At 57.1% G+C, this 55,886-nt stretch carries 55 protein-coding genes and 1 pseudogene (2 of these 56 only partly in view); 28 read left to right on the top strand and 28 right to left on the bottom strand.

The window, feature by feature from the left end; translation table 11 throughout:
- A protein-coding gene (locus tag G7009_RS20865; RefSeq protein WP_181131988.1) for a CaiB/BaiF CoA transferase family protein crosses the window boundary here: on the top strand, positions 1-915 show its 3' portion. 324 nt of this gene lie to the left of the window's left edge; 915 of the gene's 1,239 nt are visible here — the last part of the coding sequence; its start codon lies off the left edge, out of view; its stop codon occupies positions 913-915.
- A gap of 104 nt (positions 916-1,019) precedes the next feature.
- Complete coding sequence (locus tag G7009_RS20860; RefSeq protein WP_258198014.1) at positions 1,020-1,133, top strand: TetR/AcrR family transcriptional regulator; 114 nt, start codon at positions 1,020-1,022, stop codon at positions 1,131-1,133.
- A 169-nt stretch (positions 1,134-1,302) separates the two neighbouring features.
- Here G7009_RS20860 and G7009_RS20855 read toward each other — a convergent pair whose 3' ends face one another.
- Both G7009_RS20855 and G7009_RS20850 read right to left on the bottom strand, forming a co-directional pair.
- A complete protein-coding gene (locus G7009_RS20855; RefSeq protein ID WP_181131987.1) occupies positions 1,303-2,262 on the bottom strand; it encodes a quinone oxidoreductase family protein in 960 nt (319 codons plus the stop codon).
- A 47-nt stretch (positions 2,263-2,309) separates the two neighbouring features.
- Positions 2,310-2,993 (bottom strand): TetR/AcrR family transcriptional regulator, encoded by a 684-nt coding sequence (locus tag G7009_RS20850; protein ID WP_181131986.1) that lies wholly within the window; start codon positions 2,991-2,993, stop codon positions 2,310-2,312.
- A gap of 486 nt (positions 2,994-3,479) precedes the next feature.
- Between G7009_RS20850 and G7009_RS20845 the strand changes: the two genes are divergently transcribed.
- The 8 genes from G7009_RS20845 to G7009_RS20810 all read left to right on the top strand — a co-directional run bounded on the left by G7009_RS20845 (position 3,480) and on the right by G7009_RS20810 (position 12,705).
- Entirely contained in the window at positions 3,480-4,706 is a 1,227-nt protein-coding gene (locus G7009_RS20845) for an acyl-CoA dehydrogenase family protein (RefSeq protein ID WP_181131985.1), read from the top strand.
- A gap of 29 nt (positions 4,707-4,735) precedes the next feature.
- Positions 4,736-5,245, top strand: coding sequence for a flavin reductase family protein (locus tag G7009_RS20840; protein ID WP_181131984.1), 510 nt, complete (start codon positions 4,736-4,738; stop codon positions 5,243-5,245).
- Between the two features lie 108 nt (positions 5,246-5,353).
- Positions 5,354-8,017, top strand: coding sequence for an alpha-ketoglutarate dehydrogenase (gene mdeB, locus G7009_RS20835; protein ID WP_181131983.1), 2,664 nt, complete (start codon positions 5,354-5,356; stop codon positions 8,015-8,017).
- Positions 8,018-8,040: 23 nt separating this feature from the next.
- Positions 8,041-9,342 carry a 2-oxo acid dehydrogenase subunit E2 gene (locus G7009_RS20830; RefSeq protein ID WP_181131982.1) on the top strand — a complete coding sequence of 434 codons (1,302 nt, stop codon included), beginning with the start codon at positions 8,041-8,043 and terminating at the stop codon, positions 9,340-9,342.
- A 31-nt stretch (positions 9,343-9,373) separates the two neighbouring features.
- Positions 9,374-9,967: a VOC family protein gene (locus G7009_RS20825; protein WP_258198009.1), complete on the top strand. Its 594-nt coding sequence runs from the start codon at positions 9,374-9,376 to the stop codon at positions 9,965-9,967.
- Positions 9,968-9,978: 11 nt separating this feature from the next.
- Positions 9,979-10,839 carry a fumarylacetoacetate hydrolase family protein gene (locus G7009_RS20820; RefSeq protein WP_181131981.1) on the top strand — a complete coding sequence of 287 codons (861 nt, stop codon included), beginning with the start codon at positions 9,979-9,981 and terminating at the stop codon, positions 10,837-10,839.
- 69 nt (positions 10,840-10,908) lie between these two features.
- Positions 10,909-11,286, top strand: a complete 378-nt coding sequence (locus G7009_RS20815; RefSeq protein WP_181131980.1) for a nuclear transport factor 2 family protein — start codon at positions 10,909-10,911, stop codon at positions 11,284-11,286.
- Positions 11,287-11,352: 66 nt separating this feature from the next.
- Positions 11,353-12,705 carry an outer membrane beta-barrel protein gene (locus tag G7009_RS20810; protein ID WP_181131979.1) on the top strand — a complete coding sequence of 451 codons (1,353 nt, stop codon included), beginning with the start codon at positions 11,353-11,355 and terminating at the stop codon, positions 12,703-12,705.
- A gap of 90 nt (positions 12,706-12,795) precedes the next feature.
- Here G7009_RS20810 and G7009_RS20805 read toward each other — a convergent pair.
- A pseudogene (locus G7009_RS20805) lies at positions 12,796-13,250 on the bottom strand (outer membrane beta-barrel protein); the annotation flags it as partial.
- Positions 13,251-14,396: 1,146 nt separating this feature from the next.
- Positions 14,397-16,151: a hypothetical protein gene (locus G7009_RS20800; RefSeq protein ID WP_181131978.1), complete on the bottom strand. Its 1,755-nt coding sequence runs from the start codon at positions 16,149-16,151 to the stop codon at positions 14,397-14,399.
- A gap of 165 nt (positions 16,152-16,316) precedes the next feature.
- On the opposite strand from G7009_RS20800, the gene G7009_RS20795 reads away from it, so the two are divergent.
- Complete coding sequence (locus tag G7009_RS20795) at positions 16,317-16,979, top strand: toll/interleukin-1 receptor domain-containing protein (RefSeq protein ID WP_258198008.1); 663 nt, start codon at positions 16,317-16,319, stop codon at positions 16,977-16,979.
- 474 nt (positions 16,980-17,453) lie between these two features.
- Here G7009_RS20795 and G7009_RS20790 read toward each other — a convergent pair whose 3' ends face one another.
- The 4 genes from G7009_RS20790 to G7009_RS20775 are packed head-to-tail and all read right to left on the bottom strand — an operon-like array spanning position 17,454 to position 20,741.
- Positions 17,454-18,281, bottom strand: a complete 828-nt coding sequence (locus G7009_RS20790; RefSeq protein WP_181131977.1) for a toll/interleukin-1 receptor domain-containing protein — start codon at positions 18,279-18,281, stop codon at positions 17,454-17,456.
- A gap of 51 nt (positions 18,282-18,332) precedes the next feature.
- A complete protein-coding gene (locus G7009_RS20785; RefSeq protein WP_181131976.1) occupies positions 18,333-18,776 on the bottom strand; it encodes a TIR domain-containing protein in 444 nt (147 codons plus the stop codon).
- A gap of 12 nt (positions 18,777-18,788) precedes the next feature.
- On the bottom strand, positions 18,789-20,222 hold the full coding sequence (locus G7009_RS20780) for an SIR2 family protein (protein ID WP_181131975.1): 1,434 nt from the start codon (positions 20,220-20,222) through the stop codon (positions 18,789-18,791).
- 21 nt (positions 20,223-20,243) lie between these two features.
- A complete protein-coding gene (locus tag G7009_RS20775; RefSeq protein ID WP_181131974.1) occupies positions 20,244-20,741 on the bottom strand; it encodes a toll/interleukin-1 receptor domain-containing protein in 498 nt (165 codons plus the stop codon).
- 260 nt (positions 20,742-21,001) lie between these two features.
- On the opposite strand from G7009_RS20775, the gene G7009_RS20770 reads away from it, so the two are divergent.
- A complete protein-coding gene (locus G7009_RS20770; RefSeq protein WP_219856707.1) occupies positions 21,002-21,715 on the top strand; it encodes a hypothetical protein in 714 nt (237 codons plus the stop codon).
- Between the two features lie 531 nt (positions 21,716-22,246).
- Here G7009_RS20770 and G7009_RS20765 read toward each other — a convergent pair.
- Both G7009_RS20765 and G7009_RS20760 read right to left on the bottom strand, forming a co-directional pair.
- Positions 22,247-23,953, bottom strand: a complete 1,707-nt coding sequence (locus G7009_RS20765; RefSeq protein ID WP_181131972.1) for a reverse transcriptase domain-containing protein — start codon at positions 23,951-23,953, stop codon at positions 22,247-22,249.
- Positions 23,954-24,225: 272 nt separating this feature from the next.
- A complete protein-coding gene (locus G7009_RS20760; protein ID WP_181131971.1) occupies positions 24,226-24,657 on the bottom strand; it encodes a hypothetical protein in 432 nt (143 codons plus the stop codon).
- A gap of 83 nt (positions 24,658-24,740) precedes the next feature.
- Between G7009_RS20760 and G7009_RS20755 the strand changes: the two genes are divergently transcribed.
- Positions 24,741-25,010: a helix-turn-helix domain-containing protein gene (locus G7009_RS20755; protein WP_181131970.1), complete on the top strand. Its 270-nt coding sequence runs from the start codon at positions 24,741-24,743 to the stop codon at positions 25,008-25,010.
- Positions 25,011-25,084: 74 nt separating this feature from the next.
- Here G7009_RS20755 and G7009_RS20750 read toward each other — a convergent pair whose 3' ends face one another.
- From G7009_RS20750 to G7009_RS20730, 6 genes are all read right to left on the bottom strand, one after another.
- On the bottom strand, positions 25,085-25,447 hold the full coding sequence (locus tag G7009_RS20750; RefSeq protein ID WP_258198007.1) for a hypothetical protein: 363 nt from the start codon (positions 25,445-25,447) through the stop codon (positions 25,085-25,087).
- 29 nt (positions 25,448-25,476) lie between these two features.
- Positions 25,477-27,603 (bottom strand): hypothetical protein, encoded by a 2,127-nt coding sequence (locus G7009_RS20745; RefSeq protein ID WP_181131968.1) that lies wholly within the window; start codon positions 27,601-27,603, stop codon positions 25,477-25,479.
- The gene (locus tag G7009_RS27855) at positions 27,590-27,898 is read right to left on the bottom strand and encodes a hypothetical protein (protein WP_258198006.1); all 309 of its coding nucleotides are present in this window, start codon (positions 27,896-27,898) and stop codon (positions 27,590-27,592) included. The genes G7009_RS20745 and G7009_RS27855 overlap by 14 nt, the downstream gene beginning before the upstream one ends.
- Positions 27,899-27,951: 53 nt before the next feature.
- On the bottom strand, positions 27,952-29,109 hold the full coding sequence (locus G7009_RS20740) for a tyrosine-type recombinase/integrase (protein WP_258198005.1): 1,158 nt from the start codon (positions 29,107-29,109) through the stop codon (positions 27,952-27,954).
- Positions 29,110-29,120: 11 nt separating this feature from the next.
- Positions 29,121-30,374: a tyrosine-type recombinase/integrase gene (locus G7009_RS20735; RefSeq protein ID WP_181131967.1), complete on the bottom strand. Its 1,254-nt coding sequence runs from the start codon at positions 30,372-30,374 to the stop codon at positions 29,121-29,123.
- 226 nt (positions 30,375-30,600) lie between these two features.
- Entirely contained in the window at positions 30,601-31,938 is a 1,338-nt protein-coding gene (locus G7009_RS20730) for a serine hydrolase domain-containing protein (protein ID WP_181131966.1), read from the bottom strand.
- Between the two features lie 142 nt (positions 31,939-32,080).
- On the opposite strand from G7009_RS20730, the gene G7009_RS20725 reads away from it, so the two are divergent.
- Positions 32,081-33,004: a LysR substrate-binding domain-containing protein gene (locus tag G7009_RS20725; protein ID WP_181132002.1), complete on the top strand. Its 924-nt coding sequence runs from the start codon at positions 32,081-32,083 to the stop codon at positions 33,002-33,004.
- Positions 33,005-33,232: 228 nt separating this feature from the next.
- Here the strand turns inward: G7009_RS20725 and G7009_RS20720 are convergent.
- Positions 33,233-34,086, bottom strand: a protein-coding gene (locus G7009_RS20720) for an IS5 family transposase (RefSeq protein WP_181131965.1) whose coding sequence is annotated in 2 segments (ribosomal slippage) — positions 33,233-33,742 and positions 33,745-34,086 — 852 coding nt in all. Because the reading frame shifts where the segments join, the coding sequence is not laid out codon by codon here.
- Between the two features lie 340 nt (positions 34,087-34,426).
- Between G7009_RS20720 and G7009_RS20715 the strand changes: the two genes are divergently transcribed.
- A complete protein-coding gene (locus G7009_RS20715; RefSeq protein WP_181131964.1) occupies positions 34,427-35,383 on the top strand; it encodes a DNA replication terminus site-binding protein in 957 nt (318 codons plus the stop codon).
- A gap of 202 nt (positions 35,384-35,585) precedes the next feature.
- Here G7009_RS20715 and G7009_RS20710 read toward each other — a convergent pair whose 3' ends face one another.
- Both G7009_RS20710 and metE read right to left on the bottom strand, forming a co-directional pair.
- Positions 35,586-36,011, bottom strand: coding sequence for a DUF3597 domain-containing protein (locus tag G7009_RS20710; RefSeq protein ID WP_181131963.1), 426 nt, complete (start codon positions 36,009-36,011; stop codon positions 35,586-35,588).
- A 177-nt stretch (positions 36,012-36,188) separates the two neighbouring features.
- Positions 36,189-38,492 (bottom strand): 5-methyltetrahydropteroyltriglutamate--homocysteine S-methyltransferase, encoded by a 2,304-nt coding sequence (gene metE, locus G7009_RS20705; protein ID WP_181131962.1) that lies wholly within the window; start codon positions 38,490-38,492, stop codon positions 36,189-36,191.
- A gap of 283 nt (positions 38,493-38,775) precedes the next feature.
- Here metE and G7009_RS20700 point away from each other — a divergent pair, with 283 nt between their 5' ends.
- Entirely contained in the window at positions 38,776-38,940 is a 165-nt protein-coding gene (locus G7009_RS20700; protein ID WP_181131961.1) for a hypothetical protein, read from the top strand.
- A gap of 65 nt (positions 38,941-39,005) precedes the next feature.
- Here the strand turns inward: G7009_RS20700 and G7009_RS20695 are convergent, their stop codons facing one another.
- The 3 genes from G7009_RS20695 to G7009_RS20685 all read right to left on the bottom strand — a co-directional run bounded on the left by G7009_RS20695 (position 39,006) and on the right by G7009_RS20685 (position 41,192).
- Complete coding sequence (locus G7009_RS20695; RefSeq protein ID WP_258198004.1) at positions 39,006-39,338, bottom strand: DUF6555 family protein; 333 nt, start codon at positions 39,336-39,338, stop codon at positions 39,006-39,008.
- Positions 39,339-39,452: 114 nt separating this feature from the next.
- Positions 39,453-39,989, bottom strand: a complete 537-nt coding sequence (locus G7009_RS20690) for a hypothetical protein (protein WP_181131960.1) — start codon at positions 39,987-39,989, stop codon at positions 39,453-39,455.
- Between the two features lie 12 nt (positions 39,990-40,001).
- Positions 40,002-41,192, bottom strand: a complete 1,191-nt coding sequence (locus G7009_RS20685; RefSeq protein WP_181131959.1) for a zinc-dependent alcohol dehydrogenase — start codon at positions 41,190-41,192, stop codon at positions 40,002-40,004.
- A 192-nt stretch (positions 41,193-41,384) separates the two neighbouring features.
- Between G7009_RS20685 and G7009_RS20680 the strand changes: the two genes are divergently transcribed.
- Positions 41,385-41,786: an NUDIX hydrolase gene (locus G7009_RS20680; RefSeq protein ID WP_181131958.1), complete on the top strand. Its 402-nt coding sequence runs from the start codon at positions 41,385-41,387 to the stop codon at positions 41,784-41,786.
- Positions 41,787-41,829: 43 nt separating this feature from the next.
- Here the strand turns inward: G7009_RS20680 and G7009_RS20675 are convergent, their stop codons facing one another.
- Positions 41,830-42,381 (bottom strand): ATP-dependent Clp protease proteolytic subunit, encoded by a 552-nt coding sequence (locus G7009_RS20675; RefSeq protein ID WP_181131957.1) that lies wholly within the window; start codon positions 42,379-42,381, stop codon positions 41,830-41,832.
- 422 nt (positions 42,382-42,803) lie between these two features.
- Between G7009_RS20675 and G7009_RS20670 the strand changes: the two genes are divergently transcribed.
- Genes G7009_RS20670 through G7009_RS20650 form a run of 5 tightly spaced genes read left to right on the top strand, consistent with a single transcriptional unit; the run spans position 42,804 to position 47,118 of the window.
- Positions 42,804-43,721, top strand: a complete 918-nt coding sequence (locus G7009_RS20670) for a DUF72 domain-containing protein (RefSeq protein ID WP_308813342.1) — start codon at positions 42,804-42,806, stop codon at positions 43,719-43,721.
- Positions 43,718-44,503, top strand: a complete 786-nt coding sequence (locus G7009_RS20665) for an endonuclease/exonuclease/phosphatase family protein (RefSeq protein WP_181131955.1) — start codon at positions 43,718-43,720, stop codon at positions 44,501-44,503. The genes G7009_RS20670 and G7009_RS20665 overlap by 4 nt, the downstream gene beginning before the upstream one ends.
- Entirely contained in the window at positions 44,500-45,702 is a 1,203-nt protein-coding gene (gene clsB, locus G7009_RS20660) for a cardiolipin synthase ClsB (RefSeq protein ID WP_181131954.1), read from the top strand. The genes G7009_RS20665 and clsB overlap by 4 nt, the downstream gene beginning before the upstream one ends.
- Positions 45,702-46,661, top strand: coding sequence for a lysylphosphatidylglycerol synthase domain-containing protein (locus G7009_RS20655; RefSeq protein WP_181131953.1), 960 nt, complete (start codon positions 45,702-45,704; stop codon positions 46,659-46,661). The genes clsB and G7009_RS20655 overlap by 1 nt, the downstream gene beginning before the upstream one ends.
- Positions 46,662-46,689: 28 nt before the next feature.
- On the top strand, positions 46,690-47,118 hold the full coding sequence (locus tag G7009_RS20650) for a hypothetical protein (RefSeq protein WP_181131952.1): 429 nt from the start codon (positions 46,690-46,692) through the stop codon (positions 47,116-47,118).
- Positions 47,119-47,251: 133 nt separating this feature from the next.
- Here G7009_RS20650 and G7009_RS20645 read toward each other — a convergent pair whose 3' ends face one another.
- Positions 47,252-47,446, bottom strand: coding sequence for a metallothionein (locus tag G7009_RS20645; protein WP_181131951.1), 195 nt, complete (start codon positions 47,444-47,446; stop codon positions 47,252-47,254).
- On the bottom strand, positions 47,443-47,922 hold the full coding sequence (locus G7009_RS20640; RefSeq protein WP_181131950.1) for a phosphotransferase system, HPr-related protein: 480 nt from the start codon (positions 47,920-47,922) through the stop codon (positions 47,443-47,445). The genes G7009_RS20645 and G7009_RS20640 overlap by 4 nt, the downstream gene beginning before the upstream one ends.
- A 194-nt stretch (positions 47,923-48,116) precedes the next feature.
- Between G7009_RS20640 and ligD the strand changes: the two genes are divergently transcribed.
- From ligD to G7009_RS20610, 6 genes are read left to right on the top strand one after another with little or no spacing between them, the layout of a single operon-like run.
- A complete protein-coding gene (gene ligD, locus G7009_RS20635) occupies positions 48,117-50,609 on the top strand; it encodes a DNA ligase D (RefSeq protein WP_181131949.1) in 2,493 nt (830 codons plus the stop codon).
- Positions 50,609-50,854, top strand: coding sequence for a hypothetical protein (locus tag G7009_RS20630; RefSeq protein WP_181131948.1), 246 nt, complete (start codon positions 50,609-50,611; stop codon positions 50,852-50,854). The genes ligD and G7009_RS20630 overlap by 1 nt, the downstream gene beginning before the upstream one ends.
- Positions 50,854-51,894: an acyl-CoA dehydrogenase family protein gene (locus G7009_RS20625; protein WP_181131947.1), complete on the top strand. Its 1,041-nt coding sequence runs from the start codon at positions 50,854-50,856 to the stop codon at positions 51,892-51,894. Before G7009_RS20630 ends, G7009_RS20625 begins: the two co-directional genes overlap by 1 nt.
- Entirely contained in the window at positions 51,891-52,646 is a 756-nt protein-coding gene (locus G7009_RS20620; RefSeq protein WP_181131946.1) for a PIG-L deacetylase family protein, read from the top strand. Before G7009_RS20625 ends, G7009_RS20620 begins: the two co-directional genes overlap by 4 nt.
- Positions 52,643-53,242, top strand: coding sequence for a class I SAM-dependent methyltransferase (locus G7009_RS20615; protein ID WP_181131945.1), 600 nt, complete (start codon positions 52,643-52,645; stop codon positions 53,240-53,242). The genes G7009_RS20620 and G7009_RS20615 overlap by 4 nt, the downstream gene beginning before the upstream one ends.
- Complete coding sequence (locus tag G7009_RS20610; RefSeq protein ID WP_181131944.1) at positions 53,239-53,910, top strand: glycosyltransferase; 672 nt, start codon at positions 53,239-53,241, stop codon at positions 53,908-53,910. The genes G7009_RS20615 and G7009_RS20610 overlap by 4 nt, the downstream gene beginning before the upstream one ends.
- Positions 53,911-54,614: 704 nt before the next feature.
- Here G7009_RS20610 and ku read toward each other — a convergent pair.
- The 3 genes from ku to G7009_RS20600 form a co-directional block, all read right to left on the bottom strand.
- A complete protein-coding gene (gene ku, locus G7009_RS20605) occupies positions 54,615-55,469 on the bottom strand; it encodes a non-homologous end joining protein Ku (RefSeq protein ID WP_181131943.1) in 855 nt (284 codons plus the stop codon).
- An 18-nt stretch (positions 55,470-55,487) separates the two neighbouring features.
- Entirely contained in the window at positions 55,488-55,628 is a 141-nt protein-coding gene (locus G7009_RS28070; protein WP_308813341.1) for a PSPA7_2676 family Cys-rich small protein, read from the bottom strand.
- Positions 55,629-55,707: 79 nt separating this feature from the next.
- A protein-coding gene (locus G7009_RS20600) for an SDR family oxidoreductase (protein ID WP_181131942.1) crosses the window boundary here: on the bottom strand, positions 55,708-55,886 show its end. It continues 730 nt past the right edge of the window; the window shows 179 of its 909 coding nt (coding positions 731-909); its start codon lies off the right edge, out of view; its stop codon occupies positions 55,708-55,710.

The following is a 55,886-nucleotide window of genomic DNA, read 5'->3' as shown; positions in this document are numbered from 1 at the left end:
GCTAAATACGGACTGGACTATGCCAGCCTGTCGCAGCTCAATCCGCGCCTGGTCTACTGTTCGGTAACGGGTTTCGGACAAACCGGACCGCGTGCGGCCGAGCCGGGCTACGACTTCATCATCCAGGGCATGGGCGGGCTCATGAGCATTACCGGTGAGCGCGATGATCTGCCCGGCGGCGGACCGCAGAAAGTCGGTGTGGCGTTTTCCGACCTGATGACTGGGTTGTATTCGACGGTCGCCATTCAAGCCGCGCTGCTCAGCCGGGAAAAAACCGGCCTGGGACAGCACATCGACATGGCACTGCTGGATGTGCAGGTCGCGACCCTGTGCAACCAGAGCCAGAACTACCTGGCCACTGGCAAGCCGCCGGGGCGCTATGGCAATGCCCACGCGAATATCGTTCCATACCAGGTGTTCCGCGCCAATGATCGCGATTTCATCATCGCCTGCGGAAACGACAGCCAGTTCATCGCCCTTTGCCAAGCCATTGGGCTACCTGACCTTCCCCAAGACCCGCGTTTCGCACGCAACACGAATCGGGTGGCCCACCGCGAGGCGCTTGTCGGCATCCTGTCGCAACATTTTCTCGGTGATTGCGCCGATGCCTGGGTGCGGCAGATTCATCCGCAAGGCGTTCCGGTCGGGGCGATCAACAGCATCGCCCAGGCGCTGGACGAGCCTCAGGTGAAGGCGCGCGACATGCTGGTGAATATTCCTCATCCGCGTAAAGCTAGCTTCGTCACGGTCGGCAGTCCCATCAAACTGTCCGGCACCCCGGTGGAGTACCTGCGCCCGGCGCCCATGTTGGGCGAGCATACCGACGAGGTCCTCAAGCGTCACTTGGGGCTCGATGATGAGCGGCTAACCGAATTAAAATCCCGCGGGGTGATCGAGCAGCTAGGCGCTGACTGATTTTTGATACCCGGAGCAGTTGGATGTTCTGGTTATAGCTCCTGAGTTTGCCAAGAAGTGCTGCCAAGCTGCGGGCTGGCCTTGCGTCATCCTTGCTCGTTGGTATGGTGGTCAGCCGACGCGTCATCGGTGTGCCGATCCTGGTTGCTGCAGACCATGAAGAACTGGTGAAGATCATCGGTCCAGCCATTCAGAAAATTCTGGTGCCCGAGAGCTGATTGATTCACCACGGCCGGAAGCTTCACAACGATCTGCCCATGCATTGGAGGAGGGGAACGCATGGCCAAATTTTCTGCCGCCAGTTTCAAAACAGCCCACCTCGAAATATTACTTGGCCAGACTGCCGCTGTTGCTGCATGAGTTTCAGTTGCGAGATAAGTGTCGTCCTCACAATGTAAACACCAGTCGCGATGCACCTTCGCGCTGCCACGCACTTTCAATTTGCATCAACGGCACCACATCAGTGGCAATCGAAAGCCCCGCGCTGCTGATCGCGCGCAAAACCCCACCTACAGCTTCAACAAGACCGCCATGGGACACGCTGCCCAAGCCGGTGCCCATCAGCTCCAGACCAGAACTGCGCAACAGAGACCCGGGCAGATTGATATTGTTGCCTGTCAGCGAACCGATCTGTACGAATCGAATCCGTGGTTCACCCGCAGCGTGATCGTGGCCGACAGCTGCGTGCAGCAGACTCTCTGCCGATGGGCCCCACAGATAGTCGAGCACCACATTGACCTTATGTTTATGAAAGGCTTGCTCGAAGGTGGCTTTGAGCTCTTCGGCGTTTGTGTTGAGAGGGATGACTACATCCGCCCCCAGTGCCTTCAATCCCTGAACACTTTGCGCATTTCGACCGGTGGCAATCACCTTCGACGCGCCGAGGTGTTTTGCAATCTGAATCGCCAGGCGACCGGAAGCACCAGTTGCGCCATTGATAAGCACATTTTCGCCGGGTATGAATTTCGCGCGATCCAGAAGCGCCGCCCAAGAAGACATGCCCGGGTTTCCGATGGCTGCTGCCGTGACATCGTCAACGTCATCGGGGATGTCCACGCAGTTGGATAGTTTGACGACACTGGTTTGTGCCATGGAACCGAACAATGTGCGTGGGAAGGCAAAATAAACGCGACGACCATCAGGCAACGTTCCCACACCGTCGACACCCGGTACCAAAGGGAGCGTCTTGCCACTACTGTAATGGCGACCTGATGCTTGGGCTTTGACCAATTGACTGAGTGCTGCGGCGCGCACTTGAACGAGCGTCTCGCCGGCTTCGGCCGTCGGCGTGGCGAAGTCGTCGTAACGAGGCGGTGCGTTGAAGTCATGAACTACGGCTGCTTTCATCTACTCATTCCTAAAGGGTTCGGAACAAAAATCACAGGCAACGGCCTTCAGCCATTGTTTTCAGCGGGCGAATAGTTGAGGAAGCTCTGCGCAACTTCGGCACTCATATTGAGCGCCCATTCAGGCTGGGAAGCAGCCAATTCTCCGCTCATCCAGGACTTCAAATACGTGATCGAAAACGCCACGCCGTCTTCGCACATTTCATGGCTGCAACCCAGGCTTGCCAATGTCAGGCGCACGCATGAGTCCATGTATTGATGGGGTTTCTCAACGCCTTGTTGAATAGCCTGGATGCCGTGGGCTGACGCCCCCATCAGGAAGTCTGTGGCGGCATCCGTACGACCAAACTTGAAGTCGCCTGCCGCTTTACCATTTTCGAGATCCTTGGCCATATATTCTGCAACGAGCGTGTCGTGCTGCCACGTATCCGCGCGAGTAACGAAGCCCGCCCATTTCGGATCGAGCAAGGCGCGTACGAGAAAAAGCCGGGACGCCACCGCCGCTCGCTGCCAAGGCTTGGTCAGAACGTCATAGACCGGAAGGATATCGCTGGTCATCTGATTGTTGAGTTCCTGGCCAATGGCGAGGAGCACCTGGTCCAGCGAATCGAAATAGTTGTAGAAGGTGCCACGTGACACATTGGCTTCACGGATTACATCGTCAATGACCGGAGGAGAACCGCCGGGGGCGGCGAATACGCGCATCGCCGCATCAAGCAATTTGCTGCGCATGACTTGACGCTTTTTCTTGGCCACTCCTGGGCGGTGATCGGACACCGGAGCTGCGGTTTCTTGTATTGGCACTGCTGGGCCTCAGGCGAATGACAGGTCGTCAGAATGACAACTTATCTGCTTTTTCTAAGAATGACAAATTTGTCTAAAAAGACTTGCACCTCAAAAAAACCTGCCCTACATTGGACTCAATTGTCGTAATGACAATATCGTCATAAAAATAATAGGAGACGAAAATGTCCAAGCCTTCCTTCCCCCCGGCTCGACCTCATTCGACATCCCCTTGCGCTCGCTCTAACTGGCACGCCACCGTTTTCAAGAGTCGCTGATTCCCTGTATTCCTTCGCAACCCATCCAGTTCTGACGATGTAAACCCGAACGGGTGTCCAGAACGACTGCCGGCCAAGCGTGTGTTGCTCGCCGGGGTATTCGTTCATCCGAAATTTATAAATGACATTTCAGTTCATTTTGATATTTGAGGTTGGTATGAACATAGAAGCGACTCTCCAAAACATCGGTTCCGTTACTTCGATCGCCGCGACGCCCAGCCTGCAAGAGCTGATCAAGCGTGCAGAGGCCCTGCAGCCATTGCTGCGGAAAAACACCGTCGCTTGCGAAAAGGACCGCCGCACCTGCGATGAGAACATTGAAGCGATCCGTGACGCCGGGCTGTTCCGCCTGATGGTGCCGAAGCGCTATGGCGGTTATGAAGGCTCTCTGCGCTCGCACCTTGAGATCTCGGCGGCACTGGGTGAAGCCTGTGGCGGAACCGCTTGGGTCGTGGCGTTGACCAACGTCTGTGCCTGGTTCACCAGCCTGTTTTCGGAACAGGCTCAGAATGAAGTGTTCGGTGCTGACCCAGACGCCCGTGTCGCTGGCGTTTTCAACGCCTCGCCAACAACTCGTCGTGTCGAGCGCGGTTTGATTGTCTCGGGTAAGTGGTACTCATCTTCAGGCAGCCTTCACGCCGATTGGGCTGTCGTCGGCGCTGAAGAGCGTGATGCCAACGGCACTGTTGTCGCACAGCACCTGGCGCTCATGCCTAAATCCGATTACACCATTGAAGACACTTGGTTCACCGCTGGCATGCGTGCTTCAGGCAGCAACTGCATCGTCGCCGATGAGGTCTTCGTGCCCAATCATCGGTTGCTGCACATGGGCGATGCACTCGAGGGCAAGTACGCGACCGAGTTCAAAGACGAAGTGGCGTATCGCGGGCTGTTCGTGCCGTTCGCGTCGTTGATCCTCAACGGGCCGCAACTGGGTCTGGGGCGCGCAGCGCTGAAATACGTCATCGACAACGCACCGCGTCGGGCAGTGGCCTACACCTCGTTCGAAAAACAAACCGACTCGGTGGTGTTCCAGACGCAGATCGCCGAAGCCGCGTTGAAGATTGATACCGCGCACTTGCGCGCCTTCCGCTCCACCGACGAGATGGACGAGGCCGCGCGGCAGGGTATCAAACTGGATCTGCTCACACGAGCGCGAATCCGTGCCGACGTCGGCTACGTCAATACCTTGATCACCGATGCGATCAACATTCTGTTGTCCGCGCACGGTGCCGGCAGCTTTTCCGAGGCCAGCCCGATGCAGCGCTGGTGGCGCGATTCCAACACCGCCGCGCGTCATGCGGTGGCACTGCCTGCCGTCGGTAACGAGCTATACGGCAAGGCTCTACTAGGTGTGGAAAACACTGTTTCGCCCCTGGTGTAACGACTCCCGCGAACCTGAGGAAAATGTCTATGGACACCAAACTTCTGCGCTCGGTCATGGGCCAGTTCGCCACCGGTGTGACGGTTGTGACTTTCGTCGCCGACGGCCAGCCGGCAGGCATGACCGCCAATGCCTTCATGTCGGTTTCGCTGGAACCGCCGCTAATCCTGATTTCTATCCGCAACGCCTCCAGCTTCAACCAGTTTGTAAAAGAAGGCGTGCGCTATGGCGTCAACTTTCTTGCGGAAAGCCAGCGCTGGTTGAGCGGCCATTTCGGCGGAAAGCCGGAGGAGGGCGCCTCACTGCCGTACCTCTATCACGAGGACACACCGCTTTTGGACGGAAGCCTCGTGCACCTGGTGGCACGCACCGTCGATGTTCACCCGGCGGGCGATCACCTGCTCTACATCGGTGAAATCGAGCACATTCGCGTGGGCGCACAACGCAAGCCGTTGCTGTTCTTCGGCGGACGCTACCACCAGATGCACGCTCGCGCGCCCAGCGTGGAGTGGAGTGGTGGATGCGTCGACGGCTGGTGATCTCGCCGCCTGAATCGAACTGATGCCTGAACTGCCCGTATGGCGTTTCCCAGACGAAATGCCTGAAGGCCCGTTCATGCCGAATAAATGTAACCCGAGTGAATTGCCATGACCGCCAACACCCACGATTTGCCTGTGAAAACGGACAATGACATCGACAAACAGGAAACCCTCGAGTGGCTCGACGCGCTCGAAAGCATTGCCCGCAGCGCAGGCGGTGAGCGGGTTGATTTTCTTCTGCAGCGGCTGGAGGAACACGCCAGCCACTTGGGCGTGAGGCGTGCCGCTCATCCCTACTCGCAGTACCAGAACAGCATCGGTCTGGATAAGCAGCCGGCGTTCCCGGGTGATCTGGCGATGGAGGAACGCATTACCTCGATCATTCGCTGGAACGCGCTGGCGATGGTCGCCCGTGCCAACAAGGCTTACGGTGAGTTGGGCGGCCATATCGCCAGTTACGCCTCGGCCGCCGAGATTTTCGAAATCGGCTTCAATCATTTTTTCCAGGCTGACAACGGCGACGCCAAAGGTGACCTGGTCTACTTTCAGCCGCACTCGGCGCCCGGTGTCTACGCCCGGGCGTTTCTTGAAGGCCATCTTGAAGAGTCGCAGCTGGCAAGTTACCGCCAGGAAGTGGACGGCGGTGGGCTCTGCTCCTACCCGCACCCTTGGCTGATGCCGGACTTCTGGCAATTCCCGACGGGCTCGATGGGCATCGGCCCGATCAGCTCGATCTACCAGGCACGTTTCCTGCGATACCTGGAACACCGTGGGATCACCGACACCTCGAAGCGCCATGTATGGGGTGTCTTCGGCGACGGCGAGATGGATGAACCCGAATCCATCGCCGCGCTGTCACTTGCCGCCAGGGAAAACCTCGACAACCTGACCTTCATCGTAAACTGCAACCTGCAGCGCCTCGATGGCCCGGTTCGCGGTAACGGGCAGATTATTCAAGAGCTGGAATCGCTGTTCAAAGGTGCCGGCTGGAACGTAATCAAAGTGGTCTGGGGTTCCGACTGGGATGCGCTGTTCGCTCGCGATCGCAACCACGTGCTGCTGCGCCGTTTCGCTCACACCGTGGACGGGCAATACCAGACTCTGGGTGCCAACGACGGCGCTTACAACATGGAGCACTTCTTCGACCTCGATCCAGAATTGCAGGCGCTGGTGTCACATATGCCCCCTCAGGAAATCGATGGGCTGCGCCGTGGTGGTCACGATTTCCGTAAGCTTTACGCAGCCTTTGCAGCCGCCAAACAACACAACGGTCAGCCAACGGTGATTCTCGCCAAAACCAAAAAAGGTTACGGCATGGGACTGGCTGGCGAGTCGCGCAACACCTCTCACGTTCAGAAAAAACTCGATGTCGAAGCGCTTAAGGCGTTCCGTGATCGCTTTGCGATTCCACTGGACGATGAAGCGCTTGAAGAGATGCGCTTCTATAAACCGGCTGAAAACAGTGCAGAAATGCGTTATCTGCATGCCCGCCGAACTGCGCTTGGCGGTTACCTGCCTCGTCGTCAATCTCGGGCAGAGCCATTGCTGGTACCCGCGCTAGCCAGTTATGCGCAGTTTGCCCTGACGCCGGATGATCGCGAAACCTCGACCACAACAGCGGTTGTCCGGCTGTTCACCAACCTGCTTAAAGACAAACAACTGGGCCCCAGAATCGTGCCGATTGTTGCAGATGAGGCGCGTACTTTTGGCATGGCCAACCTGTTCAGACAGATCGGGATTTACTCGCCGGCAGGCCAGCTTTACGAACCGGAAGATGCCGGGGCGATGCTCTATTACAAGGAGTCCCGAGACGGACAATTGTTGGAAGAGGGGATCACCGAAGCCGGAGCAATCTCTTCGTGGGTAGCCGCTGCAACGTCGTACAGCGTCAACGGCGTCACCATGCTGCCGTTCTACATCTATTACTCGATGTTCGGCTTCCAACGCATCGGCGACCTGATCTGGGCCGCTGCCGATCAGCGTGCACGGGGCTTTCTGGTAGGCGCAACGGCGGGTCGCACAACGTTGTCCGGTGAGGGCTTGCAACACCAGGACGGCACCAGCCAACTCATTGCCTCCACGGTTCCGAATTGCCGCGCTTACGACCCGGCGTTCGCCAGCGAGGTGGCCGTCATCATTGATCATGGCAGCCGACGGATGCTCGAAGAGCAACAGGACGAGTTCTATTACCTGACGGTCACCAATGAAAACTACGTGCAGGCGCCACTGACCGAAATCGACTACGAGGCCGTGATCAAAGGCATGCGTCGCTTCGGCCATCACGGTGATGAGAACGCAGCGCCAGCGGTACGACTGCTGGGTTCAGGTTCGATTGCGCGTGAGGTCATTGCTGCCGCTGAACTGCTTGCCGAGGACTGGGGCGTCACCAGTGAAATCTGGAGTGTTACCAGTTTCTCCGAGCTGGCGCGTGAAGCGCGGGAGGTCGAGCGCAACGCACTTTTCGGCGGGCAAACCGCCGAACAGAGTTACGTTCAACAGTGCCTGGCGGGGGAGACGCCGGTCGTGGCCGCCACTGACTACGTTCGCAGTTACGCGCAATTGATCGCACCGTACATCCAGGCCCCGTACACCGCGCTGGGTACAGATGGTTTCGGCCGTAGCGACACGCGTCCTGCCCTGCGTCGCTTCTTTGAAATGGATCGCCAACATATCGCCGTCGCCGCGCTGGCTGCTATCGACCCGCAAAAAGCAGCGGATGCCCGTGCACGTTACGGCATTGATGTCGCCCATGACGCCCCCTGGAACTGCTGATTCCGCGAACAAGGAGACTGACTATGCAACAACTCATGGTTCCCGACATCGGCGACTTTCATGATTTGCCCGTGATCGAAGTACTGATCAAACCGGGTGACAAGGTCACGGTTGAGCAGGCACTGATTACCCTTGAATCCGACAAGGCAGTGATGGATGTTCCCAGCACACGCGATTGCACGATTCGTGAGGTGCTGATCAAACCGGGCGATTGCGTTTCCAAAGGCAGCGTGATCGCGCATGTTGAATTTGCCGACGCCACTGTCGCTTTGTCAGATGTGAAAACGACGTCTGTGGAAGTCACCGCGCCGGCTCTGGCAAGTGCTTGCGCTGCTGTACCGGCGATATCTGCACCGCCATCACCGCATGCACCGAGTTCGATTCAAACCGTCACACCTGAAAGCGAAAAAACGCGTGCAGGCTCAATGGCGTTGGCAGGTCCAGCGGTACGCAAGCTTGCTCGTGAGTTGGGTGTTGATCTGGATGAAGTGAAGGCCAGTGACCCCAGCGGACGTATTCAGCGAGATGACGTAAAGGCATTTGTCAAAGCGCAGCGTGCTAATCCGCTGCCGGTGAGTGGTTCTGGTACCGGGCTCAACCTGCTGGCGTGGCCGGACGTCGACTTCGCCAAGTTCGGGCCGATCGAGCGTCGTCAGGCTTCCCGGATCAAACGCCTCTCGGCGGCCAACCTGCATCGCAACTGGGTGAGTATTCCGCACGTCACCAATCACAGTCAGAGCGATATCAGTGACCTCGAAGCATTGCGCGTGCAACTCAATCAAGAGGCGCGGGCGGGAGACGCAAAGATCACCTTGCTTGCGTTTCTGATCAAGGCGTGCGTCGCGACATTGCAACGGTTTCCGCAGTTTAACGTCAGCCTGGAGGGAGACGAAATCGTGCAGAAACAGTACTTCCATATCGGCTTTGCCGCTGATACGCCCAATGGTCTTGTGGTGCCAGTGATTCGCGATGCCGATCGCAAAGGCATCGCTGTGATCGCCGCTGAAATGGCCGAGCTCTCACGCCTGGCCCGTGAAGGCAAGCTCTCGGGAGATCAGATGCGTGGAGGGTGCTTCACGGTGTCATCGCTGGGTGGCATCGGCGGCGGGCATTTCACACCAATTATCAACGCGCCGGAAGTGGCGATTCTGGGTGTCGGCAAAGCTTCAATGCAACCGACATGGGACGGTTCAACGTTCCAGCCGCGACTGCAATTGCCGTTGTCGCTTTCATGGGATCACCGCGCAGTGGATGGAGCCGAGGCCGGTAGATTCCTCGCCCACCTGGTGAGTTTGCTAGCGGACTTCCGCCGTGTCTCGATCTGAATCGTTTATTACAAAAACAAGGAGAACGAAAATGACTGCATTGCAACGCGAAGACAGCATGACCTCCACCAGGGAACGGATCGTCCCGTTCAAAATGGCCCACGTGGTCTTTCAATGCACTGACCGCCAGAAGATGGTCGATTGGTACCGTCAACTGTTCCAGGCGGAACTGGTGTTCGAGGATCAGGTGCTGACCTTCCTCGCGTACGACGACGAACACCATCGTCTGGCCTTCTTCAATAGCCCGCACTTGCCTGGCAAGAGCATTGAGATCGCCGGGTTGCACCACATTGCCTACAGCTATCGGGTGATCGGCGAACTGCTCAGCACTTATGAGCGGCTCAAACCCTTGGGCATTCTCCCGGTCTGGACCATCAACCATGGGCCAACGACCTCGCTGTATTACTGCGATCCGGAAGGCAACAACATCGAGTTGCAAGTGGACAACTTCCCCGATCAAAGCGACGCCGCCGCGTACTTTGAAACCGAAGCGTTTGCCAACAACCCGATCGGTGTCGAGTTCGACCCTGATGCACTTTCAGCGATGTGGCGCGACGGTGCCAGCGATGCAGAACTGTGCGCGATCGGTACGTGCGCGACGGGTGAATCCAACGGCCCGAAATAGAGGTAAGCCCTATGAAATTGTGTACCTTCCAAATTGGCAGCAACGCCTCGGCCATCGGGCTCGTAGTAGGGGAGAGCGTCATCCCTGTTGCTGAGCACCTCAAATCGGCGCCTACCACGATGATCGAGTTGATCTCGTTGTGGAGCAAATGGCGCGAGTCTTTGCAACAACTGGCAACCAGCGGATCGGCCGGCATTGCACTGCACCAGGTTACGTTGCTGGCGCCGGTGCCTCGGCCCGGCAAGATTCTAGGCATCGGCCTGAACTACGCCGACCATGTCGAAGAGTCCGGCATGGAGATGCCCGCCGATCAATTGTGGTTTGCCAAGATGCCAACCAGCGCCAACGGACCCTATGCGCCAGTGGATCTGCCGAAAGTGTCCGAAGCGCTCGATTACGAAGCCGAGATGGTGTTCATCGTTGGCCAACGCTGCCGACATCTGACGGAGCAAACGGCGAAACAGGCAATCTTTGGTTATTGCGTGGGTAACGATGTCAGCGTTCGTGACTGGCAGCTTCGCACCTCGCAATTCACCCTCGGCAAGTCATTCGATACCCATGCGCCGTTCGGTCCTTGGATTGTCACGGTCGACGAAATCGAAGATCCGCATCAGTTGGGCATCCGCTGTTTTGTCAATGGTAAAAAGCGTCAGGATTCGAACACCAACCAATTGATTTTCAATTGCTACCAACAGATCGAGCACCTCTCCAAAGTCATGACGCTTGAGCCAGGCGATGTGATCTTCACCGGTACTCCCGGGGGCATCGGAGCAGCCACAAAACCGCCTAGCTGGCTGCGTAACGGGGATCTGGTTCGCGTCGAAATCGACGGACTCAATGCCATCGAAAACCCGGTCCGAATTGAAGCCTGAGACCCTCCGCACAAGAGCTGTCGCCAAACGACGAACTGCTCTTGCTACCCCGTTCGAGGAGAGACACCCATGAACGAACAAGCGATTACAGAGACCATAACCCGGTTGGAAAATGCGCGTTGTCATGCGTTGGTAGAGGGCGACCTCACTGCATTAGGCAACCTGGTCGATGACCAATTGGTGCACATCCACGCCACCGGCCAGGTTGACGATAAGCCGGCATATCTACGCCTGGTCGAGGGCGGTATCCGTTTCCTGCGCGTTGAGCGGCAGGACATGCGGGTGCAGGTTCATGCCGATGTGGCGGTGGCCACAGGACGTCTGGTGCAAAGCATCGAGTTTCGCGCCACGGGTGAGCGACGCGAAATGGATGTGATCACCACTCAAGTCTGGTTGCGCCGTGACGACGCGTGGCGCCAGATCAGCTTCCAGGCCACCAATCTCTAACGCCGGGCAGCCCAATCAGCCCATCCTCAGAGATGGGCTTCTGACAATAAGAACAAGAGACAGAAGATGAATAACGTCAAGGTGAAAGCGTTTGGCGCGGTTTTGGCCGCCCTCGCGATTGTTAATTGTCATGCCGATGAAAAAGAACAACCGGGAGAGGGCACACTCTTTCGTAGTCTGTTCGGCGAAAGCCTGAAGCAGAACTACGGCATCACCGTTTCCAATCTTCTAGACATTGGTTACTCACGCAATAACCGTTCTACACACGATGAGCGCAAAGACGGTCTGAGCAATTTGCCCATTACGGGTATGTCCGACGAAGGTCTGGAGCTGGGCAGCCTCCACCTGTTTGTCGACAAGCAACTCAAGGGGACATTCATACCTCGAATCACTCCTTTGCCCGGCCCGAAACCAGAGCAAGCAACCTTCGGATTTACGCTGGAATTGAACTACGGTCGTAACGCCCAGTTCGCCCGAACCTACGGTTGGGACATGGGCTTGGACATCAATGAAAAAGACAACGCCAAAGCCCAGCGAGACAAAGACTACTTCCTCGCCATTCCCAATGGCGCTGCCACCGTCTACTTGCCTTACGGCCCAGGCGTCAGTGTCATGGCGGGGGTCTTCGGCTTGGCAATGGGTTATGAAATCCCGCCAAACGTGCGCTTCGCGCGCAATCCGTTCGCCAGTAAAACCTACGCATTTATCAGCGAACCCAGTACGGGTGCAGGTGTGCTTGCGAGCACACGCGTTTACCAAGGGGACTTGGGCATATTGGGTGTCGAGTTGGGCGTCGTGCAGGGCTGGAGCAACCTGCGGGACAACAACTCGGATAAATCGCTGACCGGTGCGTTGCGCTGGCGCACGGCGGACATGAACACCTGGCTCGACTACGAGTTCATCGTTGGCAATGAGCAGAATGATGACTTCTCCGATGTACAAGGGCCGCCTTCGCGCATTGTCTCGCCGTCCAATCAGCTCAAGCAGCAGCATTCGCTGAACGGATGGCACAAATTCGATCAACACTGGTCGATGGGCGCTGAGCTGGTCTACGGCCGTCAGGACGGTGATGGCCAGGCGTCGACCGTTGATATCGTTCAAGGTCCAGGTTTCAGCGGGGCGCATTGGTGGGGCGCCAACGCTGTCGTCACCTACCAGGTTCGGCAAGATCTGACGTGGTCCCTGCGTGGCGAGCACTTCAGCGATCCGGACGGTTTTATCCTGTTTCCCACGAGTACCTCCCCCGGTGACTTCAACGCTGTCACCACCGGTGTTCGTTATGAGGTCAACAAGCATCTGTCGCTGCGCCCCGAGTTGCGTTACGACTGGTTTGATGCCCGCGAACATGATCGACCTTTCGGCAACGGTCGCGATCGGTCACAACTGAGCACGATGGTCGAAGCGCTCTACTACTTCTGATCCGGCGCTGGCGCCATCGCCACTGGTCATGGCGGTGATGGCGGTGATGGCGGTGATGGCGGTGATGGCGGTGATGGCGTCCAGGAGCTATCAGAAATACACCAAGGCTTCCACAGTCCCCGTCAATTGATTGCGCGCATCACCTTGGCCAAACGGGTGGGCGTCGTTGAGACCGTTGAACCTGTCATAACGCAGCTCCGGGCGTAGCGTCAGGTATTTGTTGAAGTCATAGCGCACGCCGGCAGTCAACGCATTGAACGCGCCGCGGGACGTAGAGGAGGGGAACAGGATGAATCCGTCTTGGTCATCGAAATGCTCTGCGCGCACGGAGAACGACAGATCCTTGCGTTGCTGATAAGTCAGAACAACATTGGCGCCCCACCAGCGTGCGCCGTCAACCCGGGGCCACTCACGATGTCGACCGTCGAGGTTTTGCCATCACCTGCCTGATGGCCGTAGACCATTTCGGCGCCCATTGACCAGTTCTCGTCAAATCGATGCCAGCCATTGAGTGAGTGCTGCTGTTTGAACTGGCCCTCTGCAGAGCAGGTGGCTCCAGCGTCCGCCCGCGTCTGGTCGGGCTAGGTGGTGGACGATGGAACTGTACCGCGACCTCAGTAGGCGAGAGCGCTTTGGCCACTGCGTACGGTGTTGGCCGCGGTGCCGGCGGGAATGAACGCCTCGGCGACGGCGCGGGTGCCGTCGGCTAGCTCTGCCAACGCTAACAGGTGCTATCGAAACCGGTTACAGCGCTGCTGATTTTTTACTAAACGGGGTTTTGTGCAAAACCGACCGGGGGTTAGTGGAAGTGGACAGCTCATGAACATCTATGACATGACCTTTAACTTATGGGCGATGTACGTTGTTCACCATAAGTAAAGGTCATTGATCCTATGGCGTTTTGCTGCTGTCTCTCGACGTCTAGGTTCATCGAATCCTGTTCATGAAAATGTTCTGATACGTCTGCAACGGATGCCGACTTCCGCCCATCGGCAAGCCGGAGAGTTACAAAGGGTTGTCATGAAGCCGAGGAGGGTGGTGAGATTTATCGTCCAGAATCTCGCTGTGTGGCATTGGTTTCGGTGATGTCGATTAAGGCTCGACAGCGGTGAGCCATTAACCCATAGGCGTGCTATCAATCAGCCACTATCGTAGAGTCACGCCCAATCTTCGTGAACGAGCCCCATGAAAGACAGGACACCGTTTCCCGCTTACGATAAGGGGTAGTGCCCCCGGAACACGAAGCAATTCAAGGTTATTGGATGAATATCAAGAGCCCTGTGCTACTGCTGTCGCGCGGCAGGCCACCCTTTGGCGTACTATCCCCAGCACTAAGGGTTTGCCGGACACTGTAAGACAAGCGTCAAATTCAGCAGGAGCCATGGATAAGATGAGCTTTTCGACATGAGCGTGGGCATTAAACGTAGCGCTATACCCGCCAGCGGGTACATGTACCAGACACTGGTTGGGATCAAGCTACTGTGCGACTGGCTTGATACACCTTCACTTTATGACTGGGTCAAATTCGAGGCAGATGACGAGAAAGATGCTCAAGGTCTAGATGATAAAGAAGCTGATCGAAAGCGGCCATGCCACGAGCGCTATGCGGGATGCTGGGTTCTCCGGGATCTGGGTTTGTGAACCCAGACCTTTCTACCCAGTGATCAAGGACTCGCGACAAGCATCTGAGCTTATTGTGGAGAAATTTCGCCGTTGATCGGGCCTCCGTGAGTATCCTCATTTGGAGCATCGACCGCTTTAGGAATGAGGATATTCCGCCAAGTTAAAGCCTCGTCCCCAGTAAACGAGTTCTCGGCCGCCAGCAGTCCTGCATGACCAGGATAATTGCTAACTGCGAAACTGAGTAAAGCCCGGCTTTGCTCGATATCGCCCACGCTGCGGTAGCGCTCGGCGAGAGTGAGGCTGATAGCCGCTTCAAAAAATCTGGGTACCTGTAAGCCGCTGGGCTTTGATCGCTTTCTGAAGAAGTCGTCGTGGCCTTGGCGGTGCACCTGCAGATCCCACAGAGCAGCTGAATCAATGACGTAGCACAGCAGCACAAGGGCTTCGGCTGACATTGTATGCGTGTATTGTTCAAGCGCTTCATGTACCGCCTCGCAGTTGGGCGATCGAAACCTTTCAGGGACGTTGATATTGAACAGAATATGAAGAGCGACCATTGCTGGACGATCGCGCTTGGGCGCCTGCGCAACGGTGCGTTCGATATCTGCCAGCACCGGGCGTAGATCCGTGATTTGAGCATCTGCGCTACGGGCTTCCACAGCTGCCAACTGCTGAAGGAAGCCTTCCAGACGTCTACGCGACTCCTTGGGAGAGCTTAAAGGATGTCCTACCCAATACTGGGGTGCCAATTGCATCACCACGACGCCCGATCGTTCCAAGCTGTAGTCATAGATCTCCTGTTCCAACTTATGGCCTCGATGGACGAAGGATCTGATGACGTGACGAGTCAGGCGAGCGAGCCCTTGGAAAGTAAGTGTTGGCTGCCGGTTGACATAGCTGACCTCGGAATGACCGTGAGGAAGGGTCAGTTCGTTTGGGAGTGCCTGGATCTGGTGGACATACTTTGACCGCATTGAGTAAGCCTGCCGCAAGGCTTCCACAAGCTCGCATTGAGCAATGGGATGACCTACCAGAGCATCGCCCGTTCGGTAGTAGCTTGCGTCAACATGGCTCACCACGAACTCTCGGTATCGGCGCCCTAGGGAAAGGTGCTCCGCCGATAGAACTGCAGCTCTGACGGCTTGCGCGGCGTCGGGTTCTACTGATTCAAGTGCCGCATCAATGGCATCCCGTTTTCGCTCGTCGACGTCATCCCATGCTGAACTGTATCCATCGAATTCTTGCGCAAGCGATTCTATAGCGGAGACCATCAAAGTGTAGGCAAGCCCCAGATCGTCTCGAATGCGATGGATGCCGGACACATAGGTCTTGATAGCCCTCATAGCACCCAGATAAAGGCGGCGCTCAAGGCCAACCAGTTGTTCACAAAAATCGATCAGCTCCTGAGCGTCTGATTCCTTGATGTAGAGCTCAGAGTCGAAGCAACGTCTGAGGAACTGCGAAGGAGGGTGGTAGGAGCTCAACCCGGGCGATCCATTGGTTAGTTGAGCCGTCAACTCAGGATCCGGCGTAACGATCGCGTCGAGCGCAAAGGAGGCCACGGCTGAAAAATCCTGGATGTAAGGCTGGACGGTGTGGGACACCAAAATACCCGGCGCATCCTCACCCTGTTCCATATGCTCTTCCAGCTCATAGACAAGAGCCTGGCTACCTTTCCTGCCATCGGTGCTGCGCAGCGTCCCGACTTTCGTGACTATGTCATCGCGCCAAGGCAGCTTTAAATTTGTGTAGAGCACACCGCGAAGCTGGTTGGTTCTTCCAATCCCTGTTGCATACAGCTTAGCGGTGTTGATCTGCAGCATAGACAGCTCCTGATTACCAAAACGGGGTCGCCGGCCCCAACATGCCATGATGATACATAACGGCGATCCACGTGGGCGGACGTGCCACCCGGTTCGTTTCGATCCGGATTACAATGCCACGGGTTTTCACCCAATTGATGCCCTTCAACAAACACGAAATGTACAATGCCCGACGTAGAGCGGCAATTGGTCATGTTTTTTGGGTTCCCGGACAGCCCATTGGAGATCGGAATGGCGTTTTTTACTCAGGCAGAAGCACGTAAGGCAGCGCAACAAGCCACTCGGGGTAACCGCAGCCCGCGTGAAGCCCTCAACGAAGTCCAAAAAAATTACAAAGACGCTGATCGGTTTGACACCTTCCTTTCTCACGCCATGGTTGACGCCGAACTCGTCCTTGGAATCAAAGTCCTTCTTGAGGCGGAGGGTCAAAAGGTTTACGTAGACTGGATCGACGATCAGGCCCTCGAGCGTGATCGCGTTACTGCGAAGACTGCCGACCTTTTGCGCAAGCGCATGCGCCAATCCAATTCACTGCTCTACCTCGCCACTGAGAACGCACCGAAGTCCAAATGGATGCCTTGGGAGTTGGGCTATTTCGATGGCTTCAAGAACGGCGCAGTAGCGGTTCTTCCGGTGTTGGAGAAGCCGGACTCGCCGTTTGAAGGCCAGGAGTATCTGGGGCTCTATCCGGTGATCACTAAAGAAAAGCTTGCAAACAGCTCTCCTAGGCCCGCCCCAGGTCGTGGGATCCGCAGCCCGTACGGATCGGGGTCTTTGTTAGATCCGAGGTTTCCGGGGCATCTGGGCGGCCCCAAGATTTTCCTGTAATCCTGGAGCGTGCCTGCCCCAGCGGCCGGGTAACCATTTTGCGCGCAAGAATGGCTATTGGCCGCGGAGCGCAGCCTTCGGCCCATGAGTCACAGTCACCTCTAAAGTGCCGACGCCGAGCTCGCCGATGAAGACCACGAGGCGGGTTAAATAAGCACCCGCTCGAGCCGACAAGCGCAAGTCCTTACCGCGCGGACACACTGGAAACCCGATTGGGCACTTGTGCCCACCGTAGATTTCATGCCATCCACGCAACGAATCGTCTGGTGAGGGACAAACTCAACAGTGTGCCGTCTTGCAGCCCTGCAGCAGCGGGGGCTGCTCCATAAGCGGCATGGACACGTCAGGATAGCCGAGCTTAGAAATTGCGCTGGCGGGCGCGACATGCTGCCTGGGCCACGGGCGCAATGTGCAGGTTTTGCACGTCGCGCCGATGGCAGGCTCCTGACGCCAGCAGCAGAGGCAGTTGCTGTCCTACATCGTGAGTGATGCGCGCTGCTGTTGATATTTGCTAGGGAGATTGAATCGACTGTAGAGGGCATCCAGCACGACTTCTCCACGGGTGGTGGACGGCTGTTGAACAAGCCACTCTCGCAGTTGAGCGCCTTGTACGGGCGGCAGGTGATCGTTGAAAGCCCTGAAGGCCATTAGATGCTGCATGCTCTCAAGGCTCAGGTTATTGAACCCCTTGACGCTGTCGAGGGTAGCGCCTGTTAGTCGCTCTCGAATTCGTTTAGGCGTGGCGTGCTGTACCTGGAAGCTAAACTGCAATTCTGAGTAGATCCAGGGTGAAAATGTTCTAGCCCTGTCGCCAAAGCTCACGGGCACAGATTTTTCAGAACGCACGAATACGAAGGTTTCAGCTCGGGCAATGGTGCGGTGAAGGGCGCCAGCGAGCATCATGTGGACATCTGCATGGACACGATGAATGTGCCCATCCTTCGTTTCTTTATCCAATGGCCGAGTTCCCGCGATGATTTTGGCCACCAGGTCGCCGAAATAGCCCCACACCGTGGAGTCGACGAAGACTTTCAGGCCGTGCTTGCGCAGCGCGAGCGCTAGATCGATAGCATTTCGCTGATCCGCATGAGAATGGGAAAGAAATACGTCGCACTTGGTTTCTGGGAAAATCGCCGCCGATAGGGCTTCGGCATCCAGGATACTGTGCTGGTTATACGACCCGATAATGAACTGGGCGAGGTTAGCGACCCGCCTCTGGGCATCTTGAATGTAACTGTCGATACGGAAATCATGGGGTTGATGGATGGGTTGGTAATGTTCGATTTCGAAGCCTACGTACATCAGTTAAATCCTTGTTCTGAGAAAGGGCGCCGCGCGGCGCCCCAGCCGGGTTTACGGCTTGCCAGCGGCCTTTGCGGCTGCTTCGATCCACTTTCCGAGGTTTTCACGGCCGTTATTGGTGTTCCACAGATAGTGAGGCGCGCCTGAAACACGCAAACTGCAGCAGTTTGTCGTATCGCCTTGCAGGTTGGCGATTTTGCTGATGTCGACGGTCAGGATGCCATTGCCCCGGGCAACGCTTTGCTCGATTTCATACTTCACCCACTTGCTCTTGTCGGTAGTTGCCCCCACAAGAACGACAGTCACGCTGGTGCCATGCAGCTGGTCGTTGATCCATTTCTTGATGGCCGCATCGCCTTGACGTTCGACTTCTTCAAAGTCAGCCTTGTCTATGAAACCGACCTTCTGGTCTGAAGCGATAACATTGCTGTTACGCACGTTCATTGCGCGATGAACATCCTCATACTGGAAGCTGAAAAACACCTTTCTTGCCATGATATTCGTCCTTTAAATGAGTGGCAGCAGGCGCAGGATCACGTCGTGTGCACGACCAAGGTCGGTACCTTCGGTGCCCAATTCCTGCAGCAGGGGGGTGATTTTTTTACCATGTTCGTATTTCGTTTCGTCGTAGGAATCGATGACCTCTTTCCAGAGCTCTGCCGAGATCGAGCCGGTGATACCTATGGGAATAACGAAGACGCCAGCAGCGACGGCCAGATCGAACTCTTCACGCATGCCATTTGAAAGCACTACTTCACCGCCTGGGCTGACCTTGTTTCCGAAGAGGAAGATGGCAATGCCCGCATGGGCCAACATGTCGCGCCGGTATTCCGTCCACAGCTCCTTTAAGGGTCGATCGCCCGATTGGCTTTGCGGGAACGGCCTGAGGATCAGTTGGTCGCTGTCCAGTCGATGGCCGTTCATGATGGTCTGCTCAATGACGCCTGAGATCACTGCGCTGCCGATACCCAAACCAAAGCCTGAAATAACGCGGAACCCAGCCTTACTGATCTCTTTGCTGAGGTCGTGAACGAAGTGTTCGGATTCGCCCTGTGACCAAGGGCTGTAGTCATGAGCCGCCCCGGAGATGAAAATGGTTTTGCGTTTGTGGCGATGTTCAATTTCTTCTAGGATCGCAGTGATCTCCTTGAAATCATCGACGTAGACTGCTTTGATCCCGAAGCGAAGAAGCTCCTGTTTGAACAACTCTTCCTTTCGAAGTCGGTACTCGAAATCGGCCTGATCTTCATCCTTCCCCTGGCTGACCTTGCGCAAGATACAGTGGTGCTGGCGCTGGTGCTTGGCGTATTGGATGCGTACCCGGCTCAGGATGTAGTCGAGGTTCGGATCGGTAAAGCTAAAGCCCAGAAACAGAAAGGTCTTGGAAATCAGATCGCCACTGAGCGCGGTGATGTACGGCTGCATCTTCACGTGATAACGCTCGTAGTCATCGCGGATCAGCACTGCCTCTGAAGCGTGTTCGACGTCACCGTGCATTTTGTACACGACAGCATCGCGTTTGGGCTTGGTCGTAGCCAGTTGCTTGACCGTGTGTTTGACGTCAGCGACCTTTTCGTTTTCCTCAAGGGCCGTCTCAATCAGCCTGTCGTAGTTAGTTGTCCAGTAGGTCTGGATCGGCAACCTGGCCAGGATCCTGTGGTTATCTGTAACTTTTACTTTTGTTGAAAATTCAGTCACCAGCATCTGATCAAGCTTAGAGCGGTTGGCTCCATTAGCGTTTGAATGGTACTGCGCCAACGCAACCAGATCCGTCTCTTTGTCGATGTCCAGATCCAGCTCATCGGCAATGGGCTTGAGCAGCGTTTTCCAGTTCACAAAGCCAGCGCCCTGCGAAAAGCCGGCGCCCGCGAAAATCGCGAGATTCCCCTCGGCCATCTCCTTCGTGAGCGTGTCAACGAGCCGCAAATGATCCTTTTTCATACTCTTGCACTACCGATGGGATTAAAGGTTGTGTACCCACGTGCCGTTGCCCCGCGTATCAAACAGTGCGAGGCCGGAGGCGTGTTGGGCAACGTCGATACTACTGTAAAGGTTGAGGTACTCATTCCCGTAGAAATTGCCCTGATTGTCCGCGGTCGGAATGATGGCGATGCGATCATGAGCTTTTTTGCCATCGGCAAAGCCGATTTCCCACGGACACCATCGCGATGCCATAGAGTTTTGGGTCGCCAGAAAGAGAAACCAGTCTGCGCGGACAATAGCGACCTTGATGTTAAAGGCTGTCTCACCGTCGGGCGTGGCGGGCATTGTCGTGTCCTGCCAGTCGATATAAACGTCCCAGCCCGCTTTTTTCAGCATTTCCTGGAGCCCGAGGGCAAGCAATGCGTCTTGGTGGCTGTGGCTTAGAAAAGCCGTTAGTTGACCCACGCGTGGGCGCGATTGCCCAGCGAATGAACGATTAACGCTTGAATTGAGCAAATCTGACTGGCGAATCGGCATTTTGGCTTCCTAGCATCACCAGGGCAAAATGCCATCTTTTAATCCGTGACTCAAGCCGTGGGCAGGGGGCAACACCGCGCTACTACGCACTGGCCAGTGTCGCTTCCTATGAGCAATCCCCACCGGCCGCGGGTCGGCGCCGATGTCTCATGTCAACTGATAGGCTTCCCTACGACTAAGGTAGTAGACGATGCGAGCTCAGCCGTACCCACCGAAGGTCACAAAGGGATGCCGAGTTGGTAAAGCATTGCGCGAAAGCCTTGCCCGAACTCGCAGAGGGTATTAGGGAATTCTGGTCGTCGGTGTCCGACCCCGCAGCATTCCACATTCAAGATGGCCGCCAGTTCAAAGCTACCTTTTCTGGTGATCTGTTCCCCGCACATTGGGAAAACGTTGTATCAACTGCTGGTCTGTACATCGACACTATCGTGCTCCCTTGCCCGATTCTCAAGATCGCTCCGCTTTTTGATGCATTGCCAGCTAAGCAGGTCATTGAGCTATTTATCAAGCACGTTTTGAATGCGATGACATATAGGGATATCGCACTAGCTGAAGTACATCCTCCATTGGTGGTTATTTCACCCAATCCAAGGGATATGAATGATGAAGATAGAGCGCTGCTAGTTGAGCAGAGCCGGCCTCTATCCTGTGGTCATGGCGGATACCTCTTTGGCCGTGATTTCGAGTCCGTTGAACACTTAGCGGATTTCTGCGGAGCGCTGCATTCTATCGACGCCTTGCTTGCCGAACTTAAAGGTGCTGACCGACTGGTCATCAGCACAGAGTGGGGCGGAGATGCTCGTGCGCAGCTGACCAGGGCTCTGCAAGAAGGAGCCACTCCGGGCTTGGATCCTGCAATAGCAGGAAATCATGTGTTGCACGCATGTTTAGGGCGCATGCCCCAAGCATTGGCCTCGCAGCAGTGCGCTAATCATTTTGGTGGGACCCCATTTATAGGCGCAGAGACGTCGTGAAAGTACTTCAACTGGATGCTGGATTACCAAGGTGGAGCGTTAGAGAGTCCATCCGATGCTAGAAAAAGCATGCATGTAATGCGCGCGTTGAGCGCTGAAGCAGATAAAAATCTGGAGTGGCTCGGAAATGTTCCTCCCGAAACAGTGGTCAATATCCGAAGGGCTGGTTTGGCTGAAGAGCTGAGATCTTTACTAGGTGACGGTGTTTCTGAGCTGATCAAAGTGCGACCAGAGAACTATTTTCGAACGGCTGACCAAGTTGTTGATAACCTACAAACTCGCCTACTGGATTTTTGTTCAAGCATATTTCTTGACTGGCTCTACTCTAGTAGGTATTCGTTCGGAATCAGTGCATTGTTCAGTTGCCATAAGCCAATAAAGAATCCGTATAGGGGCTTTTCAACTTAGTGTGCATATGATGAATGCAGCTACCATGGCTACCCTTACGGCCCTAGCCCATAAAAGCAGGAATTATAATATTCATGCTTTGTCCCGAGGGAAAATATTTATAATTCGTTAGGGCGCCCGATATCATCGACCGTACGAAGCCGCTATTGCCACGATCTGAGCGAAGGTACCTCGGAAGCCACTGAAGTCGATATTACTAAAAGGTGGGGCTCCATTATAAATATAGTCGGCAAACTTATTTTTTGGCAATGCTACATTTCTTTTTTCATGAAGGTTGATGACCTGGTCGTCATATATTAAAGATTGCTTGCTAACCCTGCAAAATAAGTGTGGGTTATTTTTATGGCAGCCTAAAGAATCGAATTCGTCTTTAGAGTACAATCGCCGCCCTTGACTGTCGCTGGTATATATTTGTGCGTCGTGGTAAAGATGCTCAATGCAGATTAGGTCGCCTGGATCTCTGAAATCAGGGATGGGTATTATCAAGCTAAAGACATTATTTGTATGGTCTCTGTAGCTTCCTGGAGATCCGCTCATCTCGTTGATAATAGGGCGTTCATCTCGATCAAAAATACAGATGGTAAGATGCCTTTGAAGCGTTTCACTGAGGTTTTCGCATAGGGCTTTGAGGCCTGAGCTTCCTGTTTTCTTTGAGTTTCTAAAAATTAAATTTAGCCCGACAAACTCCCCACGCCTTTGAAATGCTCGAAGAGCCGCCATAAAGTGCTTCGTATCAGTGACACCCTCTGTATAGATATGTATCTCGCCAGTAATCGTACGTAAAACCTTTTGCTCATCTATATGGTAATCGGCATCCAAAGCTTGCAGGCGTTTTACTAGTGATAAAAAGGTCCCGTCTGAATAGCCTTTAACATGACCCACATGCGTTACTTTTCCGCGAAGCACCAGTTTCATTTGTGGTGATTCGCCATCAAATCTGTTGCTTTTGTTTATTTTTCGCTTCCAGTAGTCTTCCGCGGCCTCGAGCCCATGCTGCTCCCAAGCGTAAAGTGCTGCACGGATTGATTTGATATATTCTTTCGGTACGCTCAGCTTTCTATTTACCACTACACCAGTAACCAATTGCCGCTCAGATCTTTTGCGCAAAATAGTTTTATCAAGATTTATATTAAACCCGGCTTCGGTAATAATTTTTTTAATTGTGTCGCTTAGCTCTGCAGACCCATCTTCGCTTCGGACTGCAATAGAAGATGGAAAAGCACTACCGTTGGTAGAGATAAATATATCGTCGGCGTACCGCGTGTAATAGCACTTGTTCGTTGCGGCGATCTCTTTAAGTTTGTAGTCCAACCCCCTGCACAGAATATTGCTCAGTACAGGGCTAGCGGGTGATCCTTGAGGTAATCGCCTACCGAGTGTACACAAACGAGCAGCAGTATTCGCAGGCGACTCTGCAAAGTTGTATGGGGCACGGCGAAGTACGCCAGAAACACGGACAATGCTAATCGTGTGAAAGAAGTCTTTAAGATCTAAGCGCAGCAACCAGCGTTGCCCGACATGGGTTGTTGCATGTTCTACAATACCTTTATCCTTCACATAAGCGAATACGCATGCCCGCGGCTTGTAATTTTGCTCCACAAGATCTGCAAATCTTTTTTGTAGATCTTTAAGTCCTTTGTTTGGGGCCTCAATCAGTCGATCTCCACCAGAGCGCTTTTTAATAGTAAATGCTCGGTATTTCTCGCTATCGGCTAAATAGTAAGCATAGTAAGTCAGCTTGGCTGTACTCACTCCTAACAAAGCAGCCAGCTCTTTATTACTAGCAATTTTGTATTTGAGCGAAGTTTCAAAAGGAAAAAAAGCATCCATTGCAGGTTCATGCTCCTACAGAATATAGTGGGTAACTCAGGACCCCAACAACCGCGAGAACTACATGGCGGCAAAACGCGTTAGCGTCAAAGGTAAAAGCACTACAAGCTGAGACGTATGCATCTCAGAAATGCGGGTCCTGAGCCCCAAAGCATATGGTATCTACGTTGACGCTCCCTATCAATGGCTTTCACGATCGCGTATGTACTGGAAAGGCAGATGGGATCAGTCAGCGGTCGGTGCGCATGAAAAAAAAGATCCGAACAGCGGAATCAGCCCGCAGAGAAGACAATTCGACTGACGTTACCTTGTTCAATTTCTAGGCCAACGTCCCAAAAACTGGCATATACAGCCTGTTCTGCAACCCGGAAACGGTAGTGGCGAGCGCTACTTTTGGTTTTTGGCACGTATGCTATCTCTCGGAGTTGCTCCATCAGCCATCTGTTCTCGCCATTCATCGCGGGCGGCGTCGCCAACAGGATGGACTCGATTTGCACACCCTCCGGTCCGGCCAAGCTGAGATCCTCTAACGTCTGCACGTCGGAAATCATCAGCATGTGCCGCGAGCACGGATCGCCAAGTCTCAAAGCTGTGACATAAAACCAAGGCAGCAGGATTATCTGCTCCACCCGTGGCCACAGGTGAAGGTCCGGCTCTAGCTCCGACGACAGCAGCATCGCATCTCGCTGGTACGTTCTGAACATAAAAATCCTCCAAATGAACACTATAGATCGTAGCCCTATAGGGTGCAAAAAAGGCCTTATCTTTTCATTTGCGAGTAGAGCAAATGGAAGTCAAAAAAGCCTTTGGCTCAGCACTTCGCGCCTTGCGCATTAGCAGGGGGATGACCCAGGAGGATTTTTCATTGGTCAGCAGCCGTACGTTTTTGAGCTCGCTGGAACGTGGTATCAAAGGCGCGACGGTGGAGAAGGTCGACGTGCTTGCCAGCACCATAGGTGTCCACCCAGTTTCCCTGATTGTCGCCTGCTATCTTGAGAAAGAGCCAGACATCAACCTAGAAGAAATCTTTGAGCGGGTCCGTAGCGATCTCAGGTAACACAATCTTCAACGGTCTGAGGCGGTACCCATGTCTACGTCAGAACCTAGCTGGGAACGCGGTGAAACCTGTGGTTATCGTTTACGTAAGCAGTCCATCATGTCTTCCAAATCAACGCCTTTTAACAAGCACCTGTGCGCGATCTCGAATAAGGCTTCGTAGAGCCTATCGCGCTCTGTAATCAAGGCGGCATTTTCCGCCTGTAGATGAGCAATGCGCTCTTCGAAGCTTCTTCGCCGCCGGGCGCCGCCCGGATCTCTTCCGCTTTCCCTCAATTGTGCGATACGGGCAGACTCGATCCGCTGACCTCGTTCTCCCACCAAGGTAGCACGGCTCGTCAGGCCCAATCGACGCTGCACTTCGGGGCGTGAGATCGGCGCGAGCTCCAATCCCAAGCTAACCATTTGGGCGAGGAGGGTGTCGATTGCCTCGTCCAACGTGCCGCCCCTCAACGTATGTCGTCGCGTCATGGTCGCCCCTCATCATCTGAAACCGAACTGTGTCGTTTGTACGTGTCCACAACCGTCATCGGACGCCCATTTGGAAACACGCGCTGCACACCTGCATTGGTATCGCGTGCGAGGACGGTCTTTAGATTGTTGAGCTTGTCCTCTTGGTCCGCCAGCCATACATCGCTGCCTGCCTCTCCGGCGCCGGCATCGCGCATGATGGTAATTGCGGTAGTCAAATTCTCGGCTTGTCTCTCAAGGTTGGCGCGCTCGGATGGAGTGCCCATCAGATGGAGATGCGAGCAGCCGTTCCAGCACTGAAGATGCTTAGGGCACGGCGCTTGGGAGAAATCGTGAATGCAACCTCCGAAGGGTGTCACATGCAGTGCCGTGGCGTGTACTGCAAGGAATGCTTCTGCTGTGGTCGTGCCTTTATCTGACAGCAAAGCATGGTAACTGTCGGTCAAAGCGCCCTGAATGCGCTTATCTCTTATTCCCGTATGTAGAAAGTCGATACGCTCGTGATGACTATTGAACACCAAGAACTCCTGATGTTGAGCGGTGTCTTCTTTAATAGTTGTGTGCTGGTAATAGACATTCTGGTCGAGACGTTTTCGCCCCAGGGCCAGCGCTTGCTGAACATCGCTCATACCGGTCAAGTGGTAAATGGTGTTCCGCCAGTGTCGAGGTTGGTGGCTTGTTAGCCGAATCGGCGTGCCGTCGGATTCGGTTAATGAACGACGCGAAAAAATGGACGCATATTTCTCATCGTCACCCAACGCGTGATTGATATCCACAATGGTGACCCGACGCGGGACTGCACGAAACACATTTGCCTCGCGTCCACCGAAACGAAATTGGCCGTCGAAAGCGATGGCAAGAGTTTCACTGATTCTTAGTAGGATACGAAGGTCTCCCGCGACATTTTCTGTTAGTGCAGCATGTCCACGGAGCTTCGGGACGATCAGTCTTTCGATCTCACCAGCGACGTAGCGTCGCTTTAACGACTTTCCTCGTCGCTGAACCGGCTCCTCGTCGAACGGATGTACACCATTGCGCGAGAGGAAAAGGTATAGGTTCCTACTTGCACTGCGTGCTTCGCTAAAACCTAGCCAATCCAAAACCATTGCTTCGGATATTATCGACTGAGGTGGGTTGCTCCAAATGCGTCCTGGATGGGCTTCTTGCCACTTAGCAACCTCTCGCTGCTCTTCTGTTAGCGTTTTTAATCGCTCTACCGCTCGCCTGGCTAAAGGCATATCGCTTTCGGCCAACCAATGAACACGGGACTGAAATTGCTTTTCTGCAAAGTACCTAATCCCACATTCGACCAGAGGCTCACCGTGGGCGTCTACAACTACTTCTCCTAACGCCCCTTTGATTGGTCTTTCGACCCAACATTCATAGGGAATTACTGCTATTTCATTACCTCTTTGTCCAGTCGCGATCAATAAATCAATCACGCGCAGTAAAATTTCTTCGCCTTCACTGAGCGGGTTGTTCGAACATAAAGCGTAGGCCTCCATCGCCTCGCGAGAGGGCAATCTATCATCAGATTTACGCTGCTTTACTGCACGATCAGGATCGTGCAATGAAATGTAGTCGTGGCGACGGTTTTCTGGTTTGACATCGTGATCAAAGTGGATCGAGATCTCGGTTAGATGCAGTTTATCAATCGTACTCGCTATTACCTGAAGATGAGAGATCGCGTCGTAAAGGTTCTTGTAGCCACTCTCGCGGAGAAATCCTACGACGCGTTCAAAATCGCCTCGCGTCAACTGTAAGGGGTCGGATACGCCGCGTTCAAATAACGGGTTGTACAGCCGCCGGACAGCAATGTTGTATGCAGCGACCATCGAAAACCTCAGATTCCGGGTGCGCTGCAGATAGACGATCAATGCCTTACAAAAATCTTGGAAATCCAAGGGGAGGGCAGCTTTAGGAGGAACAGAATAGCCATTTTTCTCAAGCGATTGTCGGTGTGTTTCAAAGGTTATGGTCTGTTGCTTTAGGCGCTGAGGCAACCAGCGCTCGACCGACCACAGCGTTGCCCCCCACGACGATGTAATCGGTAATGACTGAAAAATAGCTTGTTCCTGTGTGATAAAGCCTTCGAGACTTTGCCTTGCCCTAGACGGTGTCATCTTCGGCATCCTCCTTGTGTTGCCGGCAGCGCTCGATCGTAGCGCTTACCGCCAAGATAGTTGTCTGGTGCTGGGCGAGGGGCCGGTTGCGAATGAGGTCTCCGGCTTGTTCTGCGATATCAATGAACCGTTGGGCCTCCCGTTGCAGCGCCTCCTTCACCTGCTCATGGTGGCCGTCAGCAAAGGGATGAAACTTCTTGCAGGTGTAGCAGGCGTAGACAGGATTGTAGGGGCAGTGCGTATGAACCGGGAGGGCGCATGCACCAATGTCCCCGATGTATTGTGTGTCGATCACGCCCCGTATCGCTCTTTGGGCAGCAGTATCGCGGCGTTGTACGACTTCCCCGGTCAAGAGACTACGCATAATGCGCTGATATGCGGGGCTTTTGCCGAGTGCTTTCTCTTTGATCCGGGCGATGTTGGGGTTGCCGTGACGTAAGCCCGAGCCGCAACTGTGCTGTTGTGGCCAAGCAGCTCGGCAATCATGTCTGCCGGAGTTCCTTGGTCAGCCAAACCTTGCCCGAGGTGATGACGCAGCAACATGGTTACCTGGTTCGGCTTGTCTATTCCTGCCTCACACAGCTCGTGTTTGAGGCCCACACCGATCTCGGTAACAGACATGCGTCTTCCGTTAGGACTTACAAACAATGGTTCGCAGTCACGGCCAAAGCGGTGTCGCATTTCCGAAATATGCTGCGAGATTTTCTCCCCCAGCCGGGTGGTTATTTTGCGGGGCCGTCGCTCAGGTCTACGTTGACCAACCTTTTTGGCCATGGGTAGCCAGAGGGTGTAGTACCTTTCATGATTAGCGCTTTCAATGGACTCAAAATCCGCAATGTCCAACGAATGAAATTGAATCGCGCGTGGTGCGAGCTCGAAACCTAAATGAAGTAATATATTAAGCTGGGTTTCCTCCCAATGGCCAGATAAAAACCCTCGTTCAATGCGCTTTAGCAACCGAATTTCCTCATCAAGTTCCAAGCCAGATTGGCAGAGAAAAATTCGTGCATACGGATCCACCCGGGCTGACTTTGCATCTTTGATTATAAGGTAGGTATTTAAATCAAAACCTTTAATGTCTCTGTCAACCGCCCAACGATAAAACCTACGAAACCCTACAAGATCGCGTCTTGAGTTTTTTAAGCCATCAAGAACTGTAATAAGAAGATTCTTATCCCAAGGAAGACCATTTGCTAGTTTGGTCCTAGATAAAGCCTGAAGGGAATCTGCAAACATTTGCGCAGTTCTTGGTGCATATTTTTCAAGCGCATAAGCCATAAAGCTTTTGCTAACTGCCATGAGTTCAGGGCCAAATTGAAGTGCAGTCCAATCTATTTTCATAGCCGTCCCTCCGTCGTACCACGTCCAAACACTTGATCGAGTATCGACGTATCGTGGTTGGTCATTGGTGCGCGTTCGAATCGCAACCTGAGCCGGACCCTCGAACACGTAGGCTGGCAAAGAGGAGGAGGGGAAAGCGTGTTCTTTATCGGCTGATTTAGTCACGGCGAACCTCCTTAACTGTCAAGTCGGCTCCAGGCTGCCGAGGCACGCTGGGCATTGTGGAGGTTGGCCGCCTCGGCTAGATAACGACTTGCATAACGGCGCGGCATCGTTGAAGTGTCAGACCAACCGCAGACTCGACGGAGTTCGTCCGTGGCCCGCTCGAGGTCATACCCACGCTTCTCGACGAGATAAGCCAAAAACTGGTCGGCAAAGGTGTGCCGAAAGTCATGTGCGGAAAGTGTAGGCAACAACCCCGGATGAGCCAGTTCAATGGTCAGAAACAGCCGAGCTAGGACGTTCGACAAAGCGCGGATCGACAGCGGGCGGCCTCGATCCGAGATGAACAGATAGCGGTACAGCAATTTCATAGGTTTTCCGTCACGGATTGGGCGTCGCTCGCTCTGAATATAGCGCTCGTATACCTCATACAGCTGTGTCGAGATACCTACGGTCCGGCCGTGTGTTTTCAGTGCAGGCTCTTCAGCGCGCGGATCTCCTGGGTCATGTTCGCGGTCATTGATGCTGAGATAAGCATGCTGAGAACCCTGATTGATATCGGTTGTGTAGAGCTTCAGAAGCTCTCCGCGGCGGATACCAGTCTCCAGCAGCACTTCAATCATTAGCCAATTGCGCAACTGCAGGCGTTCCGGAAACGGATTTTCCGCAGCTCCCGGGACAATCAATGTGCGAAGGATCTGGAGTTGCCTATCTGTCAGGCTGCGGTAACGAGTGCGGTCTGGACGGACATTGATGATATGGCTCTCAAAGCGCCGCTCAATGACGTCGGCGACATCTGCAAATACAACTTCGATGTTAGCCGGGGTGGTTGAGTTCTGACGTGCGCGTGGAATGTAACGGGTGACGCACCAAGACAGGTACTGCTTCAGCAACCGCAGGTACTGGTCACGGATACGCGAATCGATGTGCGGAAAAGGTGCCGTTTCAGCTTTGCCGATTCGGGCGACCAGGTTGTCGGCTTGACGGCCGCTTTGGAGCCAGATGGCGTAACCGTCCAACAAAGCCAGAATCGCCTCGAAGTGGCAGGCCATGATGGCCTCATCGATATCCAGACCTCGGCTTTTGGCATAGCTATAGAAAGCCTGTATCGCCCGCAGATGTGCCGCAGCAGTATTGTAAGCGCGATGACTGAGTTTGAATTGAACGTAGATGAGCGGAACGAGTATGGGCAACGGCGCCGCATCTCCGGTCTGTACAAGCAACGGTACACGTTGACCTGAAGAGAAACGGCACTGAATCAGCTTCATCGTCAGTCACCTCATTCAAGGACTTGCCATGAACAAGAGGAACATGGCCCGTTGAGAGAGTGGACACCAGACGAGGATTTGTCGAATTAGTGGCTTAGGCAGCTCATGAACATCCTTGACATGGCCTGTCGTTTAACATAATACACATTATCCGCAACTCAGTATTGTGCCGTGGCCTGGGGTTCGCCAGAACCCCAGACTCAAAGCCACGCCTCAGTCATTGTTCCTACTTCTGATTCAGCGCCTCGGCCACAGCGTTCACGAACACCGCCTGTTCGTCATACAGCGAACTCGGTGTCTCGGCATTCTTCCAGGTCGACCACTGCACCATCACTAGGTGCTCAGTCGGATTGATCGCGATCGTCTGTCCGTAAATCCCCAGCGCCCAAAAAGTCTGATCACTGGTGGCAGTCTTCTTCGGTTCTACATCTGTATCCGGCGCTGGCGCGTTGTACCACCATTGATAACCATACTGACCCTTAGGTGCCGCTGCGGTTACTGAGCCTTTGGCCAGGGTCCAATGCGTCGAGCGTGCAATCCAGTCGTTGGGTAACAGCTTTTCACCGTCAGGCAACTGCCCTCCGCTAAGCACGAACTGACCAAACCGACCCCAATCCTGCAGCGTAGCGTTGAAACCATGGCCCCCCATATCCACCTTGCCAGGCACCAGTGCGTGCCAGACTCCGTCCTGGCGCATACCGTAACGGCTCCAGATATGGCTTTCCAGGTACTTGGCGATGGTTTCGCCAGTGGCGTTTTCCAGCACTCGGCCGACCAGCCAGGCGCCGCCGGTGTTATAGGACCAGACTTCACCAGGCATTATCCCAGGCTTGCGCTTGACCGACCTGACCAGGTTCAACACGCAGTCATAAGGATCTGGCTTGGCCTCACATTGGGTCATGTACGAAAAATCGGAGTCTGGCAATGCGTAGTTCTCATCCCAGGCGACACCTGAAGTGTGTTGCATCAGTTGGTGCAAGGTCACGTCGGACCAGGCGGTGCCCTTGAGTTCCGGTATATAGGCCGTAATCTTGTCGTCTACCGACTTGATCTTGCCTTCTTTTACAGCCACGCCCACCAGCACGCTAACCACGGATTTGGCCACCGAGCGTGAAGTCCACAGGGTCTGCGCTGTATTGTCTTTTCCGTAGTATTCGTAGGCGATTTTTCCGTCTTTCAGCACCAGTAACCCGGTCACGCTCTGGTTTTTTAGGTAATCGGCAAGGCCTTGGTGCTTGCCGGCCAAGCTGTACTGCACGTCGCTGAGCTTGCGATCCGCTTCAGGCAATGGATATGGCTTGGCACCGCGGGTGGCGAATACATCGCCTGCGTAGAGACGATACGTGTTACGAAAGCCAATCACGCGGGCGCCCTGGTCCCAGGTGAGCATGTTTTTGGCTGCTGGTAACACTTTGTCGAACGGCTGTGGACATGGCTGCAGGTTAGGTACGCCGCAATCCCCCTTGGTATCGGCAGCCTGGACCGCACCGGCGGTAGCCGCCAGGGTCAGTGTCAGGAGGGAGAAAACAGTGAACGGTGTCTTTATTTTTGGTGTAGGCCGCATCGGTGATTCCTCATTTATTACTATCTGGGAAACTTCACGGGCCATACCCGCTCCCCAGACGAGTCTTACCAACTTGAGCCAACCGGAAAAGAATAATAAATTTGTCATCACTATTACAAAAATTAACATCTGTGAGGTTTCCATGGCGGTCGATCGGCTCCCCCCACTCAACGCTGTCCGCGCATTCGAAGCCGCCGCGCGGTTGGGTAGCTATGTGGCTGCGTCTCAGGCTTTACACGTGACGCAGCCTGCGATCGGTCGTCATGTAAAAAATCTGGAGGACTGGCTTGGCGTGCGCTTGCTTGAACGAACATCGCGTGGTGTAACGCTGACACTGCAAGGTGCGCACTACTACCAGGCAGCCTCCAAGTCGTTGCAGATTCTAGCTGACGCGGGTGCGCGACTGGCTTGTCGTGATGCTGAGCACTGGCTACGGATTCTGTGTGTGCCGGCCTTTGCTTCGCGCTGGCTGACACCGCGCATTGAGGTATTCCGTGCATTACGTCCGGACCTGAAGATTGCCATCGAACCGAATGCATCATTTACCAGCGTGGATCATCGGCAGGCTGACTTGGGCATTGCCTATGGCTTGCCGGGTGAGCTGTCCGGGGTGCGAGAGGTGCTGATCAGGCCTGAGGTGTTCGCGGTCTGTTCGCCTGACTATCGTGCGCAGCTCCCAGGCCATCTCACGCTGGCGGACTTGCCATCGTTCAAGCTGATACATGTCGATGACGGCACTTGGTGGAACAGCTGGTTCGCTGCCAATGGCCTGAAGGTGAGAGTCAAGGCGGACACGTCGCACATGAGTAACGACATTGTGCTCAACCTTGCGCAGCGTGGCCATGGCGTGGCGTTGGCAACCGAAGTGCTGGTGCAGCGTGAATTGCAGAAAGGCAGTCTGGTGAAGTGTGTCGATCAAGCCGTTGCGCTGGAAAGCTACCAGGCACTGACACCGCAGGTCCCCAGTGAGGGTGCGCTATGTTTTATTGATTGGCTGGGGCGTAGCCTGAGGGAGTCCTTTCCGCGGGCGGCTGTTGAGCGTCCTGCACCCTTCTGTTTAGGATGATGCCCGTAGTCTTATACGAGGATTAAATTATAACTCAACTAAATGTCTATTTAGTGTAGTAAAAATAGTTTTTCTAATTTTCAGTATCAAGCCCACCATATCCACCGAATACCCGATATTTGTTCCAAAAACCTTGGTAGCTCTACCAAGGCCTCCATGCACCCAGCACAGTACATTGCTCTCACGTCCCTTTTGAAAAATACCAGGCGAGCTTACGGGTAGATGCAGCTAGGCACTGTACGAAAAGTAATGTCGTAGACACCGCCGCCAACAAGCCAATGTGACCATGGCCGCAAAACTTTCCGCCAGCTTGCAGTAGCGTGTTCCCAGACGGCGGTGCTCCTTGAGCCAGCCAAATAGCCGCTCGATCACGTTTCGCTGCCGATACTTGGGCTTGTCGAAGTGACGCGGCAAGCCCGGTCTGGGTTTGCGTTTCATATCACGCAAGGGAATCACCGGCTGCATTCGATATCGGTCGCAGTACCGACGCAACGAGTCAGCGTCATAACCCTTGTCTGCAAGAAGCCAGCGGCATCGCTTGCGGGGCCTGCCTCGGCTAGAGGGAATGTGGACACCCTCGAGCAGCGCCTGAGCGTGAGACACATCGCTGGCCTGCCCACCAGAAAGAGTGAAGTGAAGCGGTATGCCTCGGACGTCGCAAACCATATGAATTTTCGTCGTCAGCCCACGCCAACTTCGTCCTAGGGCGTGGTCCGTTGGTTCTCCGTCCCCCCTTTTTGACCTGCACCGGAAGATGCTCGAGTTGCTTTCACGGCCGTTGAGTCGATGCACCAGGTATTCAAATCGATCAGGCCTTGCGCGTTGAGCTTGACCTGTAATCGTTTGAGCATCCTGTTGAAGGTACCCTGATTTCGCCAGTCTCGAAATCGGTGATAGACCGTGGACCAGGGCCCGAAGCGCTCAGGCATGTCCCGCCATGCTGCACCGGAGCAAAGCACCCACACCACGCCGTTGAGCATCAAACGATCGTCCACCCTTGGGCGTCCGGTACGCCTTTGTGCAGTGAAAAGATCCGCGACTATTTCCCAGTCCGCGTCGGATAGTTCGTATCGATTGAGCATCGCAACCTTCCTCGCCTAAATGGCGAGAACTCTATGGAAAATCAGAACTCAAGAAGCTACAACGGGGTTTCAAAGGTTTTCATACAGACATACAGACTCTGGTGATCGCAGTAGTCGACGCACCTGTTGAGATCACTACCCTCCTCCCCGCTTTTTCCAACATCCCCAACATCCCCAATGCTCACCATGCGTGGCAAAAGCAAATGTAGACAGATGACAACGGCCTGTTTCATATCAAAATATGGACTCCCTCCTCCCATCCTGTTAACAAGGTCTGGCGCGGTGGTAGGTGATTCTATTACTGCATATCAAGGGGTGGTATTATTTTAGGACCTAATCCATGACTCATTCGATCGTTGCCGCTTACGAAAGCCTGGTTGATGCCATGGCTGTCTTCAACGCAAGGTGGCCTTCCCTGGTCATCGACGGCACGGTTTGGAAGCTGCCGCTGCTTTCCGAACAGAAGACCCCCGCCCAGATCCCGGTAGACTGCGTTACAGGTCCCTCGGCCATCGCCGCGGCCGTATCGGCATTCCGTGAGTTCGAGCTGGACGTGGGCCAAAGTCCTGGCACGGTCATGCGCCTGCCCGGCTATTTCATCCTTCGTGAGTCGGTACTGGACGAAGTCCGCGCCGTAAATCGTTGTAAAGCCGAGCTGGTACAAGCGATCGAAGCCGAACGCCTGTTACGCAACGTGGCAGTCAGTCGACGTTCGAACATCATGCGTCAGGCGCTGGGAAGTCGTTTTTCCCTCAACCAGCTGAAGCGCACCCTCCAGGATTTCGATGCTGCCCCACGCCAGATCACATTCACCTGGGCTGGCCACACTTCTGGCAAGGAACGGGTCCAGATAGGCCCTCTTCGGGAACGATTGTTGGAAGAGGCCCGGTCGAGAGCCGAACAGGTCGGCGAGGCCCTCGAGCAGACGCCCCAGTGGTTCGATCTACGAGCGCTGGTCAACATGGCCGACGATGACTACCTCGACATGCCCAAACCTGTGGCGCCTCATCCACGATGCATGCTGTGGTTCTCCAAAAGCAGCCGCTACGACGCCATGTTGCACGTGAACCTCCCCTTCTTCGTACTGGAGGGAAAAGAGCCTCCAAAGATCGTAGGTTTGAAGGATTTCGACCGCGAGGCGCGTTCGGCCCAGCGGCCTGATATCAAGCTGCGGATTCCTGCGCTCCCCGGAGGCCGCCTGTTCGTGCCCTCCAAGCCGGATGCTCGTGTTACCGCGAAGCAAGACGGCCACGGGACTGCAGAGATCCAGTCGACATATCGCAAGCAGCTGGAGTGAAGCAATGCTGACGTGTAGGCGGTGCTGATCCAGGGTCGTGAAAATAACCGAGCCTGTCGCTAGAATGCCCAGGCGCCCTGTACTACCGGCACTTGAACAAAAGAAACCCATAAAAAAGTGGGCCCTGAAATCAGAGGCCCACTTTCGCTTACCTGGTCTTGACCAGAGCCAACCACAGCCCCGGCCAGACCCATGGCAATGGTCAGTCCAGAAGCTCGGCGGGCACTTTGCCCCCATTCTCGGCCAACTTCTTCAGCACCGCTTTGTGCAACCAGGTATTCATGGCTGCCGAATCATCCGTGGAGCCAGTGTAATTAAGCTCGGCGGCAAGTTCTTTACGGGCGGATAGGCTGCTGTCGATGTTCAACAATTTCAGCAGGTCGACGATCGACGTACGCCAGTTCAGTTTCTCACTGTGCTGGCTTGCCAGGGTTTCCAGCTTGGCCGCCACGTCTACTTCACTAATGGCAGGAGGTGCAGCCGTGGACTGCGTAGCACCAGGCGCCGAAGTGCCGGGCGCCGAGGTACCCGGAGTCGCGGCGCCAGGATTTTGCGGGGAAGCTTCGGCAGTGGGAGCAGCATGCTTGCCAATACCCAGTTTCTCGAGGATGTTGCTGAAAAAGCTCATTCTCTTTCTCCATGTGATGATAGATCTGCTGCCATCTGAGCAATTGCTCACCTATGTCCTGACAAGGTCCAGCACACATAAGTTTGATGCGATTGCGCCTCGAACGATGGACGGGACAAATATCGCTGCTTACCTGCTAATCCCACGGTCCAAGCCGACCACCCGAACTGACTCGACTCAAGCCAGCTCCCGCCGCAGTTGCCGCGCCGCGCTGACCATGTTCACCAAAGCCGCCTCCGTCTCAGGCCACCCTCGCGTCTTCAACCCGCAATCCGGATTCACCCAAAGCCTGTGTGCCGGAATTCGCCTCACTGCCTTGCGCAACAGATTGCTCATCTCCTCCACGTCGGGCACACGCGGTGAATGGATGTCATAGACCCCGGGGCCGATCTCGTTCGGATACGCGAAGCCCTCGAACGCGTCGAGCAGCTCCATGTCGGAGCGCGATGTCTCGATGGTGATCACATCGGCATCCATGGCGGCGATGGATTCGATCACGTCATTGAACTCGCTATAGCACATATGGGTGTGGATCTGAGTCTCGTCCCTTACGCCACTGGCACACAGACGGAAAGCCTCGGTCGCCCAGTCCAGGTACCGCTGCCACTGCGACCGGCGCAACGGCAAGCCCTCGCGGAAAGCCGCCTCGTCGATCTGCACGATACGGATGCCGGCGGCTTCCAGGTCCACGACCTCGTCACGGATGGCCACGGCCAATTGGCGAGCCTGGATTTCCCGGCTGACGTCCTCGCGCGGGAACGACCACATCAGCATGGTCACGGGACCGGTCAGCATGCCCTTCATGACCTTGTCGGTAAGGCTCTGGGCGTAACGAATCCACTCTATCGTCATCGCCTTGGGCCTGCTCAGATCACCATAGATGACCGCCGGCTTCACGCAGCGAGAACCGTAGCTCTGTACCCAGCCGAATCGAGTGAAGAGATAGCCGTCGAGCTGTTCGGCGAAATACTCGACCATGTCGTTGCGCTCCGCCTCGCCATGCACCAAGACGTCCAACCCCAGGCGCTCCTGCACCTGCACCGCGTGGCGGATTTCACTGTGCATCGCCTCGGTGTACTCGGCTTCGCTCAAGCGCCCGTGCTTGCGCGCCTGTCGAGCCAGACGGATCGCCGGCGTCTGCGGGAACGAGCCGATGGTGGTGGTCGGGAACAATGGCAGGTCCAGGCTTGTCCGTTGGCGAACGATACGCTGCGCAAACGGCGCCTGACGCTGGCTGTCCCGAGGCGTGATCGCCGCGACACGCGCCTGCACCTCGGGCTTGTGTATGCGCGAGGACGCTGCACGGCTTGCCTGTACCGCACGGCTGCTCGTCAAGGCTCGTAGAACCTGCGGGGCTTCGGGCTCGTTAATGGCGCGTGCCAGCGTGGCCACCTCTTCGCACTTCTGTACGGCAAACGCCAGCCAGCCCTTCACTTCGGCATCCAGTCCGTCTTCACGGCTCAGGTCCATCGGACTGTGCAACAACGAGCAGGACGGCGCGACCCAGAGGCGGTCTCCCAGACGCTCATGGGCATGCTCGAGCACCGCCAAGGCTTTGTCCAGATCGCAGCGCCAGACATTCCGGCCATTGACCAGGCCCAACGACAGAACCTTGTAAGCCGGAAGTCGATCGAGGATCACCGGATACTGGTCGGGCGCACGCACCAGGTCGATGTGCAGCCCCTCCACCGGCAGATTGGCTGCCAGGCCCAGGTTGTCCTCCAAGCCGCCAAAGTAGGTAGCGACCAGTTTTTTGAGCGGATCACGCTGGATATGGTTGTAGGCGCGCTCGAACGCGTTTTTCCAGTCCTGCTCAAGGTCCAGGGCCAGGATCGGTTCGTCGATCTGCACCCACTCGACGCCCTGCCCGGCCAGGCGCTGGAGAATCTGCCCGTAAACAGGCAGTAGCCGATCCAGCAGGTCCAGCTTGTCGAAGTCCTTGCCCTTGGCCTTGCCCAGCCACAGGTAAGTCAACGGCCCGATCAACACTGGCTTGATCTTGTGCCCCAGCGCCGTGGCCTCCTCCACTTCCTCGAACAGCTGGTCCCAGCCCAGCTCGAACTGCTGGTCGTGAGAGAACTCCGGGACCAGATAGTGATAATTGGTATCGAACCACTTGGTCATTTCCTGCGCATGGGGACTACCGCAACAAGCGCCAGCCTGTGCATCGCCTGAAGTACCGCGAGCCATGGCGAACAAGGTCTGCAGGCTGACCTGGCCATCGACGGGCCGAAAGCGTTCCGGGACGACACCGAACATCAACGAGTGGGTCAGTACCTGGTCATACCAGGCGAAGTCGCCTACGGGAAGCAACTCGATCCCGGCCTGCTGCTGCAGAGCCCAATGGTCCCTTCGCAATTGGCGACCTGCCTCACGCAGACCCGCCTCGCCAAGTTCACCCTTCCAGAAGGCTTCAAGTGCTTTTTTCAATTCGCGGTCGCGGCCGATGCGCGGAAATCCGAGGGAGTGAGCCAAGGCCATGACAGTGCTGCTCCATATGAATGATGGCGCCATTGTCTTGAATCCATCAAACTGAGACAAATTCATTATTTTTGACTTGATCAGTAATAATTCTCATGCAAGGCGTGCGCAGATGTGGCTCTAGCCAGCATCTCTATGCAGACCACTGGTCAGCTTGATATGAATCCATTTGAAGAACCGACTCGCCAAGGCCCTCCAATCTACTGAGACAGCTGGTCATCCAGACCCTTCCAGGGTTGCCGAAGCGAGGCTGTCCACACCCCCAAAAACCCAGGAGGTTGCTATGACTGAAACATTGAGAATGGGCGGCGGCGACGCGCAGACCGATTACCCAGAGCTCGATCCTGACAACCCCAATGGCCGAGTCGATGATCCAGATGCCGATCCAAATTTGACGGATGACGAAGAGCGTGGCGTTCCTGCGGCGGATCCCGAGTCCGGTGCCTGAAGCGATATCGCGGGGCCCCATATGAAAACAGCCCGCAAATGCGGGCTGTTTGGTTGTGCAATCTCTCAGGCTGTAACCGTGGTCTCTTCGCTGGCGGGAAGATCGCCAGGCGCCCGAGCCAAACCAACCTGAGTGGTACTGTCGACCACCGGTGGCGCAAAGCTCGGAGCACTGCCCGACAAGCGCCAGCTGACATCGGTCACACCATAGCGCTCCGCCATCGGCCGACTGACCTTGCGAATCTTCTCGCGACCGAACTTTGGAATGATCCCGACCCCGGCGTCGCAGCTTGCCCAATGCCAGGCTTCGGCATTGTCCATACGGTCAAGCCGGATAATGAATGTGCGGTGGCTACCGTGCAGCCGGTAATCGATTATGTACAGTTGCGGGGCTGGCATCGTGGGGCCTCCTGTTCTCCATGGATGACAAGAGATGGAGTGAGCTTTTTCGTGAAAATTCAAAAGATTGTCTAACAGGATGGCTCAGCGGCGTAGTGGCCATTTGCTTGGTGGTCAGCTGCCTGTCGGATCCAGTTGAATGAACAGGCAATAGCCGCCCAGCACCACCCAGAACACCAGGAACAACCAAGGTGTACGTAAGGAGAACAGCAGTGACTTGCGATAACCTCGATGACTCGCCTCGCTTTCGCTGAACAGGGGATATTCATCGAAGGAGTGGCCCATCTGTGGTTCGCTGCGCAACAGCTGGCTCTGCTTGAAATGCCAGTGATCGATGATGCCGTAGGAAGCGCGAATGCCAGGCCACGCGTTGAGCGTGCTGAGGACCCCCAACAAGGCGAGCATGGTGGGGACTACCAGTGTGAACAAGGCGCCCCACTTAGGGTTGAGGTTGGCCATGCAAGACCCGAAAGCGATGACCAGAAACGACTGGGCGCTCAAGTAGGCGTCGGTGCGGTTCGCGAGAATCGTGGTTTCGTACTGTATCTCGCGACGATAGAAGTCCAAGCGGTCCTTGGGAGTCCCGAACATCAGGCTTTCGTCTGCCGGATGCAGGGACTCGCTGTCGGTCGAAGTGATAATGCGGGGCATGCAGACTCCAGTTCAATGGATGTCGTCAGAGGTGCCGGCCGGATTGATCACAACCTTGATGCAACGGCCCTGCTTCTCGTCGAACATTTCGTACGCTCGGGTAGCATCCTCGAGCGAAAAATGGTGAGTGATGATTTTCCCAGGCTCCAGTCTTCCCTCTTCGATGTGTTCCAGCAGCTCAGGCAAGTAGCGATGCACATGCGTCTGGCCCATCCTGAAGTTGAGACCTTTATCGAACGCATCGCCGAACAGCAGCCCATGGGTAGACCCCGCATACACGCCCGGGACACTGATGACCCCACCTCGCCGCACTGCGGTTATGCACTGGCGCAGAGCCTTGCCGTTGCTACCTTCGAGCTTGAGCATCGTCAGGACAGCCTCGGCGGTACTACCCCTGGCTTCGAGGCCAACGGCGTCGATCACCGCGTCGACCCCACGCCCGCCGGGTGTTTGCCGGATGATGCTGCCGGCCGGGTCCTCATCGTGGCTGAAGTCGATAGGGATGGCACCGTACTTCTGCTGGGCGAAATCCAACCTGTAACCGAACTCGTCAACGATGAACAGCTGCTCGACACCCCGCACCCGTGCGCAGGCGGCGGCCAGGAGGCCAACCGGCCCGGCGCCGAAAATGGCCAACGAAGATCCCTTGCCCACATCCGCGTTGATCACCGCCTGCCACGCCGTAGGCAGCGTGTCGGCGAGGAACAAGGCTTGGTCGCAATGCAGGCTGTCAGGCACCTTGAATGGGCCGACATTGGCCTTGGGGACGCGCACATATTCCGCTTGGCCACCGGGAATGCCGCCATGCAGCTTGCCATATCCGAATAGCGCAGCGCCCGGCGGCACCGTGATCCTGCCGGTGATGTCATGTACGGCCGTGTTGGTCGTCGCACAGGCCGCATACAACTTTTGTTGACAGAAGAAGCACTCTCCGCAGGCAATCACGAAAGGGATGACTACCCTGTCGCCGCGCTTCACCGTGGTGACCGCCGAGCCGACTTCTTCCACAACTCCCATGAACTCATGACCGAGGATGTCGCCGACCTTTACTGCGGGATTCTTTCGTCTGTACAGATGGAGGTCGGAACCGCAGATCGACGTCGCCGTCACCTTGAGAACGATGTCGTCCGGCTCTTGGAGCTTGGGGTCAGGTACGGTCTCGACCCTTACATCGGTAACACCTCGATACGTCAATGCACGCATGGTTCAACCTCCGCGGAGTAAAGGCATCCCTGTAGTTCCGAACCTTGACGACACCGTTAGGTCAATCGCTTGAAGCAGAACTGACCAACGGTAGAGTGCCGACCGAACGGCAGTCGCCAGAAAAACTAAACCCTTCGCTCTCATTGTGGCCCAAGATCAAAGAACCGAAAGATTGCCTGCCCAGGAGTTTCCATGAAACAAGCCAAGCACCGAGCCACTGTCATCTGTCGTTACGGCAAGGAAGGCGCGAAATGGCTGTGCGTCAGAAAACCCAAAGCCTCCTGGACACTCCCCGGAGGCAAGATCGAGGCTGGCGAAACTCCGCAACAGGCGGCCGAGCGTGAGCTTTTCGAAGAGACCGGCCTGCAACCCGAAGTGCTTCGTTTCCTCATGCGTTACGAATCCCCGCAACGGGTGCACTATGTTTTCGAAGCGGCCTTCGCCGACAAGCCGGCGCCCGCTGCGGGTAATGAGATCGCCGACTGCCGCTTCATGCGCCTGAAAAGGGCCCGTTCACTCAAAAGCGAAATCCGTCTGCTGATCGAGTCACTGCTTGCCCAGCAGACCGAAAACACCGTTCCGCGGCCTGAGTGAGTCACCACGCTCGACGACACCCGCTGCAATCCCTTGCTCGTTCTCATGCATGGACACTCCACTGAACGGCATCCGCCGCGATCGGCAGATCGTCTATCGCATGGATCATTCCGCTTTCCAGAGCCTCTCGAGGCCCCAGAATGCGCGGCGCGGCCATCAGGTAACGGGGCACGTCCAGCCTGTCCGCCCCACCCTCCGTCCGTTCCGCGACGATGTCCGCGTACAGGCGCAGGTCGTAATCCAGGCTCATGGCATATTCGGCCATGCGCGAGTGGTCCACAGAACCATGCAAGGTCCAGTGAAACGGGTGGAACAGGAACTTGCTGTACACGCAGGCAGTACGATGCTCCCCTGCTAGAAACAGGATATTGCCCATCGATTCCACCGTGCCGAGATTATGCGTATGCACCGCAACCGGCAACGAGAGAAGAAAGTTGTACAAGGTAAAGCCGTAGCTGCATTCGCCGCCCATGGTCGCGATGTTCAGCTGTATGACATCCGCCCCCTGCTGAAGCGCGCGCGAACAGGTATTGATCAAGTTGCCGCAGGTCGAAGAGTTGATCGGACCTGTGTAATGGATGATGTGTCTGGCCATGGTTCCTCCAGTGCAGGCGAGTCATTCCAGTGACGAGGCAGACTCCAAAAGATGCGCCCCCGCTTCGGCCGCCAAGGGCCTGCGCAAAGCGACTACCTTCCGGGGCGCGTCTTACAGCAAGCTGAGGCCCCGTGTCGTGCTGCCACACCTACAGGAGTGGAAACGCCGCGCCAGATGAAGTTCAACTTGTCCGCCCTCCTCGGCACTGCTGTCATTTTTCCTGAACCCTTGCGGTCATTTTCGGGTCGTTATTGCAAGCGCTGCAGCGCATGACAGCACCCTTTTCCATTCCCGACACGCCAGGAGACAGCAATGAGAGCAGTGGTTTTCCCTGGGTTGGGCGCAAGACGCCGCACGACCGCAGTGCCACTGCCCCCCAAGGACCCGTCATCCATCGACACGCCCATGCGAAGGAAGGCACCGTGAGCGATATTCGAATTGGTATTTCCGGTTGGCGTTACGGCCCATGGCGCAAGGATTTCTACCCTGAAGGCCTGCGCCAGAACGATGAACTGGCGTTCGCTTCGCGAACGGTGAACAGCATCGAAATCAACGGCTCGTTCTACAGCCTGCAGACACCCGAGCGTTACCGGCACTGGCATGACGAGACGCCCAACGACTTCATCTTTGCCCTCAAAGGACCCCGTTTCATCACCCATATGCGCCGTCTGAAGGATATCGAGGAACCGCTGGCCAATTTCCTTGCCTCCGGCCCGCTATGGCTTGGTGACAAGCTCGGGCCGATCCTCTGGCAGTTTCCGCCCAACCTTCAATTCGATGCGAATGTGGTCTCACGCTTTCTCGAAACCCTGCCCATCGACCGCGCGGCTGCCCGTCGGCTGGCCACGCAGTGCGCAGAGCGGTTGAAAGGAAACGCAATCGCCGACGTCGCAGGCAAGAAAGCCTTGAGACATGCCGTGGAAGTCCGCCACGAGAGTTTCCTGTGCGAAGCGTTCGTCAAGTTGCTGCGCGATCACAATGTCGCGCTGGTGGTCGCGGACAGCGCGGGCAAGTGGCCGTACGTCGAGGACGTGACGGCCGACTTCGTCTACCTGCGCCTGCACGGTGACACCGAGCTGTACAGCAGCGGCTATACCGCCAGGGCCTTGCGCCGCTGGGGTCGACGCATCGAAGCCTGGAGTATCGGCGGCCAACCCGACGATGCCCATTCGATCGTCGAACAGCCTCCGCGCAAGCGAAGCTCCCGGGACATCTACTGCTATTTCGACAATGATCAAAAGGTTCATGCCCCCTACGATGCCCGCCGCCTCCTGGAGCGTCTGCACTTGGCAGACGAGCTGGAGGCCGAGCCCGGCGTGAAACCAGGAGTCGAAACGTGAACAAAACCATGCCAGCCCCCACCTGCATCATCGACAAGGTCACGGCCGTGCGCCGCTTGAACCTACTGACCATCAACGTGCACAAGGGGTTTACCTTCTTCAACAGGCGCTTCATCCTGCCCGAGCTGCGCGATGCGGTACGCGCCACCGGTGCCGATCTGGTCTTCCTCCAGGAAGTCCACGGCAGCCATCAGCAGCATGCCGAACGGCATGCCGCCTGGCCCGAGACGCCGCAATACGAATTTCTCGCCGACAGCATGTGGCCGCAATTCGCCTATGGCCGCAACGCGGTCTATCCGCACGGCGACCATGGCAATGCCTTGCTGTCGAAATTCCCCATACTCGAGCACCACAATCTCGATGTGTCGATCCAGGGCAACGAACAACGTGGTCTGCTGCATTGCCGTCTGGACGTACCCGGCCATGATCAATTCCACGCCATCTGCGTGCACCTGGGTCTGCGCGAGGCGCATCGGCAGCGGCAGGTCCGTTTGCTGCTCGAGCTGCTCGACTCATTGCCTGCGGATGCGCCAGTGGTCATTGCCGGTGATTTCAACGACTGGCGCCTGAAGGCCGATGGAGTACTGGCCAAGCATCTCGAGGAAGCGTTCGGTCGCACCCAGGGAGCCCCGGCGCGCAGCTTCCCGGCGCGTCTGCCGCTGTTGCGCCTGGATCGCATCTACCTGCGCAATGCAACCGTGCGCAGTGCCAAGGTGCTCTCCAGCTACCCCTGGACGCATTTGTCCGACCATGCCCCCCTTGCCGCGGAGGTGAGCCTGTGAACAGACCTTGGGTCGACGGTAACGATGTAAGGCTGCTGATCAATGGCGAAGAATTCTATCCCCGTGTCTTCGAAGCCATGGCCGCGGCCAAGGAAGAGATTCTTCTGGAGACCTTCATCATCTTCGATGACAAGGTCGGCCAACAACTGCGTCAGGTCCTGATCGAAGCTGCGCAGCGAGGCGTGCGCGTGGAAATGGTCGCGGATGGGTATGGCACCGCGGATCTGCCGGACAGCTTCATTGGCTCGATGACCGAGGCGGGCGTGCGTTTCCACTCCTTCGACCCGCAGCCACGCCTGATAGGAATGCGCACGAACCTGTTCCGCCGACTGCATCGCAAGATCGTGGTGATCGATGGCGAACGGGCTTTCGTGGGGGGTATCAACTACAGTGCCGACCACCTTGGGGACTACGGGCCCATGGCCAAGCAGGATTACGCCGTCGAGGTCACCGGCCCGGTGGTCACGCAGATCCACGCCTCCAGTCGGCGACTCATGGCGCCGGTCCTGGAACCTCCAAGTCAGGTACGCCCGACCAGGCAGCCGACCGGCTCGATCAGCGCGGTGCTGGTCGAACGCGACAACCTGCTGCGGACCACGGATATCGAGAAAGAGTACCTGGCGGCGTTTCGCTCGGCGCGCGAGCGTATCGTCGTCGCCAATGCCTATTTCTTCCCGGGCTACCGGCTGTTGCGAGAGCTGCGCAACGCTGCCCGGCGGGGTGTCGAAGTCACCCTCATCCTCCAGGGGCAGCCCGACATGCGTTGGGTCCGCGCGCTGTCGCGCCTGCTCTACAACTATCTGTTGCGCGATGGCGTGGTGATCCACGAGTACTGCCAGCGGCCACTCCACGGCAAGGTCGCGCTGGTGGATGACGAATGGGTCACGGTCGGTTCGAGCAACCTCGATCCATTGAGCCTGTCGTTCAACCTCGAGGCCAACCTGCTGATCCGCGATCGCGCCTTCAACCAGCAGCTCTACGAACACCTCACCGAACTGGGCAGCCAGCAATGCAAGGCCGTCACCATGGAGCGCATGATCCGCGGCTACTGGTGGCGCGCGCCCTTGATCTTCCTGTGCTTCCACATCATTCGTTATTTCCCGGTCATCGCCGGATGGTTCCCGGCCCATCGCAAACGACTTCAATCACTGCAACCGGCGACTGAAGCAGATGTGCATTTTCACGAGGGCAAAACCTGATGGAGCGAAAGCGTTGGCTTACCTGGGGCAAGCGGGTGTTCACCGTGCTTTTACTGCTGCTGATCCCGGCTCTGTTGTACATGCTGGCTCGCAACCTGGACTGGAACGAGGTGCGACAGTCATTGAAGTCGTATGGGCCTGGCAAGCTTCTGCTCGGCTTTGCGCTTGCACTGTGCAGCTACGCCGTCTTCAGCTGCTATGACCTGCTAGGGCGCGCCTATACCGGTCACAAGCTGCCGGCGCGGCAAGTGCTGCCGGTAGCCTTCGTGTGCTACGCCTTCAACCTGAACTTTACCACCTGGGTAGGCGGAGTAGCCTTGCGTTACCGGCTCTATAGCCGCCTGGGCCTGGATACGCCGACGATCACCAAGATCATCACGCTAGGCATTCTCACCAACTGGATCGGCTATATGGCCTTGGCCGGGACGGTGTTCGCCCTGCGCTTGGTGAAACTGCCGGAAAGCTGGGCCGTGGGCGGCACCGGTCTGCAGCTGATCGGCGCGTTGATGATGGCCCTGGCCGTGGGCTACGTGCTTGCCTGTGGTTATGCCCGTCGCCGCACCTGGCGCGTGCGCGAGCACGAGATCACTTTGCCGAGCTTGCGCATGGCGCTGGCGCAGGTGGGCCTGGGCGCGAGCAACTGGACGCTGATGGCGATGCTGATCTACTGGCTGCTGCCGCACGACCTGTTCTTCCCTTCTATTCTAGGGATATTGCTGATCAGCTGCGTGGCGGGTGTGGTGGCCCATATCCCCGCCGGGCTTGGGGTGCTGGAAACGGTCTTCCTCGCGCTACTGCAAGGGCAGATCAGCCAAGGCAGCCTGGTCGCTGCGCTGCTGGGTTATCGCACGTTCTACTACCTGATCCCCCTGTTGATCGCGGTTACCGCCTACCTGGTACTGGAAAAACGCGCCAAGGCGATGCGCCAGGAAAGCAAGGCCGCGCTGCCCAAGTCCTGAAACGGGCCCAGTGCCCAGGAGGTGATCCATGCGTGCTCATGCAGTGCTCCTGCTCCTCAGCGGTCTGGCCAGCGGTAGCGTGCTGGCCGAGGCCTGCGACGTCTCTACCCGCTCTTCCAGCGCGGCCATTGCGTCCGTGGACGAGCATACCTGCTACGAATTCACCGGCGTGCCGGCCGAATCCATCAACTGGTCGTGCAGCAACGAGAGCAAGGAGATGCTCAATAGTGAAAAGCGCAAGGTGGCGCAGTGCCCGGACAAGAGCCAAGGACGGTGTACGGCGACGCTGACCCAGGAATCGCTGGCCAATCCCAAGTCGGCGGGCAGTGGCGAGCCTTCGACCCGTCCGGCCCTGTCCAAGGATGCGCGGGTGATCACGTATTACTACGGCACCGCGAATCTTGGACAGGCGCGTACGGACTGCGAGCAGAATGATGGGAAATGGGATACGGAATAGGCCGCAACGGCTTCGGTCAGTGGTGCTCGCCTGACGGCTGGTCGGGCTTATGGGCGACCCACCTGGCGGTGGGTGCCCTGGTGGACGGCGGGTCTACGCCACGGTGAGGCTGGCGCACCGGTCGAGCTACCTTTCAGATCGCCCTATTGCTCTCATCATCGTGGGGCTGCCCGGTCGAACCGCAATCGCAATCCGGCATGCGGCAATGTTCACCATTGCGGTGGCCGTTGGCGCAGGCCTTGCAGCAGTAGGCATTACCGTCCTGGGCCTTGGCATTGGCATCTACAGTGCAAGAGCACTGGCTGCAGGCACAACGTTGCTCATTCATCGTTTGTTCCTCACATCGCTATCGTTATCACCATCGGCAGGCGGCAGCGTATCATTCCAAGGCTCGCCGTCCAGCGGGTCCACATGTGCCATCTCTTCCTCGTCGAGCCCGATCCCTGCCCCGATCTCGCGGGATGAAACCTCACTCAGGTCCTGGTCGGCAGGTCCATCGCCACCCGGCTCATGGGGATCACGGGCACCGGTTTCGTCGAAGAGCGTCTCAGGACTCAGGTCATCGTCCGTCACACCGTCCTCATGGATACCCTCGCTCAAGGCTTCCCCGCCGGTCATGCCGCTACGCTCCACGCGCTCCGGGGGAAACTCCTGCTCGAGCTCGCGAGCCGGGCGTTCATCGCCGGCGCGCCCTTGATGCTCGTCGCTGTCGCGGAAATCCAGCTCTCGCATATCGCCCATGCGGTCCTCGATCGTGTCGATCTCAGGCGTCAGGCGGTCGTTCGGGTCTTCTGGCCTTGGCATAAAAGCTCTCCGTCGAATGTGTTCATTCAGTCGACTCCGCCATCTGCCGAATGATTCAGAGTTTTTGCACATCACGCCAGGTCGCCCATGGCACTTGCGGCCCCTGCCCGTTTCGTCCCGGCCCGCATACAGATTGAACTCTCTTGACCGCGTTTCCTCCCATCTAGAGACCCGCGAATCCCCTGGAGCCCGCCATGGACAAGCCCCTGCAGGAGTACCATCGCAAGCGCGACTTCAACGCCACGTCGGAGCCGACGGGCGAAAGTCGCCAGGCGAAGCAGGCGCACGCGCTGCAGTACTGCATCCAGAAACACGACGCCAGCCATCTCCATTACGATTTCCGCCTGGAGCTGGACGGCACGCTGAAAAGCTGGGCGATCCCGAAGGGCCCTTCGCTGGATCCCAAGGTCCGGCGTCTTGCCGTTCATGTGGAAGACCACCCGCTGGACTACGCCACGTTCGAAGGCAGCATCCCCCACGGACATTATGGCGCGGGCGACGTGATCGTCTGGGATCGGGGGGTCTGGGAGCCTGAAGGCGATCCGAGGGACGCTTATGCCAAGGGCAAGCTGCGTTTTCGTCTGCAGGGAGAAAAGCTCGCCGGCGTCTGGAATCTGTTCCGTACCCGCCTGGGCGGCAAGAAGGAACAGTGGATGCTGGTCAAGTCCAACGACGCAGAAGCGCGCAGCGAGTCCGAATACGACGTGCTCGAAGCCCTGCCTGACAGTGTCCTGAGTGACCGTACCCTGGTTCCTCGGTCCGCCGCCGTCGACACCGACAAAGCCATCAAGAAAAAGTCGATCAAGCCCTCTCCCAAGCGTGCCAAGGCAGACCAGCAAGCGTTGCCCGAGATGCTGCAGCCGCAGCTGGCGACCCTGGTCGAATCCCCCCCGGCAGGCGACTGGTCCTACGAAGTGAAATTCGATGGCTATCGCATACTCGCGCGGATCGAAAACGGCAAAGCGCGCCTGTTCACCCGCAACGGCCACGACTGGAGCGCCAAGATGCCGCGCCAGGTGGAAGCCCTGAGCGGGCTCGACGTGAATTCCGCCTGGCTCGACGGCGAAGTGGTCGTGGTCGATGACGAGGGCGCGGCGGATTTCCAGGCCCTGCAGAATGCCTTCGATACCGCGCGCGACGAGCAGATCAGTTACTTTCTCTTCGACCTGCTTTATCTCGATGGCGAGGACCTGCGCGACAATCCCCTGCAGGAACGCCGCGCTCGACTGAAGGCCTTGCTCGACAACCATCAATCCAAGGTCCTGAAGTTTTCCGCGGACTTCGACCAGCCGGTGGAATCCCTGCTCGCCAGCGCCTGTAGCCTGCAACTCGAAGGTCTGATCGGCAAGCGCCTGGACAGCACCTACAGCGGACGGCGCAGCAGCGACTGGATCAAGCTCAAGTGCAAGCAGCGCCAGGAGTTCGTGCTCGTCGGCTACACCGACCCCAAGGGCAGTCGAAGCGGCTTCGGTGCCCTGCTCCTGGCGCTGCATGACAAGGAAAGCGGTGAACTGCGCTATGCAGGCAAGGTCGGCACCGGTTTCAGCGCGATCACGCTGCACAGCATCCATGCACGCCTCAAGCCACTGGAAACGGACCGTCCCGCCTTGTCCAAACCGCCCACCGGCAGCGAGGTTCGCGGCGTGCATTGGCTGAAACCGCTGTTGCTGGCCGAAGTTTCCTTTGCCCAGATGACCCGTGAAGGCTTCGTTCGTCACGCCGTGTTCCATGGCCTGCGCGATGACAAGCCGGCTACCGATATCGACCTGGAGCGTCCCATGCCCACCAAAGCCGTGCCCAAGACCAAAGGGCTGGCCAACCTGCGCCTGACCCACCCCGACCGAGTGATCGACGCCAGCAGTGGCCTCACCAAGCGGGATGTCGCCGAATACTACGCCGACGTGGCCCCGTGGATCCTGCCCCACCTCAAGGCACGCCCCGTGGCCCTGGTACGCGCGCCCGAGGGGCTGGCAGGCGAGCTGTTCTTCCAGAAGAACGCGGGCCAGCTGCATATCCCCGGTATCGTCACCTACGACAAGGAGCAGGCCGGCCAGGCGGTCATGATCGTCAATGGCCCGGACACCCTGCTGGGCGCCGTACAGATGAACACGCTCGAACTTCATACCTGGAATGCGACCGACAAGGACTTCGACAAGCCCGACCGCTTCGTCCTGGATCTCGACCCTGACCCGGCGCTGCCCTGGAAGGCCATGTTGGAAGCCACCCAACTGACCCTGACATTGCTCGAAGAGCTTGGCCTGAAGGTGTTTCTAAAGACCAGCGGCGGCAAAGGCATGCACCTGGTTGTCCCCTTGACCCGGCGAGCCGGTTGGGACGAGGTGAAAGATTTTACGCACGCCATCGTCGATCACCTGGCTGGGCTGTTTCCGGACCGCCTCTCGGCGGTGTCCGGGCCCAAGAACCGGATCGGGCGGATCTTCATCGACTACCTGCGCAATGGCAAGGGCGCGACCACTGTCAGTCCCTATTCCCTGCGGGCGCGGGAAGGATTATCGGTATCGGTGCCGATCTGGCGCGAGGAGCTTGCCCAGCTCAAGGGCGCCAACCAATGGAATCTGTCGAACGTGCGCGAGCGCCTGGGCGAGGTCGATGATCCGTGGGCAGACCTTGCTTCTACTCGCCAATCCATCACCGTAAAGATGCGCAAGCAGCTGGGGTTGAGCTGATGGAGCAATTCATCGATTTGTTGCAATGGCCCGCCATGCTCCTGACGGTAGTTGCCGCCTGGTGCATCGGGTCACGCCGCTCGACCAGACGGCGCGTCGGTTTCTGCTGCTTTATCAGCAGCAACCTGCTCTGGGTCATCTGGGGCTGGCAAATCCAGGCCTGGGCACTGATAGTCCTGCAGTTCTGCCTGTGTGCGATGAATCTGCGGGGATGGAAGAAAAACACAACGGTGGAGTCGCATTGATGAGCATCTTCCAGGATTTCGACCTGGGCAGCCTGGACCGTCTGCTACGCAGTTATTCGGATCGCCCCCAGCCGTTGAATTTCGATACCCAGCTCCCCGTCCTGATGAAGGCGCTTCAGGCCGACGAGCTTGACCTCCTGCCACTGCCTGGCCACGGACAGACCTTGCAACGCTGGAAGACACTGGCTCGCGTGGCCGGTTGCGATCTGGCCCTGGCCAAGCTCTACGAGGGACATACCGACGCCTTGGCGATCCTTGCCGAATGCGCTGCATCGCGCCTGGCTGGCGACGGCCTCTGGGGGGTATGGGCGGCGGAGCCGCCGGATGCCCGCGCGGTGATCACTCACCGTGACGGCGATCAGGTCCGCCTGACGGGCAGCAAGGCCTGGTGCTCGGGCGCCATGCAGATCAACCGCGCGCTGATCACGGCCTGGACCGAAGACGGCCAGTCGCAGCTGGTGGCCATTGACTTGGCCGATGCCAGCAACCGTATCCAGGTGGACAACTGGCAAGCCGTCGGCATGGGCACCACCGCTAGCGTCGAGGTCGCCTTCGACGACTCGCCGGGCATCGCCGTGGGCTTGCCAGGCGAATACCTGTCTCGACCGGGCTTCTGGCACGGCGGGGGTGGTATTGCCGCTTGCTGGTACGGCGCCGCCGAGGTACTGGCCGAGTACCTGCGAGAGCACTGCAAGTCTCGCCAGGATCCTCACGCGAATGCCCACCTCGGTGCGGTGGATGCCGCGCTGTATGGCGCACGTGCCGCATTGCGCGACTGTGCCAGCTGGATCGACTGCCAACCCACGGCCGATGCCGGCATCGAAGTCCGCCGCTTGCGCGCTCAGGTCGAGCATGCGGTCGAGCGCGTGATCCGGCATGTCGGCCGAGCCATGGGCGCTGTGCCCTACTGCCGCAATAGCCACTTTGCCCGCCTGAGCTCGGACCTGCCGGTATACCTGCGCCAGAGCCATGCCGAGCGCGACCTGGCGGACTTGGGCGAGCAATTGACCGAGTTGCCCGACGGGGCCTGGCAGCTATGAGCGAGAATCGTATCCAAGCTGCCAGCGGCACGCCCTGGGCGCACTGGCAGCATTCGGCGCACCTGGCGCGGGCGACGTGGATCAGTGCCGATACGCTTTGCCCCCCCGGCACACGCCTGGTGGTGGTAGCGCCTCATCCGGACGATGAAATCCTCATGTGCGGTGGTCTGCTCAGCCAATTCAGCGGGCGCGAACAGGATGTCGTGCTGATCTCCGTCACCGATGGCGAGGGCAGTCACCCCGAGTCCACGCACTGGACCGAACACCGTCTGCGACACCAGCGGGTTCTGGAGAGTAGAGAGGCCCTGAAGTGCCTTGGCCTGGACCCCGCCGCGCTCGACTGGCGGCGATTGCACCTCAAGGATGGTGGCCTGCCCCGGGAAGAAGCCTTCCTGGTCAATCATCTCAATCAGTTGCTCAAGCCTGGCGACGTGCTGTTGACCACCTGGCGCGGGGACGGTCACTGCGATCACGAAGCCGTGGGACGCGCGTGCGCGCAAGCGGCCCAGGCCCGTCAGGCTCGCCTCGCGGAAGTTCCGGTCTGGGCCTGGCATTGGGCGGATGCGGAGGACGCTCGGCTGCCTTGGGCCTGTGCGCATCGTCTCCAGCTCGACGAGACCAGCCGGACGCGCAAGCGTCGAGCCATCGCCGCGCATGTCAGCCAGATGGAACCAGACGAAGACCGCCCGCCCGTCCTGCCTGCGATGTTGCTCGAATGTCTTCTGCAACCCTTTGAAGTGGTGTTTCTATGAGCCTCGACTCGCAATACTTCGCTGACCTGTACGCGACCAACGAAGATCCCTGGGCCTTCCGCACGCGGTGGTACGAGCGACGCAAGCGCGACCTGATCATGGCCACGCTGCCACGTCAGTGCTATGAACGCATTTTCGAGCCGGCCTGCGCCAACGGAGAGCTCAGCGCGCTGCTTGCCGAGCGTAGCGCGAGCCTGGTGTGCCAGGACCTCGATCCGACGGCGGTACGCCTGGCGCGCGAACGCATGGCCGGCGTGGCACATGCCAGTGTCGAACAGGCGCGTCTGCCGGGTGACTGGCCGGGCGGGAGCTTCGACCTGATCGTTCTTGGCGAAGTAGGCTATTACCTTGATCCCACCGACTGGCTACAGGTTATCGAGCAGTCGGTTGCAAGCCTGACCTACGACGGCGGATTGCTGGCTTGCCATTGGCGCCACCCGATTGCCGGGTGCCCACAGGACGGCCGCGAAGTGCATGACCTGCTTTCCAAGCACCTGCCCTTGTACCCGGTGGTGCGTCACGAGGAAGCCGACTTCCTGCTCGAATACTGGTCCTGTCAGCCAAGCGTTATCGACCTCGACGAACCGTGCCTATGATTACAGTGATCATTCCGGCACACAACGAAGCCAGACGGTTGGGGTATTGCCTGAAAGCCGTCGAGACGGCCGCCCGACAGGCACGTGACAAGGGTCATGACGTGGAAGTCCTGGTAGTCCTCGATCGCTGCACCGACGCCAGCGCATCCATTGCCCACCGCCACGGTGTCCTTACGCTCGAGATCGACGCTGGGAACGTAGGCGTGGCTCGCCGTACGGGCGCATCCTTCATGCTCGCGCGCGGCGCCAGCTGGCTCGCATGTACCGATGCCGATAGCCGCGTGCCCGCGCATTGGTTGCTCTGGCAACTGGAATGCGCGGCCGATGTCGTCTGTGGCACGGTGCATATCGAACGCTGGGAGCCTTGGCAGGATGCCGCTCTGCGGCGTCTCTACCGCAGCCGATACCAGGCGCGCGAGGGACACCGTCATATCCACGGTGCCAACCTCGGCATCTGCGCGCGCGCCTACCAAAGCGTCGGTGGTTTTCCGCCGCTCCCGGCTCATGAGGATGTGTACCTGGTGAACGCCTTGCACGCCAGCGGCGCGCGGATCGTGTGGACGGCCCGGCACAGCGTGGCGACCAGCAGCCGCCGGGATGGACGAGCACGAGAGGGATTTGCCGACTACCTGGCGAGTTTGAGGGTAGAGGCTGCGGTCGAGGTTTGAGGGGGCGGTTAGGCAATTGTATGGAAGGTGGGATTGCATGTTGGCCGCCAGGTGCATGGCGACAAATGTATAGCGACCTTGAGATCGAGCGCCGCCCGCGCGGCGCTTCGCGAGTAAACTCGCTCCCACATTTGTTGCAACGCGCCATGGCCTGTGAGAGAGGAGTTGTCAGCCTTTAATGCTTGGCTGAAGATTGCATAAAGGCTGCTGCTACCCCCTCGATCTCTTTGTTGTACACACAAGGCTAAGAACTCGGCCTATCAGGCCATGGCACACTGCAACAAATGTGGGAGCGAGTTTACTCGCGAAGCGCCGCGTGGGCGGCGCTCGATCTCAAGGGCGCTACAAAAGCCATGACAGACACCTCGCGAAGCGCCACGCGGGCGGCGCTAGATCTCAAGAGCGCTACAAAAGCCATGACAGACACCTCGCGAAGCGCCACGCGGGCGGCGCTCGATCTCAAGAACGCTACAAGAGCCATGACAGACACCTCGCGAAGCGCCACACGGGCGGCGCTCGATCTCAAGAGCGCTACAAGAGCCATGACAGACACCTCGCGAAGCGCCACGCGGGCAGCGCTCGATCTCAAGGGCGCTAAAAATCTATCGACAGGCACCGCGCGTTGCGCCGCGTGGGCAGCGCTCGATCCTGAGGGCGCTAAAAATCTACCGGCATGCACCGAGCCACCATTAAGCCAAATCCCCTCACGACGCCTTGCGCGCCTTCTTCACCGGCTTCTTCTCAGAATCCTTCTTCCCGGCAGCCTTGCCTCCCTTGCCCCCAAGGCTGCGCTTGAGCAGCTCGGTCAGATCGAGAATATTCGCGCTCTTCTCGGTCATCGCTTCCTTGCTTTCCACCACGCTGATCTTGCCCTTGCTGGCCTTTTCTTCCACCAGCTCCATGATGGTCTCGCGGAAAGCATCATGGTAGTCAGCCGGCGTCCAATCCCCGCTCATGTCCTCGACCAGCCGCTTGGCCATGTCCAGTTCGCGCTTCTCGACCTTGGTGTCGGTCACTGTCTTGTCCAATTCCAACGTATCCAGGCCTCGAACCTCTTCGGGCCAACGCAAGGTGATCATTACCAACGCATCGTCCAACGGCCGTATCAGCGCAAGGTGCTGCTTGGTATGCAAGACAACCGTGGCCAGCGCGACCTTGCCGGTACTTTCCAACGTCTCTCGCAGCAAGGCATAGACCTTGCCACCTCGGCGGTCGGGGCTCAGGTAGTAAGGCGTATCGAAGTGCTGCAAGGGAATCTGCGCCGCATCGACGAAAGAGAAGATATCGATGGTCTGGGTCGCCTCCGGCCGCGCCTCGCGGATTTCCTCTTCACTGATCACCACATAGCGACCTTTCTCGTACTGCACGCCCTTGACGATATGTTCCTTGTCGATTTCCTTGCCGGTCACCTTGTTCACGCGCTTGTAGCCCACCGGCTCCATGCTCCGCTGGTCGAGCCAGTCGAAATCGACACGTTCGGTCTTGACCGCCGTGTTGAGCGCTACGGGAATATGCACGAGGCCGAAACTGATCGCCCCTTTCCAGATTGCCCTGGCCATGCTTGGCTCCCCTGGGATCTATTGAAGTTGATCGGCAGTCCCGGGCCTGCAGTAGCGAAGCGCGCCGCAGCGTTCGCAGCAGTGGCACTGCAGGCCGGTCAATTCACGAATCAGCGTGGCTCGCCAATGGCAACCGCGCAGCAGGCAGACAAATGTCATCAGCTACCTCCTTGGCCTGAAAATCACAGGCACTTACGCAGATGACTGCTCCTGTTCATGAAGGTTTACTCGCCCTGCCCTATGGCAACGGGTTGCCACCGGTTACGCCGAACACCTCGCCGGTGATGTAGCTCGATTCCTGAGATGCCAGCAATACATACAAGGGCGCGCATTCGGCGGGCTGGCCAGGTCGCTTCATCGGGGTCTGGCTGCCGAATTCCGGGATTTTCTCCGGTGGCTGACCGCCACTGGGCTGCA

It is taken from the genome of Pseudomonas capeferrum (genome assembly GCF_013523055.1).
GTDB classification, from domain to species: Bacteria; Pseudomonadota; Gammaproteobacteria; order Pseudomonadales; family Pseudomonadaceae; genus Aquipseudomonas; species Aquipseudomonas capeferrum_A.
This window is presented reverse-complemented; position numbering and strand designations above follow the sequence as displayed.

What these genes read in the sequence shown, in the direction of transcription:
- G7009_RS20785 (WP_181131976.1), bottom strand. Translation starts at nt 18,776, where the DNA reads ATGGCAAGAAAGGTGTTTTTCAGCTTCCAGTATGAGGATGTTCATCGC.
- G7009_RS20630 (WP_181131948.1), top strand. Translation starts at nt 50,609, where the DNA reads ATGGAGCAATTCATCGATTTGTTGCAATGGCCCGCCATGCTCCTGACG.
- G7009_RS20795 (WP_258198008.1), top strand. Translation starts at nt 16,317, where the DNA reads ATGCCCGACGTAGAGCGGCAATTGGTCATGTTTTTTGGGTTCCCGGAC.
- G7009_RS20845 (WP_181131985.1), top strand. Translation starts at nt 3,480, where the DNA reads ATGAACATAGAAGCGACTCTCCAAAACATCGGTTCCGTTACTTCGATC.
- G7009_RS20815 (WP_181131980.1), top strand. Translation starts at nt 10,909, where the DNA reads ATGAACGAACAAGCGATTACAGAGACCATAACCCGGTTGGAAAATGCG.
- G7009_RS28070 (WP_308813341.1), bottom strand. Translation starts at nt 55,628, where the DNA reads ATGACATTTGTCTGCCTGCTGCGCGGTTGCCATTGGCGAGCCACGCTG.
- G7009_RS20700 (WP_181131961.1), top strand. Translation starts at nt 38,776, where the DNA reads ATGACTGAAACATTGAGAATGGGCGGCGGCGACGCGCAGACCGATTAC.
- G7009_RS20655 (WP_181131953.1), top strand. Translation starts at nt 45,702, where the DNA reads ATGGAGCGAAAGCGTTGGCTTACCTGGGGCAAGCGGGTGTTCACCGTG.
- metE (WP_181131962.1), bottom strand. Translation starts at nt 38,492, where the DNA reads ATGGCCTTGGCTCACTCCCTCGGATTTCCGCGCATCGGCCGCGACCGC.
- G7009_RS20760 (WP_181131971.1), bottom strand. Translation starts at nt 24,657, where the DNA reads ATGTTCAGAACGTACCAGCGAGATGCGATGCTGCTGTCGTCGGAGCTA.
- G7009_RS20715 (WP_181131964.1), top strand. Translation starts at nt 34,427, where the DNA reads ATGACTCATTCGATCGTTGCCGCTTACGAAAGCCTGGTTGATGCCATG.
- G7009_RS20780 (WP_181131975.1), bottom strand. Translation starts at nt 20,222, where the DNA reads ATGAAAAAGGATCATTTGCGGCTCGTTGACACGCTCACGAAGGAGATG.
- G7009_RS20765 (WP_181131972.1), bottom strand. Translation starts at nt 23,953, where the DNA reads ATGGATGCTTTTTTTCCTTTTGAAACTTCGCTCAAATACAAAATTGCT.
- G7009_RS20620 (WP_181131946.1), top strand. Translation starts at nt 51,891, where the DNA reads ATGAGCGAGAATCGTATCCAAGCTGCCAGCGGCACGCCCTGGGCGCAC.
- G7009_RS20825 (WP_258198009.1), top strand. Translation starts at nt 9,374, where the DNA reads ATGACTGCATTGCAACGCGAAGACAGCATGACCTCCACCAGGGAACGG.
- G7009_RS20860 (WP_258198014.1), top strand. Translation starts at nt 1,020, where the DNA reads ATGGTGGTCAGCCGACGCGTCATCGGTGTGCCGATCCTGGTTGCTGCA.
- G7009_RS20625 (WP_181131947.1), top strand. Translation starts at nt 50,854, where the DNA reads ATGAGCATCTTCCAGGATTTCGACCTGGGCAGCCTGGACCGTCTGCTA.
- G7009_RS20840 (WP_181131984.1), top strand. Translation starts at nt 4,736, where the DNA reads ATGGACACCAAACTTCTGCGCTCGGTCATGGGCCAGTTCGCCACCGGT.
- G7009_RS20640 (WP_181131950.1), bottom strand. Translation starts at nt 47,922, where the DNA reads ATGCCAAGGCCAGAAGACCCGAACGACCGCCTGACGCCTGAGATCGAC.
- G7009_RS20695 (WP_258198004.1), bottom strand. Translation starts at nt 39,338, where the DNA reads ATGCCAGCCCCGCAACTGTACATAATCGATTACCGGCTGCACGGTAGC.
- G7009_RS20610 (WP_181131944.1), top strand. Translation starts at nt 53,239, where the DNA reads ATGATTACAGTGATCATTCCGGCACACAACGAAGCCAGACGGTTGGGG.
- G7009_RS20690 (WP_181131960.1), bottom strand. Translation starts at nt 39,989, where the DNA reads ATGCCCCGCATTATCACTTCGACCGACAGCGAGTCCCTGCATCCGGCA.
- G7009_RS20820 (WP_181131981.1), top strand. Translation starts at nt 9,979, where the DNA reads ATGAAATTGTGTACCTTCCAAATTGGCAGCAACGCCTCGGCCATCGGG.
- G7009_RS20685 (WP_181131959.1), bottom strand. Translation starts at nt 41,192, where the DNA reads ATGCGTGCATTGACGTATCGAGGTGTTACCGATGTAAGGGTCGAGACC.
- G7009_RS20725 (WP_181132002.1), top strand. Translation starts at nt 32,081, where the DNA reads ATGGCGGTCGATCGGCTCCCCCCACTCAACGCTGTCCGCGCATTCGAA.
- G7009_RS20645 (WP_181131951.1), bottom strand. Translation starts at nt 47,446, where the DNA reads ATGAATGAGCAACGTTGTGCCTGCAGCCAGTGCTCTTGCACTGTAGAT.
- G7009_RS20615 (WP_181131945.1), top strand. Translation starts at nt 52,643, where the DNA reads ATGAGCCTCGACTCGCAATACTTCGCTGACCTGTACGCGACCAACGAA.
- G7009_RS20855 (WP_181131987.1), bottom strand. Translation starts at nt 2,262, where the DNA reads ATGAAAGCAGCCGTAGTTCATGACTTCAACGCACCGCCTCGTTACGAC.
- mdeB (WP_181131983.1), top strand. Translation starts at nt 5,354, where the DNA reads ATGACCGCCAACACCCACGATTTGCCTGTGAAAACGGACAATGACATC.
- ku (WP_181131943.1), bottom strand. Translation starts at nt 55,469, where the DNA reads ATGGCCAGGGCAATCTGGAAAGGGGCGATCAGTTTCGGCCTCGTGCAT.
- ligD (WP_181131949.1), top strand. Translation starts at nt 48,117, where the DNA reads ATGGACAAGCCCCTGCAGGAGTACCATCGCAAGCGCGACTTCAACGCC.
- G7009_RS20735 (WP_181131967.1), bottom strand. Translation starts at nt 30,374, where the DNA reads ATGAAGCTGATTCAGTGCCGTTTCTCTTCAGGTCAACGTGTACCGTTG.
- G7009_RS20730 (WP_181131966.1), bottom strand. Translation starts at nt 31,938, where the DNA reads ATGCGGCCTACACCAAAAATAAAGACACCGTTCACTGTTTTCTCCCTC.
- G7009_RS20790 (WP_181131977.1), bottom strand. Translation starts at nt 18,281, where the DNA reads ATGTACGTAGGCTTCGAAATCGAACATTACCAACCCATCCATCAACCC.
- G7009_RS20745 (WP_181131968.1), bottom strand. Translation starts at nt 27,603, where the DNA reads ATGACACCGTCTAGGGCAAGGCAAAGTCTCGAAGGCTTTATCACACAG.
- G7009_RS20680 (WP_181131958.1), top strand. Translation starts at nt 41,385, where the DNA reads ATGAAACAAGCCAAGCACCGAGCCACTGTCATCTGTCGTTACGGCAAG.
- G7009_RS20675 (WP_181131957.1), bottom strand. Translation starts at nt 42,381, where the DNA reads ATGGCCAGACACATCATCCATTACACAGGTCCGATCAACTCTTCGACC.
- G7009_RS20710 (WP_181131963.1), bottom strand. Translation starts at nt 36,011, where the DNA reads ATGAGCTTTTTCAGCAACATCCTCGAGAAACTGGGTATTGGCAAGCAT.
- G7009_RS20775 (WP_181131974.1), bottom strand. Translation starts at nt 20,741, where the DNA reads ATGCCGATTCGCCAGTCAGATTTGCTCAATTCAAGCGTTAATCGTTCA.
- G7009_RS20650 (WP_181131952.1), top strand. Translation starts at nt 46,690, where the DNA reads ATGCGTGCTCATGCAGTGCTCCTGCTCCTCAGCGGTCTGGCCAGCGGT.
- G7009_RS20800 (WP_181131978.1), bottom strand. Translation starts at nt 16,151, where the DNA reads ATGCTGCAGATCAACACCGCTAAGCTGTATGCAACAGGGATTGGAAGA.
- G7009_RS20850 (WP_181131986.1), bottom strand. Translation starts at nt 2,993, where the DNA reads ATGCGCAGCAAATTGCTTGATGCGGCGATGCGCGTATTCGCCGCCCCC.
- G7009_RS20810 (WP_181131979.1), top strand. Translation starts at nt 11,353, where the DNA reads ATGAATAACGTCAAGGTGAAAGCGTTTGGCGCGGTTTTGGCCGCCCTC.
- G7009_RS20755 (WP_181131970.1), top strand. Translation starts at nt 24,741, where the DNA reads ATGGAAGTCAAAAAAGCCTTTGGCTCAGCACTTCGCGCCTTGCGCATT.
- G7009_RS20830 (WP_181131982.1), top strand. Translation starts at nt 8,041, where the DNA reads ATGCAACAACTCATGGTTCCCGACATCGGCGACTTTCATGATTTGCCC.